The organism is Psychrosphaera ytuae (genome assembly GCF_017638545.1).
Lineage (GTDB): Bacteria > Pseudomonadota > Gammaproteobacteria > Enterobacterales > Alteromonadaceae > Psychrosphaera > Psychrosphaera ytuae.
Genome location: NZ_CP072110.1, coordinates 114,233 through 171,903, shown reverse-complemented (window position 1 = coordinate 171,903; position 57,671 = coordinate 114,233). Strand labels below are relative to the sequence as shown.

The window sequence follows — 57,671 nt, the reverse complement described above, 5'->3', positions numbered from 1 at the left end:
AACGAATAACTCCGAGACTATGAACTTAAAGCAAGTTCGTATATTTGCCGAAGAACAAATTAAACGCAACTTAGAGTCGACTACGGGTGTTGCTTCTGTACAAGTCGGTGGTGGTCTCGAACAAGAGATCCATGTCGAAATCGATCCATTCAAACTCAATCATCACCAAATCACCTTACAGCATGTGCTTAACCGTTTACGCCAGGAAAATATCAATATGGCGGGCGGTCGAGTAAAAGATGTAAGCCAAGATTACTTTGTTAGAACTATCAATCAATTCCAAAATCTCGATGAAATCCGCGATTTAATCATTAAACAAAATCAGCTGAACATAGTCCGATTGTCTGATGTCGCCACTGTGACAGACAGTCACAAAGAGCGCGACTCTATAACTCAGATTAACGGCGAAGAAAGCATCGAAATTGCCCTTTATAAAGAAGGTGATGCAAATAGTGTAAAAGTAAGTCAATTAGTTCAGGCGCAGCTAAAACCTATAAACAAACGTTTGCCTGAGGGCCTAAAATTAACTGCTGTTTATGACCAGGCCCAATTTATCGAGTCGGCCGTTTCCGAAGTTAAAACTGCCGGAGTCATCGGCGGTTTATTGGCGATGTTTGTATTGTTTTTGTTCCTTCGCAACAGCTGGACAACGTTTATCGTTTCGCTTTCTATCCCGGTATCGGTAATCGCAACGTTTAACTTTATGAATGCCAATGGAATCTCACTTAACATAATGAGTTTGGGTGGTATCGCTCTGGCTATAGGTTTGTTAGTAGACAGTGCAATTGTTGTATTGGAAAACATCGCTCGACACAAAGAGCAAGGTGCAGCGCCAAAGCTGGCAGCGTTATTAGGCACCAAAGAAGTTGCGATGGCAGTAACAGCGTCAACGTTAACAACAATGGCTGTGTTTTTTCCACTAGCCTTTGTTGAAGGTATCGCTGGTCAATTATTTAGTGACCAAGCCCTAGCCATTACCTTCGCTCTGTTAGCGTCTCTTATTGTTTCGCTGACACTCATCCCAATGTTGGCCTCACGAGAACGCCGTGAAATGGAATTCAGTCCTGAAGTCGCTCCAAGAGAAAAATCAGGGAAGCCAACTCACAGATTATCCTTGTTCTTTTGGTATCTGACTTGGCCTGTTCGCAAACTCTTTTTGCTTGTCTTCTATTGGCTACCATTATCAATCGTAACAATAGGCAAAGTGGTGGTTCGCGGATTGTTGAAAGCAGCCGGTGTGTTCTTTCAACCTATTGCGTTTGGCTTTAATTGGGGTTACGACAAATTAGCTAACAGTTATAACCGCTTTTTGGCACGAGTCATCAAAACTCCTCTAGCCGTGATTTTTTCAATCACGCTGCTATCGTTAGGTAGTATTCCTTTAGCCAAACAATTAGGCAGTGAGTTATTGCCACCAATGGCACAAGGAGAATTTTATGTCGATATCCTAATGCCGACGGGTACTAAACTCGACGTTACTGAACAAACATTAACTAAGTTATCATCACATATCACTGACCATCCTGCTGTTGAAAAAACCTACAGTGTGATTGGTACGGGATCATTGATGAATGCCTCTCCAGGCCAGAGTGGTGACAATTGGGGCCGCCTAAACGTGGTACTCAACAAAGGTTCGTCAAAGCTTGATGAGCAATCGGTAATTTCTCTATTACGTGAAAAAATGGCCACCATGCCGGGCTTTACGAGTAAAATAGACAGACCCCAATTGTTGACCTTTAAAGCACCAATTCAAGTAATCCTGTCGAGTTATGAGTTAGACACTCTTGCAACCTACAGTGAACGATTAGTAAATCGTTTTAACGAATCAGATTTGTTAACTGACATTAATCCGACCTTAAAATCTGGTAATCCTGAGGTAGCTTTAGATTTTAATCACACTCGCTTAGCACAATTGGGGTTAACGGCAGCAACTGTATCGGACGTTGTTGCCACACAAGTTGGTGGCACAGTCGCGACAAAACTCAGTATAGGTGACCGAAAAGTAGATATTCTTGTTCGTACTGAGGAAGAACATCGAAACTCGGTAAACGCCTTAGGCCAACTAATAATTAATCCAGATGCTAATCAAGCCGTTACACTAGAAGATGTCGCTGACATTACAATTACGACGGGCCCAAGTGAAATTAATCGTTTACAACAAGAGCGCGTTGCCATTATCGACGTTAATGTTCTAACTGATGACCTTTCTACTGCAGTAAAAGAGGTCGAGCAGATTATTGTTCAAAGCAACCTTCCGCTCAACATAACTTGGAGTATCGATGGCCAAAATGAAGATATGGAACGCTCATTCGATAGCCTAATGTTTGCATTGGCCCTTGCGGTATTCATGGTTTATATCGTAATGGCGTCACAATTCGAATCTTTATTACACCCTCTTTTAATCCTATTTACTGTACCACTTGCAGGTGCTGGTTCAGTTTATGGCCTGTATTTAACAGGTACTAACTTGAGCGTAGTTGTATTCATAGGATTAATTATGTTGGCCGGTATAGTGGTTAATAACGCAATTGTGTTAATAGACAGAATTAATCAATTACGTGCCCAAGGAGTTGAGAAACTAGACGCGATTCAGTCAAGTGCCAAGAGTAGACTGCGCCCTATTGTCATGACTACATTGACGACTACTCTGGGTCTGTTACCTCTTGTTATTGGCAGCGGTGATGGCGCAGAAATGCGCACTCCGATGGCTCTGACAGTAATATTTGGCTTATTGTACGCGACAGTTTTGACTCTGCTGTTCATTCCTTGCCTGTATGCCTTGCTCGATCAAAAGGTATTTACACCAGAAACTACTCCAGAAAAAGCAAAGCCAGAGCAAGCTACACCAGAACTAAGTACAGTAGAGAGCTAAGGAGAGCCCCCAATGGAAAAACAAACACACAATCAAGAAACAGGTGTTGGTGCAATGGCAAAATTTTCATTGCATCGCCCCATTACGGTTACCATAGTTTTTATATCCTTGCTTCTATTAGGCAGTATTTCGAGCCGATTACTGCCCCTAGAGCTATTTCCAGGTATCGAAATTCCCGAAATATTCGTTAATGTTCCATACCCTAATGCTACACCAGCCGAGGTCGAACGTCAGATAACCAAACCCATTGAAGAGGCACTCGCAACCATTTCAGGTGTTCAAAAAGCCCAATCTTGGTCCAGTGAATCAGGAGCAAATATTGGTCTGAGTTTCAATTGGGGTGAAAACATCAGTTCAAAATCCATTGAAGCCAGAGAAAAAATTGATGCGATTCGGGATCAGTTACCTGATGACGTCGAGCGACTGTTTGTGTTTCAGTTCAATACTAGTGATATGCCAGTTCTTAATTTAAGAATTTCCTCAGACCGCGACCTCTCATTCGCCTATGACCTATTGGACCGTCAATTACGCAGACAAATAGAGCGTGTTCCAGGAGTATCCCAAGTCACTATGTACGGGGTCAACAAACGAGAAATAGTTATCCGTCTAGACGAGGCTCGCCTTGCAAGTCATAAGCTAACTGTGTCTGAGATACTTACAAAGCTACGCGGTATGAATTTTAGTCAGTCTGCAGGCTATCTAAACTCTGCAGAGGGCAAGATTTTAGTTACTCCTAATGGCGAGTTTAAGTCGGTAGAGGACGTCATCAACGCACCGATCAATCAACATATATTATTAGGTGATGTTGCCGAGATTAAATATGAGCTACCTGAGCGAGAAGATGGTCGTCACCTAAATCAGACCTATGCAATTGGCATGGACGTAATGAAGGAGTCGAGTGCTAATTTAGTTTCAGTGGCCGCAGGTGTTTTAAAGGTGGTTGAACAGGCCAAGTCCAATCCTCAGTTTAACGGCATTAACTTGTTTGTGATGCAAAACACGGCAAAGGACGTGACATCATCGCTGTCAAATCTACTAGAAGCGGGTTTGATTGGGGCTGCGCTTTCGATAGCCGTTTTATACTTATTTTTGCGTCATTTACCAACGACATTAATCGTAGTGGCATCAGTTCCTGTTGCAATTTGTATCACGCTTGGGGCTATGTACTTAATGGGGTATAGCCTCAATATTCTTTCGCTAATGGGGCTAATGTTAGCGGTAGGTATGTTAGTTGATAATGCGGTCGTTGTTACTGAGTCGATTTATAACGAACGTCAACATTCTGATGATATAGAAAAAGCGACAATCAAAGGTGTATCTAACGTATCACTTGCAGTAATTGCGGGAACATGTACCACTGCAATCGTGTTTTTACCCAATATAATTGGTAAAAAAATCGACGTCACCATTTTCCTTGAGCATGTGGCAATTTCGATTTGTATTTCACTTTTTGCTTCATTGTTGATATCACAAACTCTTATTCCATTACTCACAAGTAAAATAAAATCATTACCAAAGAACCCATCTGCAAGTAAGGGTCAAGAGACTTATCGCAAGACATTAAGCTGGGTTATGAAGCACCAGAAAAAATCGTTCTTCATTGGCTTAGCGCTGTTTCTTTCATTGCTCGTCCCGATGACCTTTGTTGAGTCCAACGAAAATGGGGGAGTGTCTAAGAGCCGAATGTTTATTAATTACAACATTGAGGGCAATCCAAGCATTGAAGAAGTAGAACGCAAAGTCGACATCATGGAGAAGTTCCTTTATGCCAATAAAGACAGATTCGAATTTGAAAGTGTCTATAGTTATTACCGCAGTGGCTTTGCTCAGTCTACTTTGAACATGAATGAAAACCTTAACCGAGATTTCATTCAAATCAAAAACGACATTGAGAAAAATTGGCCACAAATCGTGGGTGCTAAACCGACTTTTGGTTGGAATTCTGGAAATGGCGGTGGATTGCGAGTAAGCCTAGCCGGTCCTTCAACAGAAGTATTAATGGAGATAGCCGACCAAACTATTCCAATGTTGTCCAAAATAGAAGGTTTAGAAGACGTTAAATCTGAAATAACGGGCGAGCAAAAAGAAATTCAAATCATCATTGACCGCGATAAAGTTCAACGCTTCGGTTTAGATAGCACCTCTGTCGCACAAGCTGCTGCAACAGCTTTACGAGGCATGAACCTACGTACCTACCGAGATCCTGTTCAAGGTGAAATTCAGGTTAGGTTGAGATTTGATGATGATATACGTCATAACCTCGAGCGCTTTAAGTCACTTATTATTATCAGTAAAAATGGTGTTGATTACCGTTTAGAACAACTTGCTGAACTAAAAGTTACCCCTAGGCTTAACCAGATTTACCGTTATTTCAGAGAAACAAACCTTAATATAGGTGCAAACTTAGGTGAGGACTTCACTCTCGAGCAAGCAGAAAAGCAGATCACTGCAGTGATGAACCAGCTTACGTTACCTGCTGGTTATAAATGGAGTTTAACAGGCTCCTTCGAACGCGCTAAAGAGGCCGAAAACGTCATGTTAGTCAATATGGCTTTGGCATTAGTGATGATTTATATAGTAATGGCTGCATTATTCGAGAGCTTGATCTTACCTACTGCGGTTATCACTAGCCTGTTGTTTTCGATCTCTGGAACCTTTTGGGCCTTGCTCCTGACAGGTACAGACATGGGGATGATGGTAATGATTGGGATATTAATCCTGATGGGCATAGTGGTAAACAACGGCATAGTGCTTATCGATAAAATCAATCAACTCAGAGAACAAGGCGTTACACTTTACGAAGCAATAATCGAGGGCAGTACTTCGCGTTTTAGACCTATCCTGATGACTGTAGCAACAACTGTGTTAGGTTTACTTCCTCTTGCGATGGGCGATGCGAGTATTGGTGGCAACGGAAGCCCAGAATACGCGCCTATGGCGGTTGCTATTATAGGTGGTTTAGTATTCTCAACAGTAATGAGTCTCTTGTTTGTGCCACTTGCATATGTGTTGCTGTTAAAATTAACAGACCGCACCGCTCGGATGTTTATACGCGGTAAAACTTTAGCGTCTAAAGTAATATCTGAGGCTTAATGTCGAATAGCTTTTAGCCTTAAATATTCAATAAAATTCAATAAAAAAGCCACTCGTCAGTGGCTTTTTGTTTACATCAATTTCAGGTGATTACTCATTAATGACAGCGCCCTGCTTCGAACGCATTAGTAAATAATACATCACAGGCACAACAATAAGAGTTAATACAGTCGCAAAACCCAGTCCAAACATGATCACCACGGCCATACTCTTAAAGAAGTCGTCAGTAAGCAATGGCGCCATTCCTAATACGGTCGTAATGGCTGCCATAGAAACTGGTCTTACACGACTAATTGCAGCGTTGACAATTGCATCATAAAACTCGGCGCCTTCTGACTTCTCTATTTCAATTTGCTCAACTAATACGATACCATTTTTAATCAGCATTCCTGATAAACTCAGTAATCCCAATAAGCTCATAAAACCAAACGCAATACCTGTCGTTAAGAACCCAAACGACACACCAATTATCGCAAGAGGCACCGTTGTCCAGATCACAGTCGCTAGCTTCATCGAATTAAACAACAAAATGGTTATGATAAACATCAGCCCAAATCCAATAGGCAGCGCTGAGAATATCGGCTTTTGGGCTTTTTTACTAGCCTCGTATTCCCCACCCCAACTGAGCTCATAACCATCTGGTAGCGGAATCGCCTCAATTTTTGGTTTCACTTTTGCAAACAATTGGGCCGCTGTTTTATCTGATAAAACATCGTGGTCTGCCATTACCGTTAAGGTTCTCTTGCGGTCTCGTCGGTTAATGATTGGATCTTCAAATTCCATTTTGAACTCAGAGACCACCTTTGATAGCGGCAAGTATTGATTTAAAACCGGAGAATAAATCTGTAAGTCATCAATCGAGTCGATGACTTCACGCTGTTGTTCTGGCATCCGAACAACAATTGGTAATCGTTCTGTACCATCTCGATAAACGCCTACGGTTTTTCCTACAAAGTTAGTTAACAGTAAGTCATCCACCGCAGACTTAGTGATCCCTACTTCTCTAGCAGCTACAGCATCAAACACTGGGCGCATGACTTTTGTTTGGTTTTTCCAGTTGTCGGTTATATTCATCGCATCTGGTTCGGCACGCAAAATTTCTTTGGCCTTAGCACTCAATTGACGCAGTACTTCAGGATCAGAACCAGAAAATCGAGCTTCGATTTTAGACGCGGTTGCAGGACCAATCTCAACACGTAAGGTTTTTGCTTCTACGTCCGGATATTGACGATGAATATAACGACGAACTTGAGCCATCGTTGGCACTAAGTCCTCTTTACCTTTTACCCTAATAATCAATTGTCCGTAGTTGCTGTAATTTAGCTCCATGTTATAGGTCAACATAAATCGAGCGGCACCACGACCAATCGTATTAGACACAAACTCGACCTGTTCCTGCTTTAACATGTACGATTCTAATTCAGCCCCAGTCTCGGCGGTCGCTCTAATATCACTCCCTTGTGGAAGTCGATATTCAACATAAAACATAGGTAAATTTGAAGCTGGAAAAAATGACTGCTTCACTTTACCAAAGCCATAACCTGCAACTAAAAACAGAGCCAACATAAATACCATGGTTGACTTAGGATATCGCAAAGTAAAAACGAGTATTTGTTTGTACCTTTGATACAAACTTCCAGCATAAGGATCAGTACTGTCACTTTCATCGTTTTCTTGGGTAGAACTAACACTGTCTTTAAACATTAAACTTGCATAAAAAGGAGTGATAGTTATCGCAGTGAACCAACTTAATAACAAAGAGATCAGTAAAACGTAAAACAATGAGCCAGCAAATTCACCAGTGGCATCTGGTGATAAGCCAATAGGCGCAAAGGCAATGATAGCGATAAACGTAGCCGCTAATAGTGGCCACTTGGTTTGCCGAACAATCAAACTCGCGGCCTCGGCTCGAGACATTTTGCGTTTTAGGTTAACCAATATCCCTTCTACAATGACAATGGCATTATCAACCAGCATACCTAGCGCAATAATTAAGGCGCCAAGCGAAACACGGTGTAATTGAATATCGAGTAAATTCATGAAAATAAAGGTACCCAACACCGTCAGTAATAATATACCGCCGATTAATACCCCAGTTTTAAAACCCATGAATAACAACAAAATAACAATGACGATAATTACCGCTTCAGCCAAACTCTGAATAAAACCCGCTACCGATTCGTCTACTTCTTTGGGTTGGTTGTAAACCGTATGGATGAACATTCCGTACGGGCGCTGTTGATCGAGCGTTGCGAGCTTTGCCGAAACTCTTTGACCAACATCAACAACATTAGAGCCTGACGCGAAAGACAAGCCAATATAAATTGCCGGCTCGCCGTTATGTCTCACAATATGACTTGGAGTTTTGTCAAAGTCGCGATAAATATTAGCGACATCGGCCAACACGATTCGTTTCGACTGACCCGGCGGACTTATCACTAAATCTCCCAATTCTTGAACTGAAGAGAATTCACCCGTGGGATGAAAACGAATTTGCTCATCGCCTACTCTCACAAAGCCAGCGTTGCTTACGACATTTTGTTGCGACAACAACTGATACAAGTATCCGGTCGAGATCCCTAATGAAACCATCTTATTCTGCGACATTTCGATAATGACTTGTTCTTGTTCAGAACCAACTACAGTCACCTTGCCAATGCCATCAACTAAGACTAATTCACGTCTAATATAGTCTACGTAATCGTTTAGCTCGTCGTTGTTAAACCCTTCACCAGTCACCGCAAGTAATACTCCGAATACATCACCAAAGTCGTCTCTGACGATTGGGGTCGTAGTGCCTGCAGGTAATTGAGGAGCGTAGTCATTTATTTTTCTTCTGAGTTCATCCCAGATTTGGCGTAATTCCGTCTTCCGGTAAGTCGACTTCATTTCAACCATGATTTGTGACACACCAGCACTAGTTATCGACTTTACGTTGTCGACATATGTTAGTTTTTGAATTTCATTTTCTAAGGGATGGGTAACCTCTTCCTCGACTTGCACAGGCGAGGCCCCCGGATATTGAGTCACTACTATCGCTTGTTTAAGAACAAACTCGGGATCCTCTAGTTGGCCCAACTGAAAATAAGAAACTACACCGCCAAACAACAACAAAAACGCGAATAACCACGAGGTCGTTTTTTGTCTAACGAAGTAATTAGCAATATCAAACCCTTGAGACATACTACAGTCCTCGCTCCTGAACCCACTCAGACACTTCTGTGTCCTCTGGTATCAAGTGAGCGCCCGCTGCCACCACTTTATCACCGGCAGCCAAGGTTCCACTTTGTAATGGTTTAATGATAAGACCTTTTTGTTTGGTATCGACGACTTCCACCGCCACAAGTTGGGTGCGGTTATTTTCATCTATTTTGTAGACATACTTTTGTTTTGAGTCTGCTAAACGATTTGGTACAAAAACTGACGCAATAGGTACTTGTAATAAACTTGTATCGTTATTGAGTAGCTTGTTTAGTTCGACCTCTAAAGTACCTGTCATACCAGGTAACAAATTTATGTCCTCTGGGGTAGGTAACGAAAACACAACTTGATAACTTTTTGTTGCAGGATTTGGAGAAATATCGTGCTCTTTGAGGGTTACTTGATATTTTTTGTTGGGGTTGGCATCAAAGATTAAATTGGGTTTATAAGCCTCAGTTTTATCTGACTTTGGCAGGCGTACCATAAGCTGTTCAGGTACTTGAATAGCAACATCTATATTAGAGCGGCCTTGAATGTCCATAATTGGCTGTTTAGCTTGAACAAACTCAAACGCTTCCACGTTGATATTGGTAACCACACCATCAAAAGGAGCTTTTAGCTGAGAATATTCCAAATTATTATTTGCAGCGTCGAGTTGTGCCTCAGCAATATCTAGCTCTGCTTTAAGCTGATCAAACTCAGCCGATGAAATTAATTTTTCTTTAATTAAGGTTTGAGCACGTTTGAACTGAGAAGCCGTTAAATCAAATTTAGCTTTTGCTTGCTTCTGTTGAACTACAAAATCTTTATCGTCTAATTGCGCCAGCATTTGGCCCTTCTTTACACTGTCACCTGCTACAACAGGTAACTTAACGATTTCGCCATTAACTCTAAAGGCTAAATGAGCATACAAAGAAGGCTCCACAGTTGCTGGAAAGGTTTTGATAGATTCACCAGATGCGGACACGACCTTCGCTAATTTAGCAGGCCGGATAGTCTCTTCATCAACCGACTCGGACCTTGGCTCCGTGCACCCCGATAATACTGACCACATTGCGACTATTAAAATCCATGACAAACTTTTACCAAATCTGTAAACCATTGAAAGTTCCTACTATTTATCGACTATCAGTTATTGTACGCAGAATTACATTAAATGATATTTATATTATTTTAAAAACTAGTTAACATTTTGTTAACTTATTTACGATGATACCGCCATGAAAATTGATCAAGTTTTAACTTTAATTCACGTTGTTGAAGCTGGCTCTATCAGCGCTGCTTCAACGGTGCTAAATAAATCCCAGCCGGCCATCAGTATGACTATTAAAAGACTAGAAGAAACGGTTGGTATAACTCTGTTTAATAGGAATGGATACCGTCTCGAACTCACTGAAAAGGGACAAATTTATTATCAAAAATGTAAGCTAATAGTAGACCAGATAAATCAACTTAACAGCTATTCCGACAGTTTAAAAAGAGGAGAAGAACACGAAGTTGTGATCAGTATCGAAGATTCGGCTAATGTCGACCCGCTTTTGTCATCACTCAAAGAAGTTCAGTCGTCCTTTCCAAATACGCAATTTAAGTTACATTCTGAGACTCAATTAAAAAGTTTTCAGCGCCTTAATAAAGAAGAAGTTCAATTGGCGTTTACACCATGGTTGCCTACATTTGCCGCCGAGGGAGACTTCGAGTCAAAACATGTATCGAACTTAGAAATTTCATTTTGTATTCACCGGTCGTTATTAGCTCAGGTTAACGTAACCGATGCAAACGACATTGATCAAAGTGTGTTATCAAAATTACCACAAGTCGTGCCGAGTGATTTTGCCATTGATTTGAACAAAGACGTTTTGATGAAACCAATTGGTCGAAGTCTGCTTAAAGTCAACGGTTATCAAACTTGTGTTGCCGCAATACACGCTCAGCTGGGTTGGGGTCCCATTATAAAAAACATGTGGTCTAAAGCTTTAACGGAAGATTTTGTTAGTTTTCAAATAGAAAAAGATTCAACACCTATTTGTGCGGAAATAAGGGTAGTAAAAAATAGAAAAACTATTTTAGGTCCAGCTGCAAATAAAATTTGGTCGATGTTTTAAAAATGCACACTTTTGTACAGATTAATTTACAGTCGATACTGTAAAAAACCTGTTAATAACCTGAGGAAAACCAGTAAACAAGCGGTTTAAAACTGATCCTAGCCGAAGTGTAATTGTTATCGAACTGACAACCCAAATTGGTTAAAAAAAAGACAACCAACGCTTTATTTCAAAAATGTCTTCTACTAAGCTGATATTTAGATGTCACCCAGTCACTTTATATACACTACCTTGGTAAAAGCCTTGAAACAAAGATGTATATCAAAGTGGATTGCGAGACAAGGTTTAGCGCACGGCTCTTAACGGAGCCATTCCCCTCGCCCAGATCAGGACTAGTTCTGGGCTTTTTTTTGCCTATTAAACTCTATGTGTTTTTAGGCAAAAAACTCATCATTATCTTATACCGAGGCGTGACTGAATAAGTCTTGGAAATTGGCAGTAGTTTGTTCTGCTACTTTTTCTAAAGAAACACCTTTTAACTCCGCAATAAACTCTGCGACGTGCTTGACATAAGCAGGCTGATTTTGTTTTCCACGAAACGGGACAGGTGCAAGATAAGGAGAATCTGTTTCTATTAATAAACGGTCCAATGGCATTTTGCGGACAACGTCCTGTAACTCAACAGCGTTTTTAAAAGTAACGATACCCGAAATTGAAATAAAAAAGTTTTGATCCATAGCTTGCTTGGCCATTTCCCAACTTTCTGTAAAGCAATGCAAGACGCCACGACACTTCTCTGCGTTATTTTCGCGCATGATCGCAATGGTATCCTCTCTGGCGTCTCTTGTATGAACAATAATTGGCTTATTCAGCTCATTTCCTACCTCTATATGACGAGCAAAAGAAGCTTGCTGAGCGGCAATGGAATCTTTTGAATAATAATAATCCAAGCCCGTTTCACCAATCGCCACAACTTTATCATCCGATGCTAATTTGGGTAGGTCATCTAGCGTAAATTGCTTGTCTTCATCCACGTGTAATGGGTGAACGCCACAAGAAAATGAAACGTTCTCATATGCTTGTGCCTTTTTTACCATTTCAGGAAATTGGTCCATTGAAATAGCCACACATAAAAAGTGCTCGACACTGTTTTGTTTCGCTTTTTCCATCATGGCTGCAAAGCTCATCCCTTCTTTTTCTAAATCGATTCGATCTAAGTGACAATGGGAATCAACAAAACGCATAGGTACCTCAATTAAAAGTTAATGATTCGACAATTTCTGCAATTATCTCGCATTTAAAGTAATAAAAAAACCATTGTCGTCCGTATATCTCCCCAAGATCAACGCAACAATGTTAAAACAGGTCTAAACTCATGGTCTGATAGTGCTAATAGTTTACATATATAGCACTTGATTATAGCGGCTTTGGGTTTACATACCGAACGGTCGGTATTATACTTCTGACCATTATAAATTAAAGGACTTTGATTATGTTAAGAGTATCAGTCGCCCTCGCTTCACTTTTGTTATTGGTTCCTAGCTATGCAGTATCTTTAGACAATGACAAAGAATTGGCCTTGAAGTATCAGCAACAAATTGAACAGATAGAGCTAACCAATTCGCCTTATGTCATTGTTGAAGACCTAGCAAAAGTCGTATTTAAATCAGTTGCCGACGCAAAATCATTAGCAGACAAAGAACAAGAAAAGCAAAGAATGAAAATGATTGTTGAAGAACAGTTGATTCCATTTGTTGATATTCGTTTTGCTTCGTACAAGATATTGGGCCCGCAACTCAAGCAGTCTACCCGTGAAGAACGCGACTTATTCGTAGACGCGATGCGTAAAATTTTGGTAGAAACATACTCTTCTGCGTTGATTCAATACAACAACCAAAAAATTAACTACGAGCAAGAACGCGATGTCAGCGGCAAAAAAACCGTGGCTATCCGTACTGAACTCGAGCAACCAGGCGCCAAACCGCTGTCTATGGTATTTAAACTACGTAAAAACACCAAAACCAACGAGTGGCGAGCCTATGATTTAGTCGTTGAGGGTATTAGCTTGGTAGATGCAAAACGTGCTGAGCTGTCTAAGCCGTTACGTGATAAAGGCATTGGTGACGTAGCCAACGAGTTATTAAAATCTTAATAGATTGTATTGCTAAAATGAAAAAAGCGCTGTCAAAGCGCTTTTTTGTGTTTTGGATAACTTATGCTAACTGCCGGATCAGTTCTGAAGGCGTAATTTTCATTAAAGAGCGCGTACTTATTGAGCCTACTATCGCAACAAACATCGCGCCAGATAAAGGCCCTATCAACCATAAATCCCAATGTGGCCGCCAAGTCATATCAAACATAAAATGCTGAATAGCGACTAAACTTGACTCTGCAACCAATGCCGCGATAAAGCCTGCTACCGCTCCTAAACTCAGAAACTCAAGGGTTATTGCATTTCTAATCATCGACCCCTTCGCTCCTATCGTACGGAAAATTACCGTCTCTTTACGTCGCTCGTCTAAAGAGCTCTGGACTTGCGCTAACAGCACTAAAGTCGCAGCAATCACGACGATTAATAAAACAAACTGGATAGCTATGGACACTTGATTTATTGTCGACTTAATTTGAGTCAACATAGCGTCAACGTCAATGATACTTAAGGTCGGTATCCGTGTAACCAATTCATTGATCCACAACTTTTCTTCTTTAGGTAAGTAAAACGACGTAATGTAGGTCGCAGGAAAGTCTGCTATGACATCGTTACTAAAGATCATAAAAAAGTTTGGCTGTAAGCTATTCCAGTCTACTTTTCGAATGCTTGTTACCTCAGCGGATACAGTTTGAGCACCAATAACGAAATACAAGGTATCACCGAGTTTGAGTTTTAGGCGCTCTGCAACGCCCTCTTCTACTGAAACTTGTTTAGCCTTATTAGGCACCATCCACTCACCCTGAATGATTTCATTGTTATCTGGAAAAGTTTCGGTAAAGGTTAAATTAAGCTCACGGCCAATACCAATCCGTTGTCCTTCTTGCTCTTGGTCATCCGTGCTCGTACCTTGTTCTTCGTTAAGTTCAGCTTTACCTTTGCGTTTTGCACCATCTTCTTGGTCTTCACCGCGCTTAGGCTGTTTTAATACCTCATCGTTAATCTGAGTGATTCGACCTCGAATTATCGGATAAAACTGCTCTACCGTGATCCCCTGTTTTTCAAACATTCCTTTGACAACAGGTAATTCTGGCTCAGAAATGTTTACCACGAAGTGATTAGGCGTACCATCTGGTAATTGCTCTTGCCACTCTTCGATTAATGAGTTTTTGAGTGTGTACAGCACCAGCATCAACATTATCGCCAAGGTAAAGCCAATAATTTGTGATGTGTTTTCCTTTGAGCGTCGTTTTAACGAAGCGAGTGCTAGTTTTAACGCACCTCCGTTAGTACGACTCGCTGCACCTCGGGTTAAACTAATAATCCCCCTTGAGGTGACGACAATAAGAACTGATAACAATACACCTGTACCTGTCACTATGGCGGTTAGTTTCCAGTTTTGGCTATAAAACCAAACTAGTGCGATAGTCGTTAGCGCCATTATTGCTTGCGCCATTATCGATGTCGTCACTCCATCACCTAGGGTACGGCGCAACACTCTTAACGGTGGTACTCTAAATAGCTTTAATAACGAAGGAATCGAAAACATCAAAGCACACACAAAACCAGTCACTGTAGCAACTAAAAATGGCTCTAAACCAAGCGCAGGTATGTCATTTGGTAAATATTCTGAGAGCGCTGTAATCGCTCCCCACTGCATTATTCCACCCAATACAAGGCCACCGATAACGCTAACGATAGCGATGACCAGTAATTGACATAAATAAACAACCTGTACCTGAGAAACACTTGCGCCAAGGGTTTTCATAATTGCAATCGAATCTAAGTGGCGTTGACTGTATAGACGAGCAGAAACAGCAACCGCCGTCGCAGCCAAAATAACGCCCAATACACCTGCTATCATCAGGAAGCTTTCGGCTCGCTCTAGAGAGCGCTGAATACCACTAGCACCTTCTTTAACCCCTCTAAAACGTTCGTGTTTGGTTAGTTGCGGTTTAATCCAAGATTCAAATTCTTTGAGTGCCTGTTCTTCACCTGCGTATAAATAAGCGTAGGTGATACGGCTACCAGGTTGAACTATGTTCGTTGCTGCGACATCTTCCATGCTCATAATAATACGAGTACCAGCGCTAAAAACCTGAAATGGCGCATCAGGCTCACTATCAATAATTCCAGCAACCTTTAACGTCGCCTCACCTATTTCGACTTCTTTTGGCTTATCCAACATGTAGTACAAACGCTGACTCATTATCACTGTGCCAGGCAATGGACCGTTTTGTTCAGTAACAGACAATGGGTCTTCCAAGTCAGCCACTAACAAGGTACCGCGAAGTGGGTATGATTGAGTCACCGCCTTGATGACGGCTAAGTTCAGTTTGTCATTGGCAAACGCCATAGACTGAAAATAGACGTGCTGATCAGTCTGTAGATTTTGTTGTTTAGCGTAATCTATGTAATTAGTATCAATTGGCCGAGAGCTGACTAAATCGCGATCAGCTCCTAAAAACTCAGCGCTTTTCAGTAAAATAGATTGCTCTATGCGGTTAGTAATACTACTGAGCGCCATCACTGACGACACGGCAAGAATTATCGACAAAGCAATAATAGTGAGTTCGCCACGACCAAATTCACGTCGGAAAAGTCGCAACGATAATCCAAGCATAGTAAAAAACTTATTTGGCATCGCGTTTAGCCCTTTCGATACTGGTTACTTCTGCTAGCTTTGGTTTTGTTGCCGTAGTTTCGATGAGCTGGCCATCTTTTATTTCTAGAGTTCTTTGGCAGCGTTTAGCAAGTGCTGGATCATGCGTAACCAGGACCAAGGTAGTATTAGCGGTTTGATTGAGCTCAAACAATAAATCTTCCACAAGGTGACCATTCACAGTGTCTAAGTTTGCTGATGGTTCATCAGCGAATAAGAGTTTAGGCTCTGTAATAAACGCCCTGGCGATAGCAACGCGCTGTTGCTCTCCTCCCGACAATTGATTTGGGAAGTGGTCTAAGCGGTGCGACAGTCCCACCTTGTCTAGCCACTCTTTCGCCTTACGTCTCGCTTCTGAGCGCAATGTACTGTTATCCGACAATTCTGCCGGTAACATGACATTTTCGAGTGCCGTTAAGCTGGGAACCAATAAAAATTGTTGAAAAATAAAACCAATATCAGAACGGCGAATCGCCGCGCGCTCTTCTTCATCTAGTACCTGAAGCGCTTTACCATAAAATTCGATTTTGCCCTTACTTGGTAAATCCAGTCCTGCCAACAAACCTAATAAGGTCGATTTACCCGAACCGGACGCGCCAACAATCGCAACCGTCTCGCCATCCTCGATCGACAAATCAATTTCGCTTAAGATTGTGATCGATCTTTCTTCTGAGTCGTTGTTAGAAGACTGATTATTTAGTACAACTGTTTTACTGACTTTGTTTGCAACAAGTGCAGGCTGAGATGTTTTATTCATGTAGTTAAGGTCCTACCATGGCATTGTTTTTACATACTAAAAGAAACTTGTTAAATATGACAAGCTCACTGTTTATAACTATTACGTTGTTTTTATGCTTTTCGATGAGTCTAGCGCACGCAGAAACCAAAGTCGTGATGTATGGTGATAGCGTCAGCGCGGGGTATGGTATGAAGACCGAACAAAGCTGGCCTTATTTGTTGCAGCAAACTTTTGTTACAGAAAACACTCCTATTAAGTTGATCAATGAGAGCATCAGTGGCGAAACAACCGGTGGTGGTGTAGCCCGTATCGAACAAGTGCTAAAGCGCCACAACTTAGATAAAGATGACTGGATTATTATCGAATTAGGCGGCAACGATGGCTTGCGCGGGTTTCCAATTAATACCCTAAATTCAAATCTAACCCAAATGATCAAGGCTGCTCAAGCGAGTGAAGTAAACGTCGCACTAATGCAAGTCAGGATCCCACCTAATTACGGCAAGCGTTATACAAGTATGTTTGAAGGGACTTATGGCAAATTAGCAAAGCGATTTGACATTCCTTTGTTGCCTTTTTTCATGGAAAAAGTCGCTACTAACCCCAATTACATGATGCGAGATGGCATTCACCCAAACGTGAGTGCGCAAATTATTATTCGCGATGAAATGAAAAGCGTAATCGAAGGTTTGGTCAGCGAATAACTTTTATCTCGCGACCTAGGCGACAGAATAAATTGTGTCGCCTGTAGTATTCTTTGAGCTTAGTTCCATTCCTCGTAATACTCACATTGGCACATCAATTCACCTTCAGGCGTGTACCATTCACTGTAATAATCAGGTGCTTGACAGCTGGCTCGCAGCGAATAACAGCGAAGGTCAGACTTTATCGTGCTGTTGTTACGATTTTCCAAAGCACCTTGTAGCGCTACTTCTGCAAAAATAGAACAGCCACTTAAAAGCACAACAAAAGACAATAAATATAACTTCTTCATAGTTAAACTCATTATTTGATGACAAAGAGAGTCAATAAACTAATTCAAAATCTAATAATAACGTAGAAATAAAATGTTAATTTTGTAATCGAGATGATTGTGTGGAGAGAAAGTTGGTACTCCCAAGGGGATTCGAACCCCTGTTACCGCCGTGAAAGGGCGGTGTCCTAGGCCTCTAGACGATGGGAGCACTAAGAACTTTGTAGATATTTGAATTTAAGTGGTACTCCCAAGGGGATTCGAACCCCTGTTACCGCCGTGAAAGGGCGGTGTCCTAGGCCTCTAGACGATGGGAGCACTAAGACTTAAATCTAAACGTTTGATTGATGGTACTCCCAAGGGGATTCGAACCCCTGTTACCGCCGTGAAAGGGCGGTGTCCTAGGCCTCTAGACGATGGGAGCACAGGACAATCAAGTTATTTTAAATGGTACTCCCAAGGGGATTCGAACCCCTGTTACCGCCGTGAAAGGGCGGTGTCCTAGGCCTCTAGACGATGGGAGCAAGGACATTTAAAATTATTGCAGTTTTATAAGTGGTACTCCCAAGGGGATTCGAACCCCTGTTACCGCCGTGAAAGGGCGGTGTCCTAGGCCTCTAGACGATGGGAGCACTAAGACTTATAAATTGAGACAAGATGGTGGAGCTAAGCGGGATCGAACCGCTGACCTCTACACTGCCAGTGTAGCGCTCTCCCAGCTGAGCTATAGCCCCTCAAGGTGTCTCAACAGAGTGGCTGTTTGCCTCAACTGCGGGGCGCATTCTATGCACTCACTTTATTTTCGTCAACCATTATTTAAAGAAAAATACCCAAGTTTAGGTTGTTTGGTCATTTTTTTTACACAATGGTCAAAAATAAACAAACTTTGATAAAAAACCATCAAGTTCCAATAAAAAAGCCGAAGAAAACTTCGGCTTTAGTTATTTTAGTTTAATTAACAATAAACTAAATGTGCCCTACTGCCCTGCTTCTCGTTCTTCAATAAACGCAATAGCATTATCAATACGGCTTAGTACTTTTTCTTTAGGTAAAAGTTCTAACGTTACATCTAGAGATGGTGAATTACCGCTACCCGTAGCTGCTACACGTAAAGGCATACCAACTTTACCCATGCCAACTTCCAGCTCTTCAGCTGTTGCATTGATGGCCGCTTGGATATCAGCACCTTGCCAAGTCGCTACGTCCGCTAGTTTTTGACGAACAACTTGCAATGGCTCTTTAGCGACCGGGCGCAAATGTTTTTTCGCCGCTTTTTCATCTAGGCTTTCAAAATCTTGATAGAAATATGTACTGATCTCAGCCATTTCTTTTAATGTTTTGACCCTTTCAGCCTGAATTTCAACGATAGCTTCTAATTTAGGACCATTTGTAACATCAATACCCGCTTGTTCGAAGTGCCAAACTAAGTGTTTTGCTACTTCTTCAGCTGGTAATAGCTTCATATATTGTTGGTTCATCCAGTTTAACTTTTCAGTGTTAAACGCAGACGCAGAGTTATTAATATCATTGATATCGAATAAATCGAATAATTCTTGTTGAGTAAAGATCTCTTGATCGCCATGTGACCAACCCAAACGAACCAAATAATTAATAACAGCTTGAGGTAAGTAACCATCATCGCGGTATTGCATAACACTTACAGCACCGTGACGCTTAGATAGCTTTTTACCATCGTCACCCAAAATCATCGAGCAGTGAGCATACTGAGGTACTTCAGCACCCAGTGCTTTGAAGATGTTAATTTGACGAGGCGTGTTCAATAAGTGATCTTCACCACGAATAACGTGGGTCATACCCATTTCCCAATCGTCAATCACCACACAGAAGTTATAAGTTGGTGTACCGTCTGTACGTTGAATGATCAAATCATCCATTTCTTCGTTTGCGATACTCATGTCTCCGCGGATCGCATCTTTAAATTCAACGGCACCATCTAAAGGGTTTTTAAATCGGATTACATAAGGTGCATCAGCTGGCTGCTCGGCAGCAGACAAATCACGACATTTGCCATCGTACTTTGTACGCTCGCCATTTTTCTCTTGTTCTTCGCGAAGAGTCTCTAAACGTTCCTTAGAACAATAGCATTTATACGCTTTGCCATCGTCTAACAATTGTTGAACATATTTTTTGTAAGTATCAAAACGCTTTGTTTGATAGAACACTTCACCATCGCCTTCCATACCTAACCATGACATGCCATCTAAAATAGCTTGCACAGCTTCTGGAGTTGAGCGTTCTAAATCGGTATCTTCTATACGTAAAATGAATTTGCCGTTATGACGCTTAGCGTATAACCATGAATATAGTGCAGTACGTGCACCACCTACGTGTAAATAGCCCGTTGGACTTGGGGCAAAACGAGTAACAACGCTCATTTATCTTTCCATTTAGTGTTATCAGTATTAATTGCACGCTATTCTATAGAAAAACGTGAGGGACTTAAAATGCAATATTGGTTATTTAAATCAGAACCTGATGAATATAGCATCGATGACTTAAAAGCGGAGCCAAATCAGACTGGTCGCTGGGATGGAATTCGCAACTATCAAGCAAGAAACCTAATCCGCGATCAAATAAAAGAAGGTGACCTGGTGTTGTTTTATCACTCTAGTTGTAAAAATGTAGGTGTAGCTGGTTCCGCTAAGGTGGTTTCTGCACCCTATCCAGATCCATTGCAATTTGATCCAGAGAGTAAATATCACGATCCAAAATCACATCCTGACCAGCCAAAATGGTTTTCTGTAGATTTGAAGTACGACCAACACGCAAAATCCTTTTTGTCGTTGTCTAAGATTAAATCACTACCAGAGTTAGCAGAAATGGTTTTGGTAAAACAAGGACGTCTTTCTATTCAACCTGTAACAGAAAAAGAATGGAAATTTATCTCACAGCTGATAAAAATCAGTTGATATTTCAATCAAAAAAGGCGTTTTTTGGACACTTTGTTTGAGTTTTAACCGAAAGGTCATATTTTTTAAAAATTAGTGTTGACTCTAAATCAGGGCACCCTATAATACGCCCCACTTGAGCAGCAACGGGGTTCAAGTTAACAAAGCTGGGCGGTTAGCTCAGTTGGGAGAGCATCGCCCTTACAAGGCGAGGGTCACTGGTTCGAGCCCAGTACCGCCCACCACTTACTTTAAGTGTTCCAGTTTTGTTAGATAGTTTTGATTGGGCGGTTAGCTCAGTTGGGAGAGCATCGCCCTTACAAGGCGAGGGTCACTGGTTCGAGCCCAGTACCGCCCACCAATCAAAACATCTCCTCTAGAAAGTGGGCGGTTAGCTCAGTTGGGAGAGCATCGCCCTTACAAGGCGAGGGTCACTGGTTCGAGCCCAGTACCGCCCACCACTTTCTACTTATCCTCTCTTTATAGATTTCAAAACAACATCTTAAATAAATTCGATTTCTGAATCAGAGTTGATACTGCTGATGATTTTTTGTATGCAAATTTTCGTATAAAAAAATAAAAAAAGAGATCTGCAAACGAGATCTCTTCTTTAACTATTTCTAGAAATTAACGTGTCTGTATTACAACAAGCCGCCCAAATATTTAGCCAACTCTAACATCCCAAACTGCTGAGCGATCGCTTCTGCATCTGAATTGTAGTTAGTATTTGTGTTTACGTCATAAGCATAATAGCGGCCAGCATCATCTGTAATGACCTCAATACCAGCAACCTGAATATTGTTGTCAGCCAAAAACGCTTCCATCATCTCGATAAAGTCAGGCTTATAATCTTTTAGGATTTCAAACTTCGGCCCTACACCTTGTGTTGGTGCACTTGAGTTGGTCGGACAAAACTGATCTTCAATAGAACAAACATCCGCTGGGCAAAGCTCGAAACCTTTGGACGTATCCACTTTCACACCATAGATAAATTTACCGCCAATAAACTCATGTCTGACAATATAAGGCTCAGGAGCTTTGATGTACTGTTGCACAAGAGTGATGCCATCAACAGGCTCGTCAAAGCCGGTACTATTAACGTAAGTTTCTAACTCTTCAACCGAGTCAAACAGGTATACACCCTGCCCTTTACCTGCTCGATTGTGTTTGGTGATAAATGGTGTCATGTTCAAGCTTCGCGCCGCTTCAATAAGTTGCGCTTTGCCTAACGCAGCAATCGTTTTGGGAGTCGGAATACCTGCGGCATTTAACGCCATGTATTGATTGGCTTTACTCACTTCTAAGCGCAATGCACGACTACCATTAATTACGGTTCGTCCATGACGTTCTAACCATGCTAATACCGCTTCAGTAAACTCTGGGGCAAAACGGTGATCGCGAGTATGAGAGGAGGCGCTAATACGATTGTAAAATACACCTTCTGGAGGGATCGCAGAAAGATCCACAGTTCCTTGATCTAAATGCCACATTTCATAAGGCAGTCCTAACTCTTGTAAACGGCGCTCCAAATGCACAGTCCACTCGTTATTCTCGTGTAATACATAAATCTTAGACATAAACTCGCCTTATCCCCTTTATCAATGAGCGAAGTGGTATTTTATCACGCCCTTAATTACACAGTAAAAATTATATTACATCCACACCCCGCCTTTATTACGGTGTGATTTTGAATTTACAACAAATTAAGGCACATTAGCCTACTGCGACATCCCTATTACAAACGAATGTCGACGACAAAAAGAATATTGCCTCAACAGGGCTACACATTACGTAGGACACAGAAATAAATGAATTTTTCTTTGACCGAAGAGCAACAGCTCATTCAGGATACAGCAAGACAGTTTGCTGAAAACGAACTGGCACCTAACGCAGCCGAACTTGATAAAACCGGCAACCGTGAGATTTTGTTACGCAACCTTAAGCAGTTAGCCGAGCTGGGTTTTATGGGACTCAACGCAGACGCTGATTATGGCGGTAGCGAAGTTGGCCCCGTCGCTTTTTCATTAGCGATAAGAGAATTAGCCAAAGGCTGCGCATCAACAGCCGTCACCACTTCAGTGACCAATATGGTTGCAGAGGTGATTCAAGCGGTTGGTAACGAGAGTCAAAAACAACATTACCTGCCAAAAATTTGTTCAGGTGAATATCCAGCAGCCGGCTTTTGTTTAACTGAAGCAGGTGCAGGTAGTGACCCAGCCGGTATGAAAACTACTGCAGTACGCGATGGCGATGAATATATTTTAAACGGCAGCAAAATGTTTATTACCAGCGCTGAATACGCGGGCGTGTTTGTGGTTTGGGCTGTCACCGACAAAAACGCCAAGAAAGGCAAAGGCATTTCGTGCTTTTTAGTTGAAAATGGCACACCTGGTTTAATCATCTCCCCAGCCGAGCACAAAATGGGACAAAAAGCGTCAGCCACCAATGAGGTGCGGTTTGAAGACTGCCGTATTCCGGCTACGGCTCTAATGGGCAATGAGAACGAAGGGTTTAAAGTAGCAGTCACAGAATTAGCAGGTGGGCGCATTGGGATTGGCTCACTAGCATTAGGTATCGCTGAAGCTGCAATGGATTATGCCCGTCAATACCTAGCTGAACGTGAGCAATTTGGTCAGCCATTAATTAACTTTCAAGGTTTACAATGGAAACTTGCCGAGCGTTACACTGATTTAGAGGCGGCTCGTTTGTTATTGATGCAAGCAGCATCACTTAAAGAACAAGGTTTACCATTTGCTAAACAAGCTTCCATGGCTAAGCTATTTGCTACCGAAAAAGCCAACGAGGCTTGTTACGATGCGATTCAAATGTTAGGTGGTTACGGTTACATCAGTGAATATCCTGTCGAGCGAATGGCGCGTGATGTAAGGATCACTACGATTTATGAAGGTACGAGCGAGGTTCAAAAAATTGTCATTGCTCGCGAATTATTAAAAGAACTATAACAGGGTCATAATCATGGAATTAAATAATAAAGTAGCCGTCGTTACAGGTGGTGCCTCGGGTTTGGGTCGAGCCACGGTTGATGGACTTGTAGCACAAGGTGTTAAAGTTGCTATCTTTGACTTAAATGAAGAAGCAGGCAACTCACTTGTTGCAGAATTAGGCGCTGATAAAACTCTCTTTCAAACGGTTGATGTGACAAATGAAGAAAGCGTTGCTTCAGCAGTAGACCAAGTGATGGCGCAATTTGGAGCCATTCACATTTTGGTTAACTGTGCAGGCATAGCTCCAGCCGCTAAGGTACTCGACCGAGAAGGCAATGCAATGCCGCTGAGTAAATTCAGTACAGCAATCAATATCAACTTAATTGGTAGCTTTAACGTAGCTTCTAAAGTCGCCGAGCAAATGGCAAAAAACGAGCCTATGGGTGAGGCCTTAGAGCGCGGTGTAATAATCAATACTGCTTCTGTTGCCGGATACGAAGGTCAAATGGGCCAATCCGCATATGCAGCAAGTAAGGGCGGTATAATTGCATTAAGCCTGCCGATGGCACGCGACTTAGCTAAGACAGGTATCCGTGTAAATGCGGTTGCTCCAGGTATTATGGGCACACCTATGTTACTTGGCATGCCAGAGAACGTTCAAGAAAGCCTAGTAGCAAACATTCAATTTCCTAAACGTATGGGTTTACCTAAAGAATTTGCTGACCTCGTTGGCCATATCGCTAGTAACGCTTACATCAACGGCGAAACTATTCGTTTGGATGGCGCGATCAGAATGCAACCTCGATAGTTTTTAAGAGTACTTAAGGGCGGAGTGTGTAATAAACATACTCTGCTTTTGTTTACTGAATTTCTTATCTACTTCTGCTCAGCAGTCGAGATTCAATTGCAAATAACCCTGACTTGCAAATAATCAAGGTTTGCAATATAACCATTGCAACGCTTTGACAAAGGAGTGTCGAAACTATGCTTCGCTTTATTCTACTGCTAACTTGTTTGTACGTTTCTTTTAACAAAGTGGCCCATGCCCAAAGTTCTGTTCCAAATCAACAAGACATTATAAATACAGCTCAAGATATTGCTTCTCAGTATCACCAACTAGGCTGGTTTTCAGGCAGTATCTTAATCACCAAAGATAACAATGAAGTGTTTTCTGCAGCCTATGGTTACCAAAACATGAATCAAGCGATTCCCAATAGCATACAAACTCGCTTCAATCTTGGCTCCATCATGAAAGACTTTACCAAAGTGCTTATTTTACAGCAGGTTGAATTAGGCAAACTCTCTCTAGAAGACAAGTTGAGTCAATTTGATTTAGGCTTTCAACAAGACGACGCACAACATATTACGATCCAGCACTTGCTCGACCACAGATCGGGGCTTAGAGATATATTTGTTGCTGAATATCGACAAAACCCGATGGTTTTTGACACTCTAGAGAAAAAGCTAGCGTTATTGATTGATCACCCACTTTTGTTTGTACCCGGCACTGAGCGCAATTACTCAAATTATGGGTATGTTGTTCTTGGTATCATTCTAGAAAAGGTATCAGGTAAACCCTTTGGGCGCCTTTTACAAGAGAATATTTTTGACCGTGCAAAAATGTCTTCTACTACGCTGACCCCAATTCACGACCACCAGCATCAATCTACTCGTTACACCTACCTTTACGATAGCTCATTACAATATGTTGGCGTTAACGAGCATCCAGGTCCCGACGGAGGATTGGAATCAAACGTAACCGACCTTCACAAGTTTTACCGCGCCCTATTTTATTCAAATACCCTACTGACCAATACATTGGCATTGAACCGTCAGTCATTTGCGATGGATGGCCCACACTGGGGTTCATATGGCGGTGGGCGTGGAATAAGTTCAGCGGTCGAAGTGGACTTAACCATGGGTTACCAAGTGGTAGTTTTGGCCAACAGTGACAATCTTATCGCAGAGCGCATTTCTGGTCGTATTTTATCCTTCATCAAAACCGGCAAATACGCACCAGTTAGACAACTTGAAAAAAACTTTGCCTATGACTTTTATCAAAACCAAGGTCGCGTCAAATTCAAAAATCAATTTCAAAAAGCTTACAAAGACAATGGCTATGACCGTTTCATTGGTAGAACGCTGAATGAACTTGGTATGGAGTTGCTCAAAACACAATCATGGGATTCGGCCTTTGATGTGTTTGAGTATTTAGTATCCTTATTTCCGAAAGCACCGCAAGTTTATGACAGCTTAGCCTTTGCTTATTTATCAAAGGGTGATACTGAAAAAGCCAAACGCACTTTTACCAAGTCACTCGCACTAAAAGCAGACTTTAACAGTGACTATGTTAAAAACAACTATGGTCATCGCCCCCTTGATAAACCTGGCACCGAAAATACTTTCGATGTATCTGGTCAATAACATAAAACAAAAAGAACGATAGGTGCTTACTTGAAGCTATTCATAACTACTTTAATAGCCACTACCCTCGTTGGATGCTCAACAGGTAAGCTAGAATATATAAATGCCAGAGGTGAAACTAAATTTGCCTGTGAAACCGAATACAGCTGGCAGCCCAGTGTTGATAAGTACGCTGTTGAATATGTTCTTAGTTACTGTGCCAAACAAGCTGTAAAACAAGGTCACACCGTTGTCGATCAACGTCTTTTAGCATTAGATTTATCTGTACCCGAGGCTCCAAAGGGACAAATCTGGAGCTTTGAATTAGCCAAATCGATGCATAATAAAGATCTAATTACAGATAAGGAATACGGTTATTTAGTCGCTTATATCGACTTGGGTCACAACCTAAATGATCAATGACACCCATATCAAACACAGTAACGACGTTTGCTGGCGTATATATGGCGGGTTTTGACGTAAACTGGCGGTCTACTGTCGTACTGATTTCAGAAAAAATCGTTAAGCAGTTAAGAAAGAAGTCTGGCTAGTCGCTGTGAAACAAAAATATAATCCTTAGTATCACTTGTCTTATTTAAGTCGTAACAATGACGTAATCGTGTCCTACTCAAACAAATGGACTGTGTACGATAATTTAGAAAAGTTAGGCTTTATGGAATCGAACATGTATATCAACCAGGATAAATTACATAAACTCAGAATCGATAAAAATTGGTCGCAAGACCAATTAGCCACAATCGCAGGTCTGAATATTCGTACTATTCAACGGCTAGAGAAAGGAGGTAAAGCCTCTAATGAATCTCTTAGAGCACTGGCAAGTGCTTTCGAAGTACCTAGCTCGTATCTATTAACTGAGGAGAAAGAGGCACTCGACTACCCCGTTAATGTTATTAAACGCAGTGTTATAAATTGTTATGACTTCAGCGGTACAATTGCAAGAGAGCACTTTTTTTGGTTTGCGTTATTCATCATACTGACATTGGCATTGGCTAAGTTAATTAGTTTGACGACTGGCCCGTTGTTATTTCAAATCACATCGCTAGTATTGTTTCTTCCTTGGCTTTCAACGAGTACCAAACGACTACGAGACGCCGGGCTCAGCCCTTGGTGGCAACTGATGATTCTAGTACCTGTTGCGGGAGTTATCTTGCTACTTTATTTACTTACTTTTCCTACACTGAAAACATCAGACTAAGTTCAATATTGCTTTTGTGTCTTGGAAAACCTTAAACTCACACAAAAATATTTATTAAAGGATTAAAAATGAAATTATTTGTCACTCTTCTCTCGGTTATCACTTTAAGTGGATGTGTTGCTGGAGCACCAACCCTTACGGCAGAGCAAAGCCGTAAGCTTTCATCTATCAAAGTCTACAAAATTGGCCAACAACCAGATTATCAACACCAAGAAATTGCAAAAATTAGTGCTGCGGACTGCTCAGGTCAACCAGGTACGCGTTTATACGGTGATGAAAAGAAAGCGCTAGATACGCTTATTATTAAAGCAGCTTCATTAAACGCCATTGCTGTGAAAGAGGTTAGCTGTAATGGTGCCCCACTAATTAATAACTGTTGGGCGGCCATGGTGTGTGAAGGAACAGCAATTAGCAAAGAGTAAACTAGAAGAGTACGCCATAATGGTTGTTACACATAAAAATCCAAGCGTTTGTTGCCCTTTTCATCAACATAAGCGCCTTTGCCTTTCTTTTTAGGTGTTAGGTCAGCTTCGTTTGTAACTGGCTTTTCCGTTTCTTCTTGCTCTTGTTGAAATGCTTGTTGGCCCTTACCGTGCTGGTTTGGGTCATCTTCATCAATACGCTTAACACCCGCATCTTTATGTGTTCTATCAACGTGGTATATGTCTCTTTTGTCTGGCTCGTTTGCTATCGGCCGTTGAATTGCGTTATACAAAATATCTACCATGATCAGCCCTCCTTATGACTATCCTTTATCAATTAGTACAATTATTAACCAGTTATCGACCGTTATGCAAATTGTTTAATATTTTTCACAGATAGTTATAAGTTGAAGGTTGATTTTATTTCGAACAGGGTTTAGGTTAAGCGCATCAATTTTGAAATTAGCAACTTAACTTTAGAAAACAAATGAACACGACATACGTATCAAAATCTTGGAAGCATCATCACGTACCAACGAAATAGTTTTCGGCTAATTTCGCTGGAGGCTATTGTAAGTCCTCCAAGCACGAATTTGTGAACCCCGGAGGTCTTATATAACCTCCGGGGTTTTTTCGTATTAGGGTTTAAAATTTATTTTTAGGAATGAACATGACTGACAAAAACAGACTTCGCATTGCGGTACAAAAGAAAGGCCGCTTAAGCAACGAATCGATTAAGCTATTAAAAGCCATCGGCGTAAAACTCTCTATTCGCGACCGTTTGTTGATTGCTCACTCAACTAACCTACCCATTGATTTGTTACTTGTGCGCGATGATGATATTCCAGGTCTAGTTATGGACGGTATCGCAGATCTAGGTTTTATTGGAGAAAATGAGCTAGAAGAAAAAATGCTTGAGCGCCAAGCAGCAGGAGAGCCAGCCGAATACAAAACGCTTAAACGCTTAGAGTACGGTGGATGTCGTTTATCGATTGCAGTACCTAATGAGTTTAATTACCAAGGTCTAGAGTCTTTACAAAATACAAAGATTGCAACGACCTACCCTTACCTTCTTAAGCGCTTTTTAAACGAAAATAACATCAATGCTCAGCCTGTCATGCTCACAGGTTCAGTAGAGGTTGCTCCGCGTGCAGGCATCGCCGAAGCAATTTGTGACCTTGTTTCGACAGGTGCAACGCTAGAGGCTAACGGCCTTGAAGAAGCGACCGAGATCTTCGTTTCTAAAGCCGTATTAATTCAACAAGCTAAGGAGCTTAGCCAAGAAAAGCAGGAATTGATCAATACCCTAATTCCTCGTATCAATGGTGTCATGCAGGCAAAAGAGTCAAAGTACATAATGCTACACGCACCAATTTCAAAACTCGAAGAAGTTAAACGATTATTGCCTGGAGCTGAAGATCCAACCGTATTACCTCTGTCTGAAAACAGTGAACTAGCCGCAATTCACGTTGTAAGCCCAGAAAACCTATTTTGGGAGACAATGGAACAGCTTAAAGAGTTAGGTTGTAGTTCGATTTTAGTTATGCCTATCGAAAAAATGATGGGCTAATTGCGAGGTTTTTAACGTGATTATTTGGCAACAATTAACCCCAGAGCTACAGCGCGAGGCATTAGCTAGACCGGCAATGACCAACAAAAAAGGTCTTGCCGATACTGTCTCTGCGATCATAGAGCGAGTAAAAACTGAAGGTGATGCCGCACTGCTCTCTTTAACGGAGCAGTTTGATGGCCTCAAGCTAGAACAAGTAGCATTGCCTCAGCAGCAAGCGAAAGCAATTATTGCTACGATTGGTGAAGCGGAAAAAGCAGCCATTGAATTAGCATATGGCCAAATTAAACGTTTTCACGAAGCACAAGTGCAAAGCGACATCACTGTTGAGACAACGCCTGGTGTCGTATGTGAACTCAAAACTAAAGCTATAAGCGACGTTGGTTTGTATATTCCTGGTGGCAGTGCGCCATTGCCATCAACGGTATTGATGTTAGGTGTACCAGCGCAAATTGCCGGGTGTAAACGAGTAGTGCTTTGTACTCCGCCTGATACGACGCCTGGTAACGAAGGTGGTATTACACCAGAGATTCTCTATGCCGCTAAGCTTTGTGGAATTACTGAAATTTATCGAACTGGTGGCGCACAAGCGATTGCCGCCCTAGCCTTTGGCACTGAGTCCATCGCTCCTGTAAATAAAATTTACGGCCCAGGCAACAGCTTTGTGACCGAAGCTAAACAGCAAGTAGCTCAAGATCCAAACGGTGCTGCGATTGATATGCCAGCTGGACCATCAGAAGTTTTGGTTTTGGCTGATAGTAACGCAAATCCGGCTTTTGTTGCCGCAGATTTATTGTCTCAAGCTGAACACGGCCCTGACTCTCAGGTTATTTTGGTGTCTGATTCTGAAGAATTAATCAGTGCAACAAAAACCGCTATTGAAACACAATTAAGTATTCTACCTCGTGCTGACATAGCCAAAAAGGCCCTAGCAAATAGTCGCTTTATTTTGACCGAAACTCTAGAGCAAGCTGTTGAAGTGAGTAATGAATACGCACCTGAACATTTAATCGTGCAGTTTAATAATGCGCGTGATTGGCTAAATTCATTGGATAACGCTGCGTCAATTTTCTTAGGGGCTTACACACCTGAGAGTGCGGGCGATTATGCAAGTGGTACTAACCACGTATTGCCAACCTATGGCTATTCAAAGACGTTGAGTTCGCTAAATTTGGGTGACTTTACGCGCAAGTTTACGGTTCAAGAGTTGACGCCGGCTGGTATTCAAGCCATTGGTCCGGCAATCATGACTTTAGCAGCAGCTGAGCGTTTGGACGCGCACAAAAACGCCGTCGGTTTGCGACTTGATGCTTTGCGAAACAACGATAAATCTAGCTAATAATCCGAACTCGAGAACAAGGAAACGACTTTATTATGTCAAACGTCAATTCTAATCCCCTGGTCGATAAATTGATCCGCGAAGAGCTAAAAGCATTGGCTCCTTACGAGTCTGCTCGTAGGCTGTTCAGTATGTCGAGTTCTGATGACATCGATGGTACTGGCACACTTTGGTTAAACGCCAATGAAAACCCATATAGCCCTGATGTATCTGCGGATCCTAGTTTGTACAACCGCTACCCAGACTTTCAGCCTGAGCCACTTATTAATGCATACGCACAATACGCAAACGTAAAGCCTTCACAAGTGCTAGCAACTCGAGGCGCTGACGAAGGTATTGAGCTTTTAATTAGGACCTTTTGTGCTCCGGGCCAAAATATCGTTATTTGTCCTCCGACTTACGGCATGTACGCTATCTCAGCGGAGACGGCAAACGTTAACGTTTTAAAGGCACCATTAAAGCAAGACATGCAACTTGATGTGGATATGGTATTAAATCAGGCACAAAACGCTCAGATCGTATTTATTTGCTCACCGAACAACCCAACCGGTGATCTGATGAGCAAGACTGATTTAGAAACAGTTTTAGACTCGCTTCAGAACCAAGCCATTGTAGTTGCAGACGAAGCATATATTGAGTTTTGTTACGACGCTAATGTCACGGACTTATTAGCTAAATATAACAACCTCGTTATTTTGCGCACACTGTCAAAAGCATTTGCACTTGCCGGTCTTCGTTGTGGCTTTACCCTTGCTTCAAGCGACATTATTGACGCTTTGAAAAAAGTCATCGCCCCTTACCCTATTCCAGCTCCGGTAGCACAAATGGCTACGCAAGCCCTTTCACAAGACGGCTTAGCGTGGATGAAGGATAAGGTTACCGAGCTTAATCAACGCCGTGATAGTTTTATTGCCAAAGCCTCACAGTGGGCACTGGCAGAAACAGTTTATCCATCTAAAACTAACTTTGTGTTAATTAAGTTGAACGAACAATTAGATGCGACCTCTGTCATGCAAACCTTTGTCGATGCACATATCCTATTGCGCAATCAATCAAAGCAATTAATGTTGAACAATACTATTCGTGTCACCATCGGCAGTGAATCTGAAATGAACGCCGTGACCGAGTTATTTAATCAAATTAATCAAAACCTTACAGCCGGCTCTTAAACGCCACGGAAATACAGAAGAATTATTATGAGCAAACAACAACCCATTTTATTTATTGATCGTGACGGCACCTTGGTAGAAGAGCCCGCAGTAGACAAGCAATTGGATACACTAGAAAAGCTCGTATTTGAACCTATGGTGGTGCCAGTTTTAACTCGCCTTCAAGCCAAAGGTTACAAATTAGTAATGGTGTCAAACCAAGACGGCTTGGGTACTGACTCGTTCCCGCAGGCAGACTTTGATTTGCCTCATGACAAAATGATGGCATTTTTTGAATCACAAGGCGTCAAGTTTGATGACGTGTTGATTTGTCCACACTTCGATCACGAAGACTGTAGCTGTCGCAAACCCAAACTTGGTTTGGTTAAGGACTATCTGCAAGGCGGTAAAATCGACTTTACTGACTCTTATGTGATTGGTGATCGAATTACCGATATTCAGCTTGCGGAAAACATGGGTATCGTTGGTATCCAATACTCACCAGATAAAATGAACTGGCTAGCCATCGAAAAGTTTTTAGCTGAGCAAAAAGACAACCGCCGTCAAGCAGAAGTACGTCGTACAACGTCAGAGACAGACATCAAAGTATTTGTTGATTTGGACAGCACAGAAAAATCAAACATCCAGACAGGCATTGGCTTTTTTGACCACATGTTAGACCAAATTGCCTCACACGGTGGCTTTTATCTCGATTTAACGACCGATGGCGACCTACACATCGATGATCACCACTCTGTAGAAGATACGGCACTAGCGTTAGGACAAGCATTAAAAGAAGCGTTAGGCGACAAGCGCGGCATCGGCCGTTTTGGTTTTGTATTGCCTATGGACGAGTGTAAAGCCGAAGCGACACTCGATATCTCAGGTCGTCCTTACTTAGTATTCAACGCTGAATTTACCGACGCTCGTGTCGGTGAAATGTCTACCCAAATGGTCGAGCACTTCTTCTTCTCACTTGCGCAATCTATGGGGCTAACATTGCACCTAAGCACGTCGAAGGGCAATGCACATCACCAAGTAGAAAGCTTATTTAAAGTGTTTGGGCGAGCGTTGCGTGCGGCCATCAAAGTAGAAGGCGATGTATTACCATCGACAAAAGGAGCCTTGTAACATGACACAGACTACAAAAGTCGTCATTGTAAACACAGGTTGCGCCAATATTTACTCTGTCCAGTGCGCTTTTGAGCGCCTGGGTGTTGAGGTCACTGTGTCTGATGACCCTGCTGTAATCAAAGCGGCAGATAAGGTATTGTTACCGGGTGTTGGTTCTGCGTTTGCCGCTATGGATAGCATCCGCCAAAAAGATCTCGTCGGTGTAATTCAATCACTGACTCAGCCTGTTTTGGGCATTTGCTTAGGCATGCAACTCATGGCAAATACTTCAAACGAAAAGCCAGGTTCGCACTTAGTTGCGTCTAAAACGGACTTAGTAGATTGTTTGGGCCTTATCCCAACTCAAATCGAACGCATGGAAGTTGGCGAATTAGTTTTACCTCACATGGGTTGGAACCAAGTAACGTTAGATAACCCTCACCCATTATTTAAAAACATCGAAGAAGGTGCACATTTCTATTTTGTTCATAGCTTCTGTGCTCCTCTATCAGAGTACACACTAGCCAAATGTGAATACGGAATGGGTTTTTCAGCTGCAATTTACCACAACAATTTTTACGGGGTGCAGTTCCACCCAGAGCGCAGTGGTAAAGCCGGTGCACAGTTGTTAAAGAATTTTGTCGAATTATAGGAAATACCATGATCATTCCAGCAATTGATTTAATTGAAGGTTCGGTGGTTCGCCTTTATCAAGGTGATTACGGACAAAAAACCGAGTACAAAATCGACCCTGTCGAACTTGTCAAAGAATACGCTGAAGCCGGTGCCAAATGGTTACACATCGTTGATTTAACAGGTGCAAAAGACACATCAAAACGCCAACTTAGCCTTATCAGTAAGATGGTTGAACTGGGCGTTATGGAGTTTCAAGCAGGCGGTGGTATACGTACCGAACAAGACATTATCGATTTATTCGAAATTGGTGTAAGTCGTGTTGTCGTTGGCTCATTGGCCGTTTCTAACCCTGAGCTCGTTATGTCTTGGGTAGAAAAATACGGTGCCGAAAAAATCGTCCTTGCCCTTGACGTAAATATTAACGATCAGGGCCAAAAGTTCATTGCGACTCACGGTTGGCAAGAAGACTCTGGCGTTACCTTGGAGTCTATTGTTGCCAAGTTCCAAACGGTTGGCCTTAAGCACGTATTATGTACTGACATCAGTAAAGACGGTACGTTACAGGGACCAAACCAAGCGCTTTACAAATCACTGGCAGCTGAATATCCAGAGATCAGTTGGCAAGCATCAGGTGGTATCAGTAGCTTAGCTGATATCGAAGAGCTAAAGCCTAATTTATTGGGCTCAGGTGATGCCAACGAAACACCTAGTGGTGTGATCTTGGGTCGCTCATTACTCGAAGGAAAATTTGAGTTAAAAGACGCGATTGCACTTTACGCTTAAAACGCTTTAACGCACTTATTGTACAAAGCCATCGACGAATACAAACCGTTGGTGGCTTTTTAGTATCTGGAATAAAGCCTTGTAACGACCTATATTTAAGAGTAGGTTAAATGTTATACAAATTAGGTGTGCTGGCATCTCTGGAGGCGTTATGACTGTTTTTAAATCTGTAATTCTAGGATGTTGCCTTTCTGTTTTTCTCGCTGGCTGTGCTTCAAATGTGCAAACAAATGCACGAGGCGAAGTGCTTCCCCCTCTTCCAGAATGGGAAGTAGATGGCCTTTCTACTCGAACAATTTCTCCTAATCGAATTTATAAACTCACCCCAAAACAAGAAAGAGAATTTCTGACCTATTTTAAAGATCCAGCCAAACAGCACATAGATGATCATCAACGTCTTGCTAACTTTTTAACTGAGTACATGGAGAGCTTTAGTTATTCAGGAACGACAAAAACGGCGTCTGAGGCAATGGCAAGTAAAACGGGAGACTGTGTTTCTTTGGCTATTTTAACCTCGGCCCTGGCACGCCTCGCGGGTGTTCGTTACCTCCATAGAAAAGTGATCAGAGCGCCTATTTATACACGTAGCAATGACATCATTATAACCGCGCAACACATAAGGACGGTGCTATTTAAATCAAAAGAAAACCTATCAGACAATGCCATAGAGCCGTGGACCAAGTATATCTACATAGATTATTACCGCGCAGATACAGATATTCCTGCTGAGCCTATTACATGGGCGCATTTTGATTCGTTGTTTTACAGTAATCTTAGCGCAACTTACCTAACGGAAAATAAGCTGATTGAAGCCTATGCGTACTCTCGTAAAGCCTTAGAATTAGCCCCAGACAACCCAGAAAACATCAACCAACATGCGGTTATATTGAAGCGCTTGGGTTACGCCCAAAAAGCCTTAGCCTTATATGAATATGGTTTTAACTACTTTCCCGACTCCATTAACCTTCTTTCTAACTACAAAGTGCTGCTTGAGCGACAAGGAAATGAAGCAATGCTCGCTAAAGTTGACGCTAAGCTGCTCAACATTAAGGACAGCAACCCATATCAATGGCTTCAATTAGGTTATGACGCTTACGATCGAGAGGAATATTCACGTGCACTTCAGTTGTTCAAGCGAGCAGAAGACAAAGCGCGATATTTAGATGATGTATATTTAGCGTTAGCTAAGGCGAGTTATTCTTTGGGCAAACGCAACGACGCGAAGTTATATTTAGAAAAAGCGCTCGCTGCGCCAGTAAAGGCTAACAGCGAGCAACTTCTTGCCGGTAAACTAGCTAGTCTATAGGATGTTAGTTATTCAGAGCGAGTTCACGTTCTGTTTTAATACCTAGCTTTTTCATGACGATGGCCGCTGGGCAAAATCCAGTAAAGCTCTGCTGAAACAAATTTGCTCCAACAAACACCGTAAACCACATAAAGTTAGGGTGCACAAAATAAGTTAATGCTACTGATAGCAGAACCATAAACCCCGCAAATGCAGCAACTGCGCGTTCTAATGACATAATAATTACCTCTTGTTATAAATTCATTGTTTAAAAATAAAATCGGGCTGAGACAAATGCATTTGATGCATCTTCAAATTGTCCAAAAAATGAATCTGGTTGGTCACCCCAAAAATGATTTAAGCCACCACTGACTTGCCACGTGTCTGTGATCTTGTAGTTGACACGGACCCGAGCATATCCGTCTTTATCTGACGGAGAATAAAAATTAAAAAACTGGACGTTGAGCTTATTTTGGATAGCGGTTACTCGCACTTGTGCTGTAACTGTGCTGCGGTGCTGTTGATTAGACTCACCTACTTCACGGTCCAAAATATACTCATAAAGCCACTGTAAAGAACCAGTAACGTTTGGCATTAACTCTTGTTCGTATCCGACTAACACCTTCCATTGATCATTACTGACCAATGGGTTTTGTCCGTCGCTATCTGACGTATTGTAGTGACCCACTTCGGCGTTAAATAAGCCAACTGCCGCAGGCATTCGGACACTCGCTCCAATCACATTAAGTGGCGCAAAATAAGGAGCAAAGCCAATGAGCTGGCCTTCTTGCCCTTGTATTACTTGTGCACTCAGTGGCGACTTTTCAAAACCCGAATACCCATAAAATGCGTATTCTGTTTGGTCCTGATTTATTTTAATCCGAATCGCGCTTTCAGGTGATGACGGTTCAAACTGGCCAACATCCATCGCTCCCGGTTGATAGTTGTAATAAGAAAACACGCTACCATCTATGTAAGTATCCGCGGTAAAACTAGGGGAATAGACCAGGTCGACACTAAATTTGTCGAAGTAGCCTGACGCTTTTACCCCTAATTGAGGTGCCTTTAAGTATTCATCGTCACGACCTGCAAAAAAGCTTTGCCAATCTTTAGCAAATAAATCGTTAACAAATACATAGTCGCCAGTACCCCATGTTAAGACTTGTTGGCCCACTTTGAGGTCCCAGTTATCACTGACCTTGCCTTGCCAATTCAACTCTCTTATTTGGCCTCGCCACTGACTTTTTACGCCATCATAAAAACCGTGAGCTCGAATGTTTACGGTCGACGAGTCGAGCAACCACTGGTTTTTAACTTGGAGTCTCGCTTCGTTTAGCGTCTGTTTTTCGTTGATTAGCGGGTCAGTCTGTAGGCGCTGACCGTAACTTAATTCGGCAAAACCAGTGAAACTTTGCCAAAAACTTTTAGGCTCGTCCCACTCGTCTCCCCAACTATCGCCCATGGATTCATCCCATACGCTTTCGGAATCTTTTTTGTCTTTGTTATTGGACTGGCTGCTCTTTGTCTGGCTATCAGCGGCGTAGCTTGGCATCACCGTCAATGGTGACAACAAAGTAATCAACCCTGCTAACCACACTGGACTTGCCACCATACGATTTAATTTCATTGTTAAACCTCTGAGCTTTTACTTTCTTAACCACTCTAATGGCGGCGTACGCAAGCTTCGTTCGGTGAATAGGTCGTCCGGAAGGCCTAAGTTATATTCAATGCCACGAAATTCCATTAAGGTGTAACCACCACCGACTAAATCCGTTACTTTAGATTTTGTTACCGTCGGAAAACCTTGAATCGTTTCTACTTCTAGACTCTCAACACGACGAGTTTCGTTGTCTTTGGCATCAAAAAATCGAATTTCCATTGGCAAAAACGTTTTTTTATCTATAGAGACTCGATAGCGGCTAAACTCAACGCTTGATGGGTCTTTGGGCTTTGCACTTAAGATATATGCACTGTCCGTTTGCTCCAACAATTCAAAGGTATCTTCAGAGGTTGCACGGCCCGAAACATCTTCATAAAAGAAATGTGACCCGACAAAAGATGTTCGCTTGTCACCGGCACTTATGCGTTTAACCAAGTCCAACCCAGGCAAATACAACCAACGGTCGTCTTCTTGACCTTGGCCGTTGTGTTTTTCTACACGAAATACCATGCCACTAACGTCAGTTGGGCGAGAAAAGAACACCAACATCTTTTGATCGCCGCCATCTTTCACGTCCTTCTTTAAGATTGTAAATTGACGCATCTGCTTGCGATCTTGACTGTCAACAATCAACATTCGAGCTTGGCTTTTGCCGTCGTTACCTGCGTAATACGCAGCAAGCTCCGCTTTTTTAATGATACTTTGCGCTGTTTCTGCCTCGTTTGCGATGACCTGACTCGACATGCCTAACATCGCTGTCATAAACAAAGCAGAAGTCAGTTTGGTGGCAACTTTTAAACCTTTAAATACATCTAACATGGTAATTCTCCTGTTTGTAATTAGTTCGCGCTGTTGGAATTATTGGCATTGGCTGTTTTACCAAAAACCAAGCCCTTTAAAATCGTCATAAGCGCCGGAAGCATGATTAAAGTAACCATTGCCGAGACCACCATGATGCTCGCTAAGAACACGCCCACAGTGACATAAGGGACAAGAGGAGCAAATAACAATGGAGTAAAGCCAAGAGCAACAACTAAGGCATTTTTGGTAATCGCATTCGCTGGCTCTTCAAACATAATAGACATAGTTTGCTGAATTGACTGGGTTTTGGTGAAGGTTGCCCTTGCCCTCTCCAAAAAGTGAATTGCAAAATCAACCGACAAACCTAAGGTTAACGCCGACAATACCGCAATTGGCATGTCATAGTCTTTGCCAATCCAACCAATCAAACCATAAATAAAGCTGATGGTGAGTGACAGGGGTAACATTGCTAACACCCCAAATACAACCGAGCGGAACAACAAAACCATCATAATAAACACAATTACAAATGCGCTTAACAAACTGTCTAACATCCCTGCGACCATTTGCTCTTGCCAAATCACGTTGATATACGCTTTACCCGCCCAATTCACTTCAATACCTTGAGGCAGTGGGTTGTCGGCCACAAACTGTTCGACCAACTCGATAACCGCTGTCATGTGTTGATTATCACCACTGGTTAATTGGGTCCAAATTAGCGCCTTTTTATAATCTGGCGTCACAAAGTGCCACAGATCATTCGGTCGGTGTGATGACTGGTATTGAATCAACGTCTGAGCGACGCCATTGGCGGTAGTTGGCAACTCATAGTCTTTTGCTTCGCCTGACTTCAACTCTCGATTAACAACCTTTACGACATCGGTCAGAGCGTTAGTTTTACCTACTAAGCCACTTTGTGCCATGTGGTTTTGCAATGACTCCATATAACCAAGTACTTCAGGTTGAACAAAACGCTTTTCAGCTTTTGCCACCGCTTCTAACTTGGCTAAGGTATTCTCGAGCCATTTAATCGCGTCTTCGTCTTCAACCACAAACAGCTGATCTTCAATCGCAAATGTAAGCTCAGAAAGACTTGGTACAGCCTCGCCTTCACTACCACTTACCTTGTCAAATCGAGAAGCTTGTTTTGCAGCCCATTCTTTAAGTGATGCTGGAATAGAAGAGCCCATATTGTCGCCGGTAAACAGCATTTTTAAATCTGGTCTCGTTGTCGTGTCCGTCATCACTAAATACGCGTTATAAGTACCTGCAAACTCATTATTTAACGCCTTATCGGCAATACGAATTGGGTGACTTTCTTTAAACCAACGTACCGGATTGTCGTTAATTTCGATTTTACCGATACCAACTAATGACCATGCAAATACACCAACAAACAAAATGATATGTAATACCTGACGTTTGTTTGCTATACGGCCTATAACGCTGACCAACTTGTTCAGTCCAGACTTAGACTCCAATTGCGCTTGATGCGTTTTTTGTAGTGCAATAAGTGTCTCATCACTCAAGCGTGATAAATAAGCAGGTACGAATAAAATCGTCGTTATAAAGGCTAAAATAATGCCAAAACCAATAAAGGCACCAAAGATCTGCACCGGTGGAATAGGAGTCAACAACAGTGACAAAAAGCCTATTGTCGATGTTACTGAGGTAAATAACATCGGAGTAAATAGCTCTGAAACAACATCTTTTGCTACTTCGCGTTTATCCTGACCTTCTTTAAAGCGATCCGCAAATTCTGACATTATGTGTACTGAGTCAACTACTGCGATTGGCATTAAGAAAATCGCGATCATCGAGGACATAATATGAACAGTAAAGCCCATACCAATTAACAAGCCCATCGTCACCACAACGGTAAACATAGCAACAACCATAGCCGCAGTGATGTAGCTCCATGAACGGAACATCAAAAACAACAAGATAAAAATAGCAAGGCCCGCTAGTGGCGCAGAAATGCCCATTTGGACAAACATTTCATAACCAAATTGGTCTTCTGCAACCGGTAAACCAGTAATATGCCACTGCGCTTTACTGTCTAAGGTATTAATTTTGTCCTGAATTAACTGCGATATCGCATAACTCTGGTTTTTATCAACGATAGGCACATAAATAGCTACAGCGTTGCCGTTTTCGGCCGCTAAAGTTTCGTTCAGTAGAGGTAAGTTTTTAACGTGTTTAAGGACTTCTTGTGCCTGTGATTCTTGCTCTGGTGCTTGTTTCATTAACCAGTTAAAACGAATCGCCTTATCGCCACTTTCAAGTGTTTGTTGGGTAATGTTATCCACTTCCGACAACGACATGACTTCGTGTCCAATGACCCCATCAATCGTTAAGATATAATCTGTAACAGACTTGATATTGGTTAACTCATTAGGTGTAAAAAGGCCAGTTGGTTGAGTCTGGCTGTCGGCTACCGCGCCAACCACTATCGCGTCATACAAGCCAAACTCTTGTTTGGTTTGATTGTGGAATACCCTTTGTGGGTTATACGCAGGTAACATGTTTTCTGGGTCGGTATCTATTTCGATACGAGGAAATTGCAGCATAGCGACCACCGCAATAACCGCCATAACCCAATATATAATGTGCGCTTTTTCTAAACTCAATGCGACACAGCGTTTAATGCTCGAATCAATCACAACTCTTCTACCTTTACTTTTGGTATTTGATCATATTGCGCACTATACATTAGAAAATACTAATATTATATATATTAGGTATAACTTATATAACTAAAACCCCTAGTCTATATAACAAAACAGACAATAAAAAAGGCCAGCATAGCTGACCTTTCTATATTTAACTTTATTAACCTGTTGATTACTTTATGTAACCACGAGGCTTGTTTTCTTTAGACGTATAGCGGTCACGTAGTTTATCTTGACGTGACTCTGTTGAAACTTCTTCGCCATCAATCCAAATATTTTCGACCTTTGAACTGATCTCAAACGGGTCACCACTCCACAACACTAGGTTTGCGGGTTGACCTTCCGCTACAACACCACCTTCAATACCAAACGTTTCGGCAACGTTTTTGGTAACTGAAGCAAGGGCAGTTTCACGTGACAAACCATTGGCAATGGCAATGCCTACATCAGTACGAAGGTTGTAAATTAAATGCGTATCCGTATGAGTCAATAGCAACTTAACACCGGCTTGTTCTAACTCTGCCGCATTGGTCAATGCGTTTTCTAATGAATCAAAACTCTCTGGTAAATTGTCTATCGCTTGCATGATCACAGGTACACCGGCTGCCGCAACTTCCTCTTTGACACGTACCGCATCTGCCGCACTTGAAAGAACTAGGTTCAAACCAAACTCTTCTTTCATTTTAAGCAGGTGTAAAATATCGGTTGCACGTTGAGCATAAGCAACAAGTGGCTTTGACCCGTTTAACAAGTCAGTAAGGATTTGTTCTTCTGCACTTGGCTCTTTTTTGTCGTCTTTATCATCTTTTTTGCTGGCTTTTTCTAATGCCGCTTGATGATCTTTCAACTTAGACTCTAGACTCGCCAGTGCTGAAGCACGAGAACCGCTGCGCTCAGAACCAAAGTAAGCTAAGGTAGCAACTTTTGTGTCAACTACGCTGTCATATTCACCCGACAAGTCTGCAACAAAGATCTGACCCGCCCAAATGCCTTCAGCACCACGAGGCGCAACCACACTATGGGTGATACCACCTTTGCGAGAAAACGGGATCAAGCTGCTATCTGGGTTAAACGCTAAAGATGGATCAAACGTAATACCGCCCTTTTTAGCACTCATATCACGAGATGCAGAAACCGCACCGACTTCAACCAAGCCTAGTTGGCTGCCCGTCGAAATAAAGCCCGCTGTTAAGATTCGGCCTTGACCGTCAACCGTTGAGTCAACATTTAGTTCGGCAGGGTTGATTGAAACAATTTTACCGTCTTCGATAACCACATTAGCATTACTGATTACACCTTGCTCTGTGCCTGTGTAAACTGTTGTATTAGTGATAGCAACTGAGTCAGCTAAAGTCGCGAAACTTGTGGTTAATGCTGCTGCAAGCAGAGATAGTTTTAACATTTTCATTATTCGCTCCTTATTTCTGACCTAGCAAAAAGTCACTTTTCGCTTTGTACGTATCATCGTTAGCATCATAGACTTTGGCACCATCAACATATACCTGTTCAGCTTTTGCATAAGAGCTGAATGGGCTTTGATTCCAAATGACAAAGTCAGCAGCTTTGCCTTTTTCTAATGAACCTGTTTTGTCTTGAATACCTAGCGATTTAGCGGCGTTATATGTGATCCAAGTAATTGCTTGCTCTTCTGTTATATCAAAGCCGTTTTCGTTGGCACGATACATCACTTTTGCGGCTTCTTGGTTTAGACGCTGAATCGTTGTGCCCGAATCAGAGTGAACAACAGCACAAGAGTTTTTGAAAGAATCAACGACAGCGACATTTTCTAGGATCATGTCATAGGCTTCCATTTTGAAACCCCACCAATCCGGCCACATTGCTGCACAGTTACCATTTTCAGCTAACAAGTCACCAATTTTGTAAGCTTCAATAGCGTGGTGGAACGTACCTGAGTGGTAGTTAAACTCTTTACCAAGGTCAATCATCATTGCCATTTCTTCTGCTTTATAGCAGTGGTTATGGATCAAGATGTCACCGTCAAGGACGCCTTTTAACGTATCTAATGTCAAATCACGAGCTGGTGCTTCAGGGTTTTTACCTGCCGCATAGTCGCGCTCGTATTTATCCCATGCACGCTTGTATTCAGTTGCTTCAGCAAAGGCTTGGCGATAACCAGCCATGTTACCCATACGAGTTGAAGGAGCGATGCTCTTGCTGCCATATACGCGTTTAGGGTTTTCACCACAGGCCATTTTTAAGCCGTAAGGCGCATCAGGAAACTTCATGCCTTGCATCGTGTGTGATGATACGTTTTTAAGTGTTACACCACGACCACCGATAAGGTTCGCCGAACCAGGAAGAAGTTGTAATGTAGTGATACCACCCGCACGTGCAGTTTCAAAACCCGGGTCTTGAGGCCATACCGAATGCTCCGACCAAACTTCTGCAGTCACCGGCGCAGTCATTTCATTACCATCACTGTGAGATTCAACGCTTGGTGATGGATAAACACCTAAATGAGAGTGAACATCGATAAGACCCGGTGTTACCCATTTGCCAGCGCCGTCGATTACCGTCGCACTGCCGTGTTCAATGTTTTCGCCCACCGCAGATACTTTGCCATTTACAACAAGCACGTCGGCGTTATCTAAACGTTCACCCGTACCCGTCAAAACTGTCGCACCTTTCACCAGAACCGTTAATTGTTCCATTGGTTGATAAGTACTTGGGTATGGATTTGGATTAATTTCTACTTTTGGATCTTGTGCTTCTAGACCGGTGCAACCGGCTAAAACGGCAGAAGCGATCAAGGTCGCACTGAATGCGATCTTACGCATAACGATGTCCCCTTTATTATTGTTTTATCAATCGATTTTTCTAGGTATAGCATAATTGAAAATTTGTGGGTTGTAGACAACTAAATTTCGTTAAACCGCAGGTTTTTCACTAGTTTCATCGAGAAAAGACAAAATAAAAAAGGTGTTAAACCGATAAAGGAAGATCAAATTAATAAAGACGATAAATCAAAGCAAGTTAGACAACTGATAAATGTTCTTTTGAATGAGATTTTAAGTTGGGATTTGTCATTTAATTGAAGAGTCAAAGTGGCGGAACGGACGAGACTCGAACTCGCGACCCCCGGCGTGACAGGCCGGTATTCTAACCAACTGAACTACCGCTCCGCTTTGACCTAAGCATTTATGCTAGACACATAAACTTTTAGAAATGTAAGACTAAAGATTGGCGGAACGGACGAGACTCGAACTCGCGACCCCCGGCGTGACAGGCCGGTATTCTAACCAACTGAACTACCGCTCCAGCCTTTAGTCTTAAGTTAAGTGGCGGAACGGACGAGACTCGAACTCGCGACCCCCGGCGTGACAGGCCGGTATTCTAACCAACTGAACTACCGCTCCAGCTTAACTTATATTGTTTGGGTTACTGACTCAAAGCGATTGGCGGAACGGACGAGACTCGAACTCGCGACCCCCGGCGTGACAGGCCGGTATTCTAACCAACTGAACTACCGCTCCAATTGATTCGCTTTGTTGTCTGTTTCCCTAAACAACGGCGCGAATATTAAAGTTTGATTTCACAACCGTCAACCACTTTTTTTAAAAAAGATGTTCTTTTGCCTAGTTTCTAATCATCTGGCAAAGAAAGGTCTAAAATATCATCAGAACCTTCCGATTTTGACGCTTTTTTGTCCGCTTTTTCTTTATTTTCAGGTGCTTCTGATTCTTCAGTTTTAACTTTTTTCTTCAACTTTAAGTTTTTAAATGGATTTGGAATAGGTTTATTAAGTATTACCACCCAAATAATAAGTAAACCGGCCAATAACAAAATAATATTAAGGGTAATTATCAATGCAATATTAACGGATTCAGGCTCAGGTTCTTTCTCTGGTGCAATCGTCTCTACAGGCGATGAGGTTGAATCCCCTACTTCGGTGGTATCGATTGAGTCCGTATCAGCTTGTTCTGGTACCACGATTTCTGGTGGCTCAGTAATAAACGTAAACGCCGGCGACGACAGCATAAACTCCCTACCGGTTTTATCCTTACCAAACACTTCAGCTTTAATCTCAAATAAACCAAACTCGTTTTGGAAGACGTTTAGCTCGCGAGTTTGACCTTGGTTAAAGTGAAACGTCTCTTGCTCCATGTTAGGGAACGTAATCGTACCTTGAAAAATCAATGAGCCATCATCTAAAAATTCATCGTTCACGCTCACTTTTACCAAGTGATATTTTTCATCTGGTGCAGCAACATCTACATCAAAACTGATCGGGTTGGGTAAAACAGTGATGGGATCGTGAATGATTTCTCGGGTAAATAATTCAGCCTGAGCACGAAACGTTGGGGTCCAATTGCCCACTTCGCAATTAAAATCATACTGAACCGTAAATTCACCGTCTCTAGGCCGTTCATCAAGCAAACGGCCATCGTCATAAAATTCACCTAATTGATAAATACTGGCACCAAAGTTTGGTTGCTCGGCCTCATTGGTAGAATATAAGTAGGCTTTTAAGCTCACCACATCTCGGATGGCTGGGTCTTTGATCATCGAACCTGCATTCAAGATCTTCGCTTTGGCTTTAACGCGCTCCGATTGAAAAACAATATTTGGCAGAGTTTCTACTTCTAATTGAACATCAGACAGCACCATGATTTTGCTGTCATCTTGTATTTTACCCAACGCCTGCCATGGCCCTGGCATTGGATTGCGCAACCTTATTAGGTCATAGCTGATATCTGCATGCCACTTAACCTCAGAGGTTTCCATATCGGTGTAATACAACTTTGAACCATCTGGGCGTACAAGTATCGCTGGCGGCGCACCGTGTTTACGGATCAATAGAATGAGGATTTCATCCACTTCGTAATCAATACGAAACCGATTGTTGAGTAATTTTATTTGATTTTTGCCCTCGAAGTTTTTGAGCATTTCGAGTTTGGCTTGGGTTTGCGCTGAAGTCGGGTCAACGACTTTGGGAATGCCAAGACCAGCATGAGAAGAGAAAGAAAGAGAGCTAACCAACGACGCCGCAACTAAGGTGGACGCCACAAACACCTTGGTTTGATGTTTTCTTTTCGTTATCGGATTAGAAAAAACGTATTCTGAAAAGTTAGTTTTTATTGCTGTTATTCTGTCTGAGAAGTACGCCACAGTGGAGATCCACCCTCTTTTTCAATTATATCTAACCGCCCCTCATGGGCTTGGAGTTCGTCATCGCTGGCCATCACAACTTTTAAATTGCGCGGTACGATTTCTGCTCCTTCACTACCTTGACCTTGTGACTTTAACTGATGTGCCAAATCCATCGCCACTTGTCCACCTGTCATGCGCAAGTATACATCGGCTAAAATTTCGGAGTCGAGCAAAGCTCCGTGCAACATACGATGCGAATTATCAATTTCGTAACGACGACACAAGGCGTCCAAGCTGTTCTTTTGGCCTGGGTGTTTATCCCTAGCCATCACTAGTGTATCGACCACGGCACAAAAATCTGCAGTCTGAGTCCAATCTTGCCACAAAATTCCAAACTCATTGTCCATATGGCCGATATCAAACGGCGCGTTATGGATGACAAGCTCTGCGCCTCTAATATAGTCAAAAAACTCGTCAGCTATATCTTTGAACAAAGGTTTGTCGCGCAAAAACTCATTGGTAATACCGTGGACGCCAATTGCCTCGTCTTCAATTTCTCTTAATGGATTTATATAAACGTGGAAATTATTCCCGGTCAGACGGCGGTTGACCATTTCGATACAACCTATTTCGATAATGCGGTGGCCGTCTCGCGGATCGATACCTGTTGTTTCGGTATCCATAATGATTTGTCGTTTTGCCATGAGAAACTGTATTAATTGCTTAAGTTAGTTAGAGTATACTCTGTTATTAAATGCAAAATCACCCATTAGGACAATGAGTTTATGAAATCAGTGCAGCTTTTTACCGACGGTTCTTGCTTAGGTAACCCTGGCCCTGGAGGCTACGGAGCACTTTTAACGTACAACGGCCACAAAAAAGAAATGAGCCAAGGCTACAAAAACACCACCAACAACCGCATGGAGCTGTTAGCGGTTATTAAAGGATTGTCAGCGTTAAGCCAGCCTTGCAAGGTCGATATCACAACCGACAGTAACTATGTAAAAGACGGCATCACTAAGTGGATCAAAAACTGGAAAAAGAACGGCTGGAAAACCGCGTCCAAACAACCCGTCAAAAACGTAGATTTGTGGAAGCAACTCGATACAGCGGTTCAACAACATGACATAAAATGGCATTGGGTAAAAGGCCACAGTGGGCATCCAGAAAACGAGCTAGTTGATGACTTGGCCCGTGCTGCAGCTGAATCAAAAGACTTGTTGGATGACTCAGGTTTTCAATGATAGTTCTGTAAAGTTGTATAAAGATTTGCTCGACAAATCACAGCTTTTGTAAAACAACGTAATTCTACTCCGAGATTAGAAACTAATTTGGCTTTGACCGCTCTACGCAGTGACAATCACTAAATCGGAGTAGACAATGTCTCAAAATACACTTTCCCCTTCTATAACAATAAAAACATTTTCCGTTGGCCTTGCCGCATTGGGATTAATGGCGTGCAGCTCAGACGATGAGTCAGGTACAGGTATGATTAAGTTTTATAATGCCTCACCTAATTCACCTGCAGTATTTATGACAATTGACGATGATCTCAATAGCAGTGACACAGATGATGTCGAAATCACGGTAAGCGGCATTCGCTATGGCTCAGTTACAGGCTCGGTCGAATTAGACAATGGCGAGTACTTTATAGAATTGGCTTGGCAAGACTCTGACTCTTACGACCGCGACGATTTAGTGGTTATTTATGAAGATACCGTTAAGGCTCAAACCGACAGTACGACATTAGTCGTCCTATCTGAAGACATCGAAACGCCTCGTGTATTTATGTATAACATTCCAGTCCTGTCTGAAGAGGAACAAGAGGACGATAATGATAACGACTTATTTAATTTGCGCCTGTTGAATATGGCTTCGGAGTCGGAGATTCCATCGGTTGACGTGTATATTTCTAAATCCAACGAGACATTTAACGAAGCCGAGCTTATAACGACGGTCGATTATTCAGATCTGTCCGCTAACCTAAAACTCAGTCAAGACGATTACACTATTTACTTAACAGAAGCTGGCCAAAACAGCGTCCTGTTTACCTCTGAAGAACTCTCCTATTCCAGTGCGACCCAATATCTTCTTTCAATTAGAAACAACCAAGGTGCCGGAGAGTCTCCTTTTGTATTAGATTGGATGGCCAACTCATCCATCGTTTATCAGTACAACGACAAAAACGCACAATCGCAATTTAAGATATACAACGGTATTGAAACCCATGAGCAACTCCCAAACTATCAGACCAACATTGATGTCTCCCTAACCGGATTAAAAGAAAAGTTTGACCTCACTCAGCTTCCCTATGGTGGCATGTCGACAACCATGACCGCACCAAATGGTGATTACAGTGTGGATATTGTTAGTACCGAACAACAAAGCCAATTACAAACCAACCACCTTTTAACCTTACCAGAAAATATAAAACGCACTTTGTTTTTATACTTAGAAGAAGTTGCAGTCGACGAAGACAATGACGGTAATGTCGATGAAGACGGCGACGGAATTATTGATGAAACCGAAGTTCACATTCGTTCTTTGCAGGTCACTAACAGTCTTAGAGACAGTATTTACGATCACCAAATCACCGCCGTTAATTTAATTGATAACGATGACTTTAATTCTATAACGCTTTATTACGTCCGAAGTGATGAAGTAATAGAAACCGCGGAATACAGTCAATACACCACGTTTGGAAGTGAACGTACCCTAACCCTTTTGAATAACACCTATACCGTGTACGCCGTTGCGCGCGAAGGCAGTAGCGAAGTGATATTAGCCACCGATACCCTGACATTAGACGAAGAGAGTGGCGAGCTAATGGTGGTATTAGATGAGAATGACAACAGTAGTTCAGGCTATGCAATGACCTTTATGCAACAGTAACACAAACAAAAGAACAGGCGTTTCGTTAAGCGCTTGTTCTATATTCGTCGCTATGTAATTCTAATATTACGGATTATGGACAGTAAAACGCTGTTCAATGGAATGAGAGGTGTTTCGATGAAGGTTTGTATTGTTGTTTTATTTTGCTTGTCACTCACTGGTTGCGCTCAATTTATTGCTGATAAAATTACAGCGCCAAAAGACAATCAATTTTCGGGAAATATTGACGCCCTAATCTCAAAAACTGAGTTTTGTGACGACCTCGGTTATTGCATCAAAGGTCAACAACTTAAGGAAGTCAGCTCCAGTTCATCTTCTTACCAATTTAAGCTCAACGAACAAGTTTGGCATTTTAAATCAACCAAAGAAGACACTCCTATATCACATGACCCAAGCAGTTTAATTTTGGTTTTTCCTGGCTTTAATCAACCAACTGAAATCGTCGCACTTCACCAACAGTGGATTAAACATATCACTGGCGCTGAAGTGATCGTGTTTCAAAGTGCCGATATGTCCGTACCTTTTAAATTCGGCTTGGACTTTGTGTCGCCAGTCATTTCTTTAATTGAACAAAAGCAACCAAGCCAAGTGCACTTAATTGGTTTTTCTATGGGTGCACTCGCCGCTCAAGCTGTCTCAGCTCAAACATCATCAATATATACCATAGAAACTCGCCTACATCTTATTGCACCTATGACCGACTTCCACGACTCGACGCTTGCTTTATGGGACATAATTCACAAAGACAAACTATATTCGACCTTTATTTCTGATGAAACTGTGGAGGAAGCCGTTCAACTTATTTATACCAACTCCAACCTTTCCGCTGACGACACCGACCTTGTCACTAAAACAAAGCACTCACGTATTCCAACCTTTGTCTACGCGTCAACAAACGATAGAGTAACTTCAGCTAAAGATTGGAGGCAGGTTGATTCATCACACATTAAGTTACATAACTACGACAAGTTAAACCACATAGAAACAGTGGCCTTGACTCATACAGAATTGTTAAAAGACTTTGTCTCAAACCTAATAAACAAAGAGGTCTCGCCAACTAACACTAAAGTGCTTGGAACGATTTGCGATATAAATGACCGCCAATGTATGACAGGACTCCAAGCTCAATAAGGCCCCCATTGAGCTCTTTATTTTTAGTCCATTAAGGCTTCAACCTACTCTTATACTCATCGAGGTATTGTTGGTGCTTATTTTGATGCCATGGATTCATAAATTTAGACTTTTCGACTGCAACCGACTGAACCTGTATCGCTTGTTCAATCTTGCCCTGCTCAGCTAACGCTTTCGCTAAAGAAGCATGCGCATAGGCAGAGTCTGGATACAGTTCTGTCACCTTAGTGTAAATCGCCATCGCTTCACTGGGACTGCGGGTGGCGATTGATTTTGCCAGCGATTTAAGCGAGCCTTCTGCGGAGATCTCAAAGCCATATTTATGTTTTGAAAGGTCATTGTAATAGGCAATGATGGCATCTACACCGCGCTTAGAGATCTCTGAATCTGGCGCTAAATCCTCGTGAATATCATTAAACAAGGTCTCTATGCCTTCTAGTATGGTTACAACTGGGCGAGACATATAATAATGTTCATCCTGGTTATTAGAATGCCAAGTTAGTTGTGAGTTATTGTGTTTTGATAGAGCCCCTTCAAATTCTTTAAAAGACGCGACGTGAGCTTTTTCATAATTATGATCGCCAATGGTCATATATAAAAATTTCATCTTGTCGTACTCGGCCATAAGTTTTGTCGGAGCGTCAGACAACACACGACCAAAGTCATTATTCAAAGTTGGGCTACTTATAAAGTAGGCATCGAACATACTCGGCCTATTTAAAAGCGCATACAGACCAATTGCGCCATTACTCATAAAGCCACTGTATATTCTGAAGCCGTTAGTTCGGTATTTTTTATCTACCTGCTTCAATACCCCGTGCTCGATAATATCCAAAAGCCTTTGGTTACTTGGATCAGCCACTAAATTCTCTAATTCCGCAGCGAATTCAGCGTTATAGCCTGCGGGCGTTACCACTATCGTTTTAAGCCAGGGCCACTCACCATTGTGACTTAACCAGTCATGCATACCACTGATTAGTGGTTGGATTCTGGGGTGCAGATCAAACAAAACAAAATAGCGTTTGCCCTGCCCTTGTTGATAATTTTGTGGGAGAGTCACGTTGTATTTTAAAGAAGACTTAAACCCCTCCGGCTTAACTTCGATCGTTTCGACTGGATTTAATGTTTTAATATCAACCGCCCAACCCGAAGCTGAAAGTGACAACAGCACAAGCAGTAAAATGTTTTTCATGAAATGTCCTTATTGTAAAAGTCGGAGGTTAAGTCTTGTTTGAGGTTTTTCTTCGCTGCCCATTAAAGTCATATAAAAGCATCAAAAACAAGGATTTTGTCACTTCTTCAGCGCCTTAACGAGACAGACATAGGTTAGCTCTTTTTTCAGATAAAAAAGCGGTACGGTGTAGAGTATTTTTGCAATTTTTGGGGGTTTGTTTGGCGGCATAGGTGGCAGTTGATACGTTGCGGACATAAAGCAAAGGATTACGTAAATTGGCCATCCAGGAGCAATGATTACGAGATTGTAAAACCGTGAAAAGGGAGGTTCGATTTAAAGAGAAATCAAAGTACCTAGTTTTTCAGCGGAAGCTGGTGTTAGTATTAGTTCATAATAAAGAACTTTCATGTGAATTAAATTGACAATGGAGTGTTTATGAAAAATTTATTAGCCCTAATTACTTTTGTGCTTATCAGTGTATCTACAAGTAGTGAAGCGAAGAATATTTATGCTGATGTACAGGTTACAGATGTCACACCTAAAAGTGAGTATATTTGGGAGCGTGCAAATCAAAACACTCCTAAATACCCAGTCGAACTTGCTAGATCAGGAATAAGAGGATGTGCTGTTTTGTCTTTTAATGTTTCAGATTCAGGAGAGACTGAGAATATTGAGATCTTAAAGTCTGTGCCAAAAAAGCAACTTGGTAAAGCTTCCAGAAAGATGTTAAAAAAATGGAAATGGGTCCCAGCTTCAACGGTTGGAGAAACTCAGTCAGAAAAAAGAACATTAAGGTTGGATTTTTGTATGGGCGGAGAGTCAACTGAACAAGCTCAAAACGCTTGTAAACAACAAACAAAATTGGCATGTAACTGATTCACATAACAAGCCGCTGTAGTTTGCTCACTGCATTCGTTGGGATAAATCATTGCTGGCTCCCTCCGCTTCTCTTGTTATTTTAGCCAGCAATAATCTGTCCCTAAGCGGAGCGTTAGGCTATACAGTTGAAAGTTTCGCTGTCAGTGATGCTATAGTGCCACTTAAACCTGTTAAGAGTTCGATTATGAAAGTTGAATTAGTTACAACCTTAAAAAGGCAGGCTAAAGAGCAAATGAATAAATTGCTGAAATAGTTTGGACGCAACCCGCTCTTAATGAGCTTGATGAAATTGCTGAATACATTGCAGTGTCTATTTTGGTTGCTGCGAAAAAAACTAGTTCAAACTTTATTTAGTAAAGTAGAAAGGTAAGAAGAACACCCCGAACCTGGAGAAATCCCTTTGGAAATACCGACCCTTAATTACAGGGAACTAGTAATAAAGCGATGTCGAGTATTTTATAAAATTGATAGAAACAAGGTTTTTATATTGCACGTTATGCGTCACGAACAACATCTTAGGCGATTCTTGCTGACTTAGTGGGATCTACGAATGTCACCTACTGGCACTTTTGTGAAGTTCGGCTGAGTACGTGCAGCGGACTCCCAATAGGAGTGGGAGTTAAATCTGGAAAACGCGTAATCAGCCGTTCGAATTCTAATGAAAACAAAGAGCCTAGTACTGCCTAGGAAACCGATGTTACTTTGAGATTTCATTAATAAATTATTTTGTTTTTAGAGGGCTCGCTTTACATCCATGCTTTTATGGAGAACTCGAATAATTACGACCTCTTCCTTTCCAAAAACTTTGTAATAAATGACATGGCTGCCTTGAGGCCGCTTTCTATAACCTTCTCTGATGTAATCGCAGACATAACCTAGTTCTGGTTTCTCTGCAATTTGATGAAATGCGCTATCCAGTAACTTTAAATAGTTATTTCTCTGCTCTTGGCCCCAGTTAAGTTGCGTGTAACGACCTATTTTCATTAAATCTGAATGAACTTTTTTAGATAAATGAAACTTCATATTAATGATTTTCTTTATCCAAATCATTTAAGAGAGAATCATATGAATAATCAGCGACGCCACTGTTCTCTCCCTCAATTAACATGTTCCTTAGATTATTCATTTTTAATTCCTGATCTTCTAAGGCTCGTAACCCAGCTCTTATCACTTCACTTGCAGAACCATACCTGCCAGACTCTAACTGCTGGCTAATAAATGAGTCAAAATGCTCACCTAATGTAACACTTGTATTTTTCGCCATCACAACCTCCTATACCAATATTTAATATATTTTGGTAGCAAAAGCATGGCAAGTCAATTAAGGAAGACAAAAACCGTTTCCTCCTTCTCGCACGTCGCTAAAGTATAAGCATTATTTTTTTGCTTCTTTTTGAAGCTTAATATGACTGCTTTGACGAGAGAGATTTATGGCTTTTAATGAATTCGAAACAAAGAAAATAGAAAAGATAGCTGAAACTTTTTTAAACGAACACCGTCCACCGCCAAATATCAGAAATCGATTGGATATTGGGTGGCGTCTAGAAAAACAATCTATTTTTATCTTTGAAACGCGCCCACGTTGGGATAGTCCATCTGAATATCATAACTTTGATATAGCTAAATCTACATTTGTTCGAAGTCAGGGAGAATGGAAGATATATTGGATGCGCCGCGATTTAAGGTGGCATGGCTATGAACCGAAACCACAAGTTAAAACTATTGAGCAGGTATTTAAAGTGGTCGCCAAAGATCAGTACGGATGTTTTTTTAGTTAACTCACATCTCAAAAGACTATGGCTCAATTGACAGCTTCTAGCATTTTTGTGGAGCCGATTCGTACGTTCAAGAGACGCTCACAATCATTTAACTCTATTGGTTAAAATATACAAAACGGACGTTCCGCTAACTCATTTATACCAAAAAGCTAGTTAGCTCCGAAAGGTTAACTGAAATACGGATATTGATGAAGTTTGCCTAAAATCAGTTGGAAAGTTCATTCATCTAATACTTTTTAACGCTTTGAAATTTATATTATTTCCAATAAACTAATTTGTTGTAGTTTGGCGGGTTTTACTGAGCCGTATACATAATAGAGTTAGGTCTTTATCAAGTTCGAAATAATTTTTAAACCAAGGAATAAAATGGACAAGAAAAAGTTTGCAAGAGTTGCCGAGTCACTCAGAAAGTTTCAGCGAGCTGAACTAAAAGAATTTGAAAACGAGCTTGGCCAAAAACCCGTTGATAAGGTTTATGTAGATCCTCTTGAAGGAGAGGCTGTGCTCGAAACAGTTTTGTCGGGAAATACAACTTTTCTATTTGGTCGAAAAGGTACTGGTAAGAGTACGATTATTTCACGGGCTCAATCAGAGCTAAGGAAAAAACAAGATTCGTTATCTATATATCTTGATGTTAAGTCAATTAATGAAACGTCCCAGACGTCCAGTGTTTTATCCAACTTTTCCGAAAATAGAGAGGTTGTATTAGAAATAATTCAACCACACATACTAAGAAAAGCTTTTTTGATTGAGATATTCACAAAGCTCATTGATGAGTTAGATAGTATATGTAAGAAAACATCCATCATTGATCGATTTTTGGGTCGTCATTACAAGTATGAAGAATTAAAATCTGAAATCGATTTGCTTAAAGAAAGAGCTAGGAGTGGAGTTTTACATAATGCGGAATTGCCCATCCTTCAAACTATTGAAAAGGAAGTAAAAAAAAGACATCAGGAAGGTCTAAAACGGAAAGATAACGCAGAATTAGCTGGTGAAGCGTCAATAAGTAAAGCATCGATTAAAGCAGGGCTAAAAACTGAAGATGTCGAAGAAATATTAGACGATGATGAAGTATATGAGAAATATTCCAAGGCAGTGCTTCGTACTTTTCCATATCAAGAATTGATTAAAAAACTAACTGACCTGTTAAATGAGCTTTCTTTTTCTAGTCTAGTGATTTTTTTCGATGATTTTTCTGAGTTAACGTGGATTGAACAGAGGTTATTTGTGGATGTTATTTTGGCGCCATTGAATAATACGAGCGATGAAAAGATAAAGCTTAAAGTTGCAGCTTACCCCGGTCGAGCTTATTACGGAAACATAGATCCAAGTAAAATTGATATATTAAATTTAGACTTTTATCACCTTTATAAAAGCTCTGATGTGCAAACCATGGAACAGAAAGCTATTGATTACACAAGAAGGCTAATCGAAAACAGGTTTTTGGCGTTTGGCATTAGACCAGAGGACTATTTTTCATCGGTAGCAGATATAAAAGATTATTATATTTTGCTATTTCAGGTCTCATTTAATGTCCCTCGATTGATGGGGCATATACTCCACAGTTGTTATCTTGATCAGGTTTCTAGGAACGAAAAAATCACATTGCAAAGCATACGATTGGCTTCACGAAAATACTATGAGAACGTTCTTTTTCAATATTTCGACAGGAAGAATAGGTACGCAACCGAACCATTCAGTCGCAAGCTTGATAGATATAATCAAAAACTGCTCTTGAAAAAGTTAACGAATGAATCTAAATCGCTAAAGACAAAGATATCTACCGGAGAAGTTGGAGGTAAATACTTTGAAGGGCTGTCTAACCCACCTGTTAGCCACTTTACAGTATACCCAACATTAGAACCTATGCTGGCCTCTCTTGAGTTAAATTTTTTATTAACCAAATACCATGAAATGAGAGATAAATCAGGAAATGATGTCTCCGTCTACTGTTTGAATTATGGTTTATGCGAGGATGAACGCTTAGCTTGGGGCTATCCAAAAGGAAGACGTGATGACAGAAGTTACTTTGTACAACGGTGCTTTTCATATAATGGAGTCGTTCATCAGTTTCTGGCGTCCACACAGACAATAAAATGTGATAGCTGCGGCGCCACTTATCCTATCGAAGAGAAAGAAAAAATTGAATATTTTGACTGGCTTTGTAAAGAGTGCAAACAAGGTCGTTGTAAAGTCACCTCTCTATCTGATGATTATATAAAGGAACTTCAAAATCTAAACGAAGATCTAAAACTGGAAGAGGTGGAACTAGATATATTGGAAATATTGAAATCTGAAGGCAGAGAAATGAGGGCTGGCGAAGTTTCAGCTTTAATCGATAAGTCGCATCAATTAGTTGGATGGAGAACAACCAAGTTAAAAGAAAACGATTTGGTAGAAAAAGAATCAAAAAACAATGTTACTTTGAACAAAATAACAGAACGTGCGAAAGCCATATATTTTAACGATGAAAGCGAGAGTAATCTCAAGACGTAAAATAATTAAGTCCCAACTTAATATGTCTCATATGATTTTTAGGTTTTTATCAAAACCTGCAGTTCCGACTGAACCATTGGGCAATTTTCGGATCTCTTTGGTTGAATATTCAGTTAGTAGTTATGACTGGTTCTTGTTAAGAAATATTCTTACTTTAAGCGCATACTCTAAAAGAAAGTCGTTTTGGATAAAAAGCTGTCGTTACTTCTTTAAAGTGAGCAATTTTTGTGCAAGTATAATTTCACAAATACTATGATGTGATAAAGAAGTCAGCTAATGATTGGTTATGTATGTCAGTGGCTTTTATCTACAAGCCCAAGTACGTTGTGAAGCAATGTGAAAGTAGCAACAAAATTAGGAGATGAAATGTCTCAAGAATTAAGCGGATTTGTTCAATTAAGTGCACCTGAGCTTTTAAAGGCTCTAGAAGGAAAAAAGCTAGATCCTAATAAAATCGATTCTTTATATACCAAGGTAGAGTCAGGTTTTAATTTGTCTGAATCCGATATTTTGGAAATGACGAACGAAATATTAGCGAGTTGCTCTATGCAACAATTATATGAGTTGCTTGCTTCCTCACATGTAAATGAGTCAGGGCAATCGGTAGTTGAGCTGAAAATCGAAAAACGAAAAGAAAAGCCTGTAATATGTTCGATTGAGGACATGGACTACGAAATGGCCATGTCTAGAATGAAAGAGTTTACTGCCAGTCTTAATGATGAATTAGAGTCAACTAATGTTGAGCTAAATTCTCTACAAGCGGGGTTTGATTCTATTTTTCATCACTCTTCGAAAATCGGGGGGGAACTATGATCGGGAAAGTAAAAGACTTCTTTAAAAAAGGGGAATTCTATACTCATCTACATGACTCGCTTGAATCAATAAATAGAAAAATCAATAACAACTCATCTTACATTAAAAAATTGATAAATAATGACACAAAGCTTGCGCAGGAATTAAGCCTCTTACGACAAGAAAATCAATATTTAAAAGAAAGACTACAATCTTTAGAGGACAAAATATGGAATGTTTTTTCTACGGCTCGAACCGACGGAGTTACTGCAAACCAAGAAAAAAATGCTAAACTTTTGGAATCCTCAAGAAAACTTCCCAAATAGACAAGTTAGAGCGTAGACAGTGAATATTTAAAGAAGGTACGAAAAAACAACTCACATTTCGATAATGTAAATGTCCATTCCTTGCTCATAGCTTTCTATCAGATAAAGTCCAATCCTACTCAACGAAACGGTAAGAGCAGACATGACCTACTACACCTAAAAAGCCATATTGTCGGTCTGGTTTACCACATATTATAAAACCTGTGGATGATAAGGACGTCATATTTCAGAGGACATAGCTCGTCTTTGTCCATAAATTAGTTGGCTGAAGGTCTGTTTTCGCAAAGCTCTTAAACTGACATTCGTTAGTCCTAACGACTGCTAATTGCGAGCACCAGTCCCCATAGGAAAGGCACACCACCGTCCGCTCCTTGTCTGAAGCAGACTAAAAAGACTCATTCAATGAACGTCTACTAGTTAACCCTTTGAGTTCTAAAAGCTCACCTTGCAGGCTCACG

48 protein-coding genes, 13 tRNA genes and 1 pseudogene (1 of these 62 cut by a window edge) are annotated in these 57,671 nt (G+C 41.4%); 32 read left to right on the top strand and 30 right to left on the bottom strand.

Features of this window, described 5'->3' with window-relative positions:
* Both J1N51_RS00875 and J1N51_RS00870 read left to right on the top strand, forming a co-directional pair.
* Positions 1-2,872 carry the 3' portion of an efflux RND transporter permease subunit gene (locus J1N51_RS00875; protein ID WP_208832126.1) on the top strand. The gene continues 422 nt to the left of window position 1, outside the view, so the window shows 2,872 of its 3,294 coding nt (coding positions 423-3,294); its start codon lies off the left edge, out of view; its stop codon occupies positions 2,870-2,872.
* A 12-nt stretch (positions 2,873-2,884) separates the two neighbouring features.
* Positions 2,885-5,965 carry an efflux RND transporter permease subunit gene (locus J1N51_RS00870; protein WP_208832125.1) on the top strand — a complete coding sequence of 1,027 codons (3,081 nt, stop codon included), beginning with the start codon at positions 2,885-2,887 and terminating at the stop codon, positions 5,963-5,965.
* Between the two features lie 90 nt (positions 5,966-6,055).
* Here J1N51_RS00870 and J1N51_RS00865 read toward each other — a convergent pair whose 3' ends face one another.
* On the bottom strand, positions 6,056-9,148 hold the full coding sequence (locus tag J1N51_RS00865) for an efflux RND transporter permease subunit (RefSeq protein WP_208832124.1): 3,093 nt from the start codon (positions 9,146-9,148) through the stop codon (positions 6,056-6,058).
* A 1-nt stretch (position 9,149) separates the two neighbouring features.
* Entirely contained in the window at positions 9,150-10,268 is a 1,119-nt protein-coding gene (locus J1N51_RS00860; protein WP_208832123.1) for an efflux RND transporter periplasmic adaptor subunit, read from the bottom strand.
* A 118-nt stretch (positions 10,269-10,386) separates the two neighbouring features.
* On the opposite strand from J1N51_RS00860, the gene J1N51_RS00855 reads away from it, so the two are divergent.
* Entirely contained in the window at positions 10,387-11,268 is an 882-nt protein-coding gene (locus J1N51_RS00855; RefSeq protein ID WP_208832122.1) for a LysR family transcriptional regulator, read from the top strand.
* Between the two features lie 398 nt (positions 11,269-11,666).
* Here J1N51_RS00855 and J1N51_RS00850 read toward each other — a convergent pair whose 3' ends face one another.
* The gene (locus tag J1N51_RS00850; protein ID WP_208832121.1) at positions 11,667-12,452 is read right to left on the bottom strand and encodes a TatD family hydrolase; all 786 of its coding nucleotides are present in this window, start codon (positions 12,450-12,452) and stop codon (positions 11,667-11,669) included.
* 248 nt (positions 12,453-12,700) lie between these two features.
* Here J1N51_RS00850 and J1N51_RS00845 point away from each other — a divergent pair, with 248 nt between their 5' ends.
* Positions 12,701-13,360 carry an MlaC/ttg2D family ABC transporter substrate-binding protein gene (locus tag J1N51_RS00845; protein WP_208832120.1) on the top strand — a complete coding sequence of 220 codons (660 nt, stop codon included), beginning with the start codon at positions 12,701-12,703 and terminating at the stop codon, positions 13,358-13,360.
* Positions 13,361-13,421: 61 nt separating this feature from the next.
* Here the strand turns inward: J1N51_RS00845 and J1N51_RS00840 are convergent, their stop codons facing one another.
* Both J1N51_RS00840 and J1N51_RS00835 read right to left on the bottom strand, forming a co-directional pair.
* Positions 13,422-16,001 carry an ABC transporter permease gene (locus tag J1N51_RS00840; RefSeq protein WP_208832119.1) on the bottom strand — a complete coding sequence of 860 codons (2,580 nt, stop codon included), beginning with the start codon at positions 15,999-16,001 and terminating at the stop codon, positions 13,422-13,424.
* A complete protein-coding gene (locus J1N51_RS00835; RefSeq protein ID WP_208832118.1) occupies positions 15,991-16,776 on the bottom strand; it encodes an ABC transporter ATP-binding protein in 786 nt (261 codons plus the stop codon). The genes J1N51_RS00840 and J1N51_RS00835 overlap by 11 nt, the downstream gene beginning before the upstream one ends.
* Before the next feature lie 17 nt (positions 16,777-16,793).
* Here J1N51_RS00835 and J1N51_RS00830 point away from each other — a divergent pair, with 17 nt between their 5' ends.
* Positions 16,794-17,459 carry an arylesterase gene (locus J1N51_RS00830; protein WP_232842830.1) on the top strand — a complete coding sequence of 222 codons (666 nt, stop codon included), beginning with the start codon at positions 16,794-16,796 and terminating at the stop codon, positions 17,457-17,459.
* A 59-nt stretch (positions 17,460-17,518) separates the two neighbouring features.
* Here J1N51_RS00830 and J1N51_RS00825 read toward each other — a convergent pair whose 3' ends face one another.
* The 8 genes from J1N51_RS00825 to gltX all read right to left on the bottom strand — a co-directional run bounded on the left by J1N51_RS00825 (position 17,519) and on the right by gltX (position 20,124).
* On the bottom strand, positions 17,519-17,749 hold the full coding sequence (locus J1N51_RS00825; RefSeq protein WP_208832117.1) for a hypothetical protein: 231 nt from the start codon (positions 17,747-17,749) through the stop codon (positions 17,519-17,521).
* Positions 17,750-17,863: 114 nt separating this feature from the next.
* Positions 17,864-17,939, bottom strand: a tRNA-Glu gene (locus tag J1N51_RS00820).
* A gap of 31 nt (positions 17,940-17,970) precedes the next feature.
* Positions 17,971-18,046, bottom strand: a tRNA-Glu gene (locus tag J1N51_RS00815).
* A 30-nt stretch (positions 18,047-18,076) separates the two neighbouring features.
* A tRNA-Glu gene (locus tag J1N51_RS00810) sits at positions 18,077-18,152 on the bottom strand.
* Between the two features lie 24 nt (positions 18,153-18,176).
* Positions 18,177-18,252, bottom strand: a tRNA-Glu gene (locus tag J1N51_RS00805).
* A 32-nt stretch (positions 18,253-18,284) separates the two neighbouring features.
* Positions 18,285-18,360: transfer RNA gene (locus J1N51_RS00800), tRNA-Glu, on the bottom strand.
* Between the two features lie 26 nt (positions 18,361-18,386).
* Positions 18,387-18,462: transfer RNA gene (locus tag J1N51_RS00795), tRNA-Ala, on the bottom strand.
* A gap of 243 nt (positions 18,463-18,705) precedes the next feature.
* Positions 18,706-20,124 (bottom strand): glutamate--tRNA ligase, encoded by a 1,419-nt coding sequence (gene gltX, locus J1N51_RS00790; protein ID WP_208832116.1) that lies wholly within the window; start codon positions 20,122-20,124, stop codon positions 18,706-18,708.
* A 69-nt stretch (positions 20,125-20,193) separates the two neighbouring features.
* On the opposite strand from gltX, the gene J1N51_RS00785 reads away from it, so the two are divergent.
* From J1N51_RS00785 to J1N51_RS00770, 4 genes are all read left to right on the top strand, one after another.
* Positions 20,194-20,658 (top strand): EVE domain-containing protein, encoded by a 465-nt coding sequence (locus tag J1N51_RS00785; RefSeq protein WP_208832115.1) that lies wholly within the window; start codon positions 20,194-20,196, stop codon positions 20,656-20,658.
* A gap of 148 nt (positions 20,659-20,806) precedes the next feature.
* Positions 20,807-20,882: transfer RNA gene (locus J1N51_RS00780), tRNA-Val, on the top strand.
* Between the two features lie 40 nt (positions 20,883-20,922).
* Positions 20,923-20,998, top strand: a tRNA-Val gene (locus J1N51_RS00775).
* Between the two features lie 24 nt (positions 20,999-21,022).
* Positions 21,023-21,098 (top strand) — tRNA-Val (locus tag J1N51_RS00770).
* Between the two features lie 180 nt (positions 21,099-21,278).
* Here the strand turns inward: J1N51_RS00770 and J1N51_RS00765 are convergent.
* Positions 21,279-22,214, bottom strand: a complete 936-nt coding sequence (locus tag J1N51_RS00765) for an ATP-grasp domain-containing protein (RefSeq protein ID WP_208832114.1) — start codon at positions 22,212-22,214, stop codon at positions 21,279-21,281.
* A 231-nt stretch (positions 22,215-22,445) separates the two neighbouring features.
* Here J1N51_RS00765 and J1N51_RS00760 point away from each other — a divergent pair, with 231 nt between their 5' ends.
* The 7 genes from J1N51_RS00760 to J1N51_RS00735 all read left to right on the top strand — a co-directional run bounded on the left by J1N51_RS00760 (position 22,446) and on the right by J1N51_RS00735 (position 27,623).
* Complete coding sequence (locus J1N51_RS00760) at positions 22,446-23,600, top strand: acyl-CoA dehydrogenase family protein (protein ID WP_208832113.1); 1,155 nt, start codon at positions 22,446-22,448, stop codon at positions 23,598-23,600.
* Between the two features lie 13 nt (positions 23,601-23,613).
* On the top strand, positions 23,614-24,390 hold the full coding sequence (locus tag J1N51_RS00755) for an SDR family NAD(P)-dependent oxidoreductase (RefSeq protein WP_208832112.1): 777 nt from the start codon (positions 23,614-23,616) through the stop codon (positions 24,388-24,390).
* A 176-nt stretch (positions 24,391-24,566) separates the two neighbouring features.
* Positions 24,567-26,006, top strand: a complete 1,440-nt coding sequence (locus J1N51_RS00750) for a serine hydrolase (RefSeq protein WP_208832111.1) — start codon at positions 24,567-24,569, stop codon at positions 26,004-26,006.
* Positions 26,007-26,036: 30 nt separating this feature from the next.
* Positions 26,037-26,408, top strand: a complete 372-nt coding sequence (locus tag J1N51_RS00745; RefSeq protein ID WP_208832110.1) for a hypothetical protein — start codon at positions 26,037-26,039, stop codon at positions 26,406-26,408.
* The gene (locus J1N51_RS14765) at positions 26,405-26,536 is read left to right on the top strand and encodes a hypothetical protein (RefSeq protein WP_269802011.1); all 132 of its coding nucleotides are present in this window, start codon (positions 26,405-26,407) and stop codon (positions 26,534-26,536) included. Before J1N51_RS00745 ends, J1N51_RS14765 begins: the two co-directional genes overlap by 4 nt.
* Before the next feature lie 134 nt (positions 26,537-26,670).
* Positions 26,671-27,201: a DUF805 domain-containing protein gene (locus J1N51_RS00740; protein WP_208832109.1), complete on the top strand. Its 531-nt coding sequence runs from the start codon at positions 26,671-26,673 to the stop codon at positions 27,199-27,201.
* Positions 27,202-27,269: 68 nt separating this feature from the next.
* Positions 27,270-27,623, top strand: a complete 354-nt coding sequence (locus J1N51_RS00735) for a hypothetical protein (RefSeq protein WP_208832108.1) — start codon at positions 27,270-27,272, stop codon at positions 27,621-27,623.
* Between the two features lie 26 nt (positions 27,624-27,649).
* Here the strand turns inward: J1N51_RS00735 and J1N51_RS00730 are convergent, their stop codons facing one another.
* Positions 27,650-27,928 carry a hypothetical protein gene (locus tag J1N51_RS00730; protein ID WP_208832107.1) on the bottom strand — a complete coding sequence of 93 codons (279 nt, stop codon included), beginning with the start codon at positions 27,926-27,928 and terminating at the stop codon, positions 27,650-27,652.
* Positions 27,929-28,293: 365 nt separating this feature from the next.
* Here J1N51_RS00730 and hisG point away from each other — a divergent pair, with 365 nt between their 5' ends.
* The 7 genes from hisG (at position 28,294) to J1N51_RS00695 (ending at position 35,518) form a co-directional block, all read left to right on the top strand.
* The gene (gene hisG / locus J1N51_RS00725; RefSeq protein WP_208832106.1) at positions 28,294-29,193 is read left to right on the top strand and encodes an ATP phosphoribosyltransferase; all 900 of its coding nucleotides are present in this window, start codon (positions 28,294-28,296) and stop codon (positions 29,191-29,193) included.
* Between the two features lie 16 nt (positions 29,194-29,209).
* Entirely contained in the window at positions 29,210-30,532 is a 1,323-nt protein-coding gene (gene hisD / locus J1N51_RS00720; RefSeq protein WP_408635867.1) for a histidinol dehydrogenase, read from the top strand.
* 35 nt (positions 30,533-30,567) lie between these two features.
* Positions 30,568-31,701: a histidinol-phosphate transaminase gene (gene hisC, locus J1N51_RS00715; protein ID WP_208832105.1), complete on the top strand. Its 1,134-nt coding sequence runs from the start codon at positions 30,568-30,570 to the stop codon at positions 31,699-31,701.
* A 27-nt stretch (positions 31,702-31,728) separates the two neighbouring features.
* Complete coding sequence (hisB, locus tag J1N51_RS00710; RefSeq protein WP_208832104.1) at positions 31,729-32,811, top strand: bifunctional histidinol-phosphatase/imidazoleglycerol-phosphate dehydratase HisB; 1,083 nt, start codon at positions 31,729-31,731, stop codon at positions 32,809-32,811.
* A gap of 1 nt (position 32,812) precedes the next feature.
* Positions 32,813-33,445, top strand: a complete 633-nt coding sequence (hisH, locus tag J1N51_RS00705; RefSeq protein ID WP_208832103.1) for an imidazole glycerol phosphate synthase subunit HisH — start codon at positions 32,813-32,815, stop codon at positions 33,443-33,445.
* A gap of 8 nt (positions 33,446-33,453) precedes the next feature.
* A complete protein-coding gene (gene hisA / locus J1N51_RS00700; RefSeq protein WP_208832102.1) occupies positions 33,454-34,212 on the top strand; it encodes a 1-(5-phosphoribosyl)-5-[(5-phosphoribosylamino)methylideneamino]imidazole-4-carboxamide isomerase in 759 nt (252 codons plus the stop codon).
* Between the two features lie 151 nt (positions 34,213-34,363).
* Positions 34,364-35,518 (top strand): hypothetical protein, encoded by a 1,155-nt coding sequence (locus tag J1N51_RS00695; protein ID WP_208832101.1) that lies wholly within the window; start codon positions 34,364-34,366, stop codon positions 35,516-35,518.
* 4 nt (positions 35,519-35,522) lie between these two features.
* Here the strand turns inward: J1N51_RS00695 and J1N51_RS00690 are convergent, their stop codons facing one another.
* The 12 genes from J1N51_RS00690 to dnaQ form a co-directional block, all read right to left on the bottom strand.
* On the bottom strand, positions 35,523-35,735 hold the full coding sequence (locus tag J1N51_RS00690) for a YgaP family membrane protein (RefSeq protein WP_208832100.1): 213 nt from the start codon (positions 35,733-35,735) through the stop codon (positions 35,523-35,525).
* Positions 35,736-35,765: 30 nt separating this feature from the next.
* Positions 35,766-37,124, bottom strand: coding sequence for a hypothetical protein (locus J1N51_RS00685; RefSeq protein WP_208832099.1), 1,359 nt, complete (start codon positions 37,122-37,124; stop codon positions 35,766-35,768).
* 18 nt (positions 37,125-37,142) lie between these two features.
* Complete coding sequence (locus J1N51_RS00680; RefSeq protein ID WP_208832098.1) at positions 37,143-37,976, bottom strand: outer membrane lipoprotein-sorting protein; 834 nt, start codon at positions 37,974-37,976, stop codon at positions 37,143-37,145.
* Between the two features lie 20 nt (positions 37,977-37,996).
* A complete protein-coding gene (locus tag J1N51_RS00675; protein ID WP_232842829.1) occupies positions 37,997-40,621 on the bottom strand; it encodes an efflux RND transporter permease subunit in 2,625 nt (874 codons plus the stop codon).
* Positions 40,622-40,802: 181 nt separating this feature from the next.
* Positions 40,803-42,038, bottom strand: coding sequence for an amidohydrolase family protein (locus J1N51_RS00670; RefSeq protein ID WP_208832097.1), 1,236 nt, complete (start codon positions 42,036-42,038; stop codon positions 40,803-40,805).
* 10 nt (positions 42,039-42,048) lie between these two features.
* Complete coding sequence (locus J1N51_RS00665; RefSeq protein ID WP_208832096.1) at positions 42,049-43,428, bottom strand: amidohydrolase; 1,380 nt, start codon at positions 43,426-43,428, stop codon at positions 42,049-42,051.
* A gap of 268 nt (positions 43,429-43,696) precedes the next feature.
* Positions 43,697-43,773, bottom strand: a tRNA-Asp gene (locus J1N51_RS00660).
* 59 nt (positions 43,774-43,832) lie between these two features.
* Positions 43,833-43,909: transfer RNA gene (locus J1N51_RS00655), tRNA-Asp, on the bottom strand.
* Between the two features lie 21 nt (positions 43,910-43,930).
* A tRNA-Asp gene (locus J1N51_RS00650) sits at positions 43,931-44,007 on the bottom strand.
* Positions 44,008-44,047: 40 nt separating this feature from the next.
* A tRNA-Asp gene (locus J1N51_RS00645) sits at positions 44,048-44,124 on the bottom strand.
* A 109-nt stretch (positions 44,125-44,233) separates the two neighbouring features.
* Positions 44,234-45,658, bottom strand: coding sequence for a TIGR03503 family protein (locus J1N51_RS00640; protein WP_208832095.1), 1,425 nt, complete (start codon positions 45,656-45,658; stop codon positions 44,234-44,236).
* 77 nt (positions 45,659-45,735) lie between these two features.
* A complete protein-coding gene (dnaQ, locus tag J1N51_RS00635) occupies positions 45,736-46,446 on the bottom strand; it encodes a DNA polymerase III subunit epsilon (protein WP_208832094.1) in 711 nt (236 codons plus the stop codon).
* An 81-nt stretch (positions 46,447-46,527) separates the two neighbouring features.
* Here dnaQ and rnhA point away from each other — a divergent pair, with 81 nt between their 5' ends.
* The 3 genes from rnhA (at position 46,528) to J1N51_RS00620 (ending at position 49,765) form a co-directional block, all read left to right on the top strand.
* On the top strand, positions 46,528-46,986 hold the full coding sequence (rnhA, locus tag J1N51_RS00630; RefSeq protein WP_208832093.1) for a ribonuclease HI: 459 nt from the start codon (positions 46,528-46,530) through the stop codon (positions 46,984-46,986).
* Positions 46,987-47,122: 136 nt separating this feature from the next.
* The gene (locus J1N51_RS00625) at positions 47,123-48,634 is read left to right on the top strand and encodes a DUF4397 domain-containing protein (RefSeq protein ID WP_208832092.1); all 1,512 of its coding nucleotides are present in this window, start codon (positions 47,123-47,125) and stop codon (positions 48,632-48,634) included.
* A 117-nt stretch (positions 48,635-48,751) separates the two neighbouring features.
* Positions 48,752-49,765, top strand: a complete 1,014-nt coding sequence (locus J1N51_RS00620) for a hypothetical protein (protein ID WP_208832091.1) — start codon at positions 48,752-48,754, stop codon at positions 49,763-49,765.
* 31 nt (positions 49,766-49,796) lie between these two features.
* Here J1N51_RS00620 and J1N51_RS00615 read toward each other — a convergent pair whose 3' ends face one another.
* Positions 49,797-50,957, bottom strand: a complete 1,161-nt coding sequence (locus J1N51_RS00615) for a tetratricopeptide repeat protein (RefSeq protein WP_208832090.1) — start codon at positions 50,955-50,957, stop codon at positions 49,797-49,799.
* 417 nt (positions 50,958-51,374) lie between these two features.
* On the opposite strand from J1N51_RS00615, the gene J1N51_RS00610 reads away from it, so the two are divergent.
* Together J1N51_RS00610 and J1N51_RS00605 are read left to right on the top strand one after the other, a co-directional pair.
* Positions 51,375-51,815 carry an energy transducer TonB gene (locus J1N51_RS00610; RefSeq protein ID WP_208832089.1) on the top strand — a complete coding sequence of 147 codons (441 nt, stop codon included), beginning with the start codon at positions 51,375-51,377 and terminating at the stop codon, positions 51,813-51,815.
* A gap of 243 nt (positions 51,816-52,058) precedes the next feature.
* Positions 52,059-52,356, top strand: a pseudogene (locus tag J1N51_RS00605) (type II toxin-antitoxin system RelE/ParE family toxin).
* A 194-nt stretch (positions 52,357-52,550) separates the two neighbouring features.
* Here J1N51_RS00605 and J1N51_RS00600 read toward each other — a convergent pair.
* Positions 52,551-52,841 (bottom strand): type II toxin-antitoxin system RelE/ParE family toxin, encoded by a 291-nt coding sequence (locus tag J1N51_RS00600; protein ID WP_208832088.1) that lies wholly within the window; start codon positions 52,839-52,841, stop codon positions 52,551-52,553.
* A 1-nt stretch (position 52,842) separates the two neighbouring features.
* The gene (locus tag J1N51_RS00595; protein ID WP_208832087.1) at positions 52,843-53,082 is read right to left on the bottom strand and encodes a type II toxin-antitoxin system ParD family antitoxin; all 240 of its coding nucleotides are present in this window, start codon (positions 53,080-53,082) and stop codon (positions 52,843-52,845) included.
* A 166-nt stretch (positions 53,083-53,248) separates the two neighbouring features.
* Between J1N51_RS00595 and J1N51_RS00590 the strand changes: the two genes are divergently transcribed.
* From J1N51_RS00590 to J1N51_RS00575, 4 genes are all read left to right on the top strand, one after another.
* Positions 53,249-53,596: a DUF3024 domain-containing protein gene (locus J1N51_RS00590; RefSeq protein WP_208832086.1), complete on the top strand. Its 348-nt coding sequence runs from the start codon at positions 53,249-53,251 to the stop codon at positions 53,594-53,596.
* A 366-nt stretch (positions 53,597-53,962) separates the two neighbouring features.
* A complete protein-coding gene (locus J1N51_RS00585) occupies positions 53,963-56,095 on the top strand; it encodes a hypothetical protein (RefSeq protein WP_208832085.1) in 2,133 nt (710 codons plus the stop codon).
* 366 nt (positions 56,096-56,461) lie between these two features.
* Complete coding sequence (locus tag J1N51_RS00580) at positions 56,462-56,908, top strand: hypothetical protein (RefSeq protein WP_208832084.1); 447 nt, start codon at positions 56,462-56,464, stop codon at positions 56,906-56,908.
* Positions 56,905-57,213: a hypothetical protein gene (locus J1N51_RS00575; RefSeq protein ID WP_208832083.1), complete on the top strand. Its 309-nt coding sequence runs from the start codon at positions 56,905-56,907 to the stop codon at positions 57,211-57,213. Before J1N51_RS00580 ends, J1N51_RS00575 begins: the two co-directional genes overlap by 4 nt.
* The last annotated feature ends 458 nt before the right edge of the window (positions 57,214-57,671 follow it).

Excerpts from the sequence above, each read along its gene's own strand:
- J1N51_RS00870 (WP_208832125.1), top strand. The coding sequence starts at position 2,885 with ATGGAAAAACAAACACACAATCAAGAAACAGGTGTTGGTGCAATGGCA.
- J1N51_RS00865 (WP_208832124.1), bottom strand. The coding sequence starts at position 9,148 with ATGTCTCAAGGGTTTGATATTGCTAATTACTTCGTTAGACAAAAAACG.
- J1N51_RS00860 (WP_208832123.1), bottom strand. The coding sequence starts at position 10,268 with ATGGTTTACAGATTTGGTAAAAGTTTGTCATGGATTTTAATAGTCGCA.
- J1N51_RS00855 (WP_208832122.1), top strand. The coding sequence starts at position 10,387 with ATGAAAATTGATCAAGTTTTAACTTTAATTCACGTTGTTGAAGCTGGC.
- J1N51_RS00850 (WP_208832121.1), bottom strand. The coding sequence starts at position 12,452 with ATGCGTTTTGTTGATTCCCATTGTCACTTAGATCGAATCGATTTAGAA.
- J1N51_RS00845 (WP_208832120.1), top strand. The coding sequence starts at position 12,701 with ATGTTAAGAGTATCAGTCGCCCTCGCTTCACTTTTGTTATTGGTTCCT.
- J1N51_RS00840 (WP_208832119.1), bottom strand. The coding sequence starts at position 16,001 with ATGCCAAATAAGTTTTTTACTATGCTTGGATTATCGTTGCGACTTTTC.
- J1N51_RS00835 (WP_208832118.1), bottom strand. The coding sequence starts at position 16,776 with ATGAATAAAACATCTCAGCCTGCACTTGTTGCAAACAAAGTCAGTAAA.
- J1N51_RS00830 (WP_232842830.1), top strand. The coding sequence starts at position 16,794 with ATGGCATTGTTTTTACATACTAAAAGAAACTTGTTAAATATGACAAGC.
- J1N51_RS00825 (WP_208832117.1), bottom strand. The coding sequence starts at position 17,749 with ATGAAGAAGTTATATTTATTGTCTTTTGTTGTGCTTTTAAGTGGCTGT.
- gltX (WP_208832116.1), bottom strand. The coding sequence starts at position 20,124 with ATGAGCGTTGTTACTCGTTTTGCCCCAAGTCCAACGGGCTATTTACAC.
- J1N51_RS00785 (WP_208832115.1), top strand. The coding sequence starts at position 20,194 with ATGCAATATTGGTTATTTAAATCAGAACCTGATGAATATAGCATCGAT.
- J1N51_RS00765 (WP_208832114.1), bottom strand. The coding sequence starts at position 22,214 with ATGTCTAAGATTTATGTATTACACGAGAATAACGAGTGGACTGTGCAT.
- J1N51_RS00760 (WP_208832113.1), top strand. The coding sequence starts at position 22,446 with ATGAATTTTTCTTTGACCGAAGAGCAACAGCTCATTCAGGATACAGCA.
- J1N51_RS00755 (WP_208832112.1), top strand. The coding sequence starts at position 23,614 with ATGGAATTAAATAATAAAGTAGCCGTCGTTACAGGTGGTGCCTCGGGT.
- J1N51_RS00750 (WP_208832111.1), top strand. The coding sequence starts at position 24,567 with ATGCTTCGCTTTATTCTACTGCTAACTTGTTTGTACGTTTCTTTTAAC.
- J1N51_RS14765 (WP_269802011.1), top strand. The coding sequence starts at position 26,405 with ATGACACCCATATCAAACACAGTAACGACGTTTGCTGGCGTATATATG.
- J1N51_RS00740 (WP_208832109.1), top strand. The coding sequence starts at position 26,671 with ATGTATATCAACCAGGATAAATTACATAAACTCAGAATCGATAAAAAT.
- J1N51_RS00735 (WP_208832108.1), top strand. The coding sequence starts at position 27,270 with ATGAAATTATTTGTCACTCTTCTCTCGGTTATCACTTTAAGTGGATGT.
- J1N51_RS00730 (WP_208832107.1), bottom strand. The coding sequence starts at position 27,928 with ATGGTAGATATTTTGTATAACGCAATTCAACGGCCGATAGCAAACGAG.
- hisG (WP_208832106.1), top strand. The coding sequence starts at position 28,294 with ATGACTGACAAAAACAGACTTCGCATTGCGGTACAAAAGAAAGGCCGC.
- hisC (WP_208832105.1), top strand. The coding sequence starts at position 30,568 with ATGTCAAACGTCAATTCTAATCCCCTGGTCGATAAATTGATCCGCGAA.
- hisB (WP_208832104.1), top strand. The coding sequence starts at position 31,729 with ATGAGCAAACAACAACCCATTTTATTTATTGATCGTGACGGCACCTTG.
- hisH (WP_208832103.1), top strand. The coding sequence starts at position 32,813 with ATGACACAGACTACAAAAGTCGTCATTGTAAACACAGGTTGCGCCAAT.
- hisA (WP_208832102.1), top strand. The coding sequence starts at position 33,454 with ATGATCATTCCAGCAATTGATTTAATTGAAGGTTCGGTGGTTCGCCTT.
- J1N51_RS00695 (WP_208832101.1), top strand. The coding sequence starts at position 34,364 with ATGACTGTTTTTAAATCTGTAATTCTAGGATGTTGCCTTTCTGTTTTT.
- J1N51_RS00690 (WP_208832100.1), bottom strand. The coding sequence starts at position 35,735 with ATGTCATTAGAACGCGCAGTTGCTGCATTTGCGGGGTTTATGGTTCTG.
- J1N51_RS00685 (WP_208832099.1), bottom strand. The coding sequence starts at position 37,124 with ATGAAATTAAATCGTATGGTGGCAAGTCCAGTGTGGTTAGCAGGGTTG.
- J1N51_RS00680 (WP_208832098.1), bottom strand. The coding sequence starts at position 37,976 with ATGTTAGATGTATTTAAAGGTTTAAAAGTTGCCACCAAACTGACTTCT.
- J1N51_RS00670 (WP_208832097.1), bottom strand. The coding sequence starts at position 42,038 with ATGAAAATGTTAAAACTATCTCTGCTTGCAGCAGCATTAACCACAAGT.
- J1N51_RS00665 (WP_208832096.1), bottom strand. The coding sequence starts at position 43,428 with ATGCGTAAGATCGCATTCAGTGCGACCTTGATCGCTTCTGCCGTTTTA.
- dnaQ (WP_208832094.1), bottom strand. The coding sequence starts at position 46,446 with ATGGCAAAACGACAAATCATTATGGATACCGAAACAACAGGTATCGAT.
- rnhA (WP_208832093.1), top strand. The coding sequence starts at position 46,528 with ATGAAATCAGTGCAGCTTTTTACCGACGGTTCTTGCTTAGGTAACCCT.
- J1N51_RS00625 (WP_208832092.1), top strand. The coding sequence starts at position 47,123 with ATGTCTCAAAATACACTTTCCCCTTCTATAACAATAAAAACATTTTCC.
- J1N51_RS00620 (WP_208832091.1), top strand. The coding sequence starts at position 48,752 with ATGAAGGTTTGTATTGTTGTTTTATTTTGCTTGTCACTCACTGGTTGC.
- J1N51_RS00615 (WP_208832090.1), bottom strand. The coding sequence starts at position 50,957 with ATGAAAAACATTTTACTGCTTGTGCTGTTGTCACTTTCAGCTTCGGGT.
- J1N51_RS00610 (WP_208832089.1), top strand. The coding sequence starts at position 51,375 with ATGAAAAATTTATTAGCCCTAATTACTTTTGTGCTTATCAGTGTATCT.
- J1N51_RS00600 (WP_208832088.1), bottom strand. The coding sequence starts at position 52,841 with ATGAAGTTTCATTTATCTAAAAAAGTTCATTCAGATTTAATGAAAATA.
- J1N51_RS00595 (WP_208832087.1), bottom strand. The coding sequence starts at position 53,082 with ATGGCGAAAAATACAAGTGTTACATTAGGTGAGCATTTTGACTCATTT.
- J1N51_RS00590 (WP_208832086.1), top strand. The coding sequence starts at position 53,249 with ATGGCTTTTAATGAATTCGAAACAAAGAAAATAGAAAAGATAGCTGAA.
- J1N51_RS00585 (WP_208832085.1), top strand. The coding sequence starts at position 53,963 with ATGGACAAGAAAAAGTTTGCAAGAGTTGCCGAGTCACTCAGAAAGTTT.
- J1N51_RS00580 (WP_208832084.1), top strand. The coding sequence starts at position 56,462 with ATGTCTCAAGAATTAAGCGGATTTGTTCAATTAAGTGCACCTGAGCTT.
- J1N51_RS00575 (WP_208832083.1), top strand. The coding sequence starts at position 56,905 with ATGATCGGGAAAGTAAAAGACTTCTTTAAAAAAGGGGAATTCTATACT.